This is a genomic window from Facklamia sp. P12937 (assembly GCF_050409505.1).
GTDB lineage: Bacteria > Bacillota > Bacilli > Lactobacillales > Aerococcaceae > Facklamia.
On sequence record NZ_JBNUPI010000004.1, the window covers coordinates 1 to 57,671 of the forward strand.

Genomic DNA, 57,671 nt, shown 5'->3' on the forward strand with positions numbered 1-57,671 from the left:
AACAAAGACAAACCCTGTATGAGTCATCCTCAAAGAAGGGTTTGTCTTCAGTCTGAAGCTGGCTAATGGCCAGCTTTTTTGATTGTATAAATGAATTCGTTTACTTAATTTTTATTAGAAATTCCTCTTGAAATCCTCATGCAATTTTAATAAAATAAACCTACTTTATTTTCTGGAGGGATTAGTATGAAGAAGAAAGATCTATTAGCTATTGGTTTTATGTTATTTGCCATGTTTTTTGGAGCAGGTAACTTAATCTTTCCAGTTGCTCTCGGCCACGAAGCAGGTCAGAGTTTATTACCAGCTATTTTAGGTTTCATCATTACCGGCGTCGGGTTGCCATTATTGTCGATGATTGTTGGCTCAAGTTTAAAAGGCGGTTATTTTAATGCTTTGAGTAAAATTAACTCTGTCTTTGCGATTGTTTTATTAACTTGTAACTATTTAATCATAGGGCCCTTGTTTGCTATTCCGCGGACGGCCACAACTACTTATGAGATGTCCGCTCTTCCATATATATCTAACGCTAATGGGATTACTTTAGCCCTATTTACCTTCGTCTTTTTTGGCCTTGTTTTGTGGATTTCATTAAATAAGAATTCGATAGTTGATGCGATTGGCAAGTGGCTGACGCCAGCTTTGTTAATTTCCTTAGTCATTTTTCTAGTAAGATCCTATTTCCTTTATCGAACAAATGAACCTTCTGCTCCGATGAAAATAGCATATCAAAACAATCCTTTGGCTGAAGGTTTTGTTAAGGGTTATGCTACTATGGACACACTTGCCACATTAGCCTTTGCTATTGTTGTTAAAAGTGCTTTTGAAACAAAAGGTGTCTTTGATCAAAAAACACTATTAAAAGAAGGAAGCAAGGCTTCATTAATTGCAGCAAGCTTATTGGGACTTTTCTACTTTGGTCTAGCATGGGTTGGTAATCATATTAGTCTAACAGAGGCTCTGCCTGAAGGTCAAAATCTTGGAACTTTTCTATTACAGACTATAGCAAATAATGCTATGGGGCAATCCGGTGTTGCTTTGTTAGGAATTATTGTCTTTTTAGCTTGTTTAACCACCGCTTGTGGCCTAGTAGCAGCAATTAGTCAGTTTTTTCATGATCTATACCCTAAGATTTCCTATCAAAATCATGTTATCATAATGACTGCTGTGTCATGGTTAATGGCCAATCAAGGATTGGATCAAATTATAGCGACTAGTGGTCCTGTTTTAGAGATAATTTATCCTGTCACTATGTCTCTTATTTTCCTTGTCATCTTACATAAAGTGCGACCACTTAACAGAATGCAATTTTTATTACCTCTACTGTTCGTCTTATTAGTTAGCTTTTTTTCTGTTCTATTGAACGCTAAAGTCATCGAGTGGAAGTGGCTTGTAGATATGCCCCTAGTAAAAATTGGCTTTGCATGGATTCCAACTCTCGTCCTTGGAACTTTAGTCAGTGTTATTTTTGTCGACCGTTCCCAAAGCTTAGACTTTACTGTCTAAAGAAATTAAAGCATTTGCCTAATAAAATTTTTAATAATTTATTTTCAAATTAACATTTCAATAAAGTGATAAAAAAATGCTGGACTTAGATCCAGTATTTTTTTATTGAATTTTTTGATCTAGAGAATGCACAATCTATAATTACTTAATTCATTGAAATAAAGTCGTTCTTATCCAATAAAGATTGTGAAGAAAATCAAAGAAAAGAAACTATTTAAATGAATAATATGCTCAACAAAAAAATAAAGGTCGTTCATATTTATTTATTCACAATATAAATAAAATATTAACCAAAAATTAACTAAAAAATTTCACTAAATAAATCAATAAATTTTTTGATAGTTACTCATATTATATTTTAGAGCAAAATAAAAATTTTAAAAGATAGCTGTATGTCAATAAAGAAAGCGTTGACAAATAAACAGGTAAAAGGTAGACTGAAAATATGAATCCGCTTGCAACGGAATGAATATTTATGGAAGGAGGATAATGGGTAAGTTATTGTTATCTGGTCTTTGTGAAAAACTTCACTTTTAAGAGAGTTGATTTTTCAAATAAATAAAGGAGCAATTATGATGAAAAGAAAATTAGGATTATTTACGTTATTGTTAATGGGCGTATTTTTATTAGTAGGCTGTTCTGGTGGAGGAAGTGGCGAAACTTTAACAGTTGCTGTATCTGGGGATGCAATTTCACTCGATCCGATTGCCACCAATGATAACCAGTCCAGTCATGTTATGACTCAAATATATGAGGGATTAGTTAAAATCAATGATGAGGGTAAGGCAGAACCTAGCTTGGCTGAAAGTTTTGATCAACCTGATGAAACAACATACGTTTTTAAATTAAAACAAGGGATCAAATTCCATAATGGAGAAGAATTAAAGGCATCTGACGTTGTTTTTTCTCTAAAACGTGCGATTGAAGCACCAAACGTGAAGCACTTATTCGAAACAATCGATATTGACTCTGTAAAAGCTACTGATGACTATACAGTAGAATTTAAACAAACTGAGCCGTTTTCTGGTATTTTAGCTGCTTTATGCCACCCTGGTGCATATATCGTAAATGAAAAAGCAGTAAACGAAGCAGGTAATGATTACGCACGTAATCCTGTAGGAACTAACGCTGTGAAATTTGTTAAGTGGACCAAGGCAGATTCTGTTGAAATGGAACGTTTTGATGATTACCATGGGGAAAAAACTGAATACAAGAATTTAATTTTCCGTGTAATCCCTGAACCAAGTAACCGTGTGATTGAGTTGGAATCTGGTGGGGTAGATATTGCTTATGACATCTCAGCAATTGATCTTGAGAAGGTTGAAAACAATGATAAATTACAATTATTGAAATCTTTTGACTATGGGACAACTTATTTAGGATTTAATATTGCTAAAGAACCATTTAATGATCCAAAAGTTCGTGAAGCGATTTCTTATGCAATTGACATTGATTCGATCGTTAAAGCTGTATTTAAAGGATTAGGTCAAACAGCTACAGGTGTAATGTCACCTACGTTAGCTTATTCTATCTCTGATGAATATGAGCCACGTGCACGCGACGTTGAAAAAGCGAAAGAATTACTAGAAGAAGCTGGTTTCCCAGATGGCTTTGAAACTTCTATTTCAACTAATGAAAACAAAGACCGGATTGATATGGCAACTGCTATGAAGGAACAATTATCAGAAGTAGGTATTGATGTTTCAATAAACGTATTAGAATGGTCAGCATTTAACGAGTTAATTAAGAATGGTAAACACGATATGTTTGAAATTGCATGGACAGCAGATTCTCCAGACCCAGATACTTTCTTATATCCATGCTTCCACTCTTCAGCTAAAGGTGAAGGCGGTAACTACATCTATCTTGAAGATGATGAGTTAGATAAGATGTTAGAAGAAGCCCGTTTCTCTCAAGATGATGAGGAGCGTGCAGACCTTTACCGTCAAGCACAAGAACATTTAATGGATATCACAGCTTGGATTCCAGAGCACAATAAAGAATTGACAGTGGGTGCTCAAAAAGATGTTAAAAATATTAAACTTTCTCCATTTGGATGGTATCAATTAGCGCCGGTAACTAAGGGAGAAAAATAGTTCATTGTATTCTAGAGGAGATGGAAACATCTCCTCTATCTAAAGAAGAGGGTGCGTTAAAACATGCTAAAATATATATTAAAAAGGCTACTGTATTTAATTCCTGTCATTTTAGGCGTCTCTTTTATTGTATTTGCTTTGCTTTATATCACTCCAGGAGATCCTGCACGAAATGCTTTAGGACCTTCTGCTTCTGAGGCAGCAGTTAAGGCTTTAAGACTAGAAATGGGATTAGAAGATCCGTTCTTAGTACAATTTGGTCGTTACATTAAGAATGTATTTACTAAATTAGATTTAGGAACTTCCTATATTACTAAGTCTTCAGTTGCAGCTGAGATTTTTAACCGAGCAGGTGCTACAATAAAATTAGCATTTCTTTCCATTTCTTTTGCTGTTCTATTAGGTATTCCAATTGGAATTATCTGTGCGATTAAACAGTATTCTATTTTTGATAATATCGCTATGGTTTTTGCTTTAATTGGTATTTCAATGCCAGTATTCTGGTTAGGACTTTTACTTATTATGTTATTCTCTGTTAGACTAGGCTGGTTCCCATCATCAGGATTTTCAATGCCATCTCAGATGGTTCTTCCTGCTGTTGCCTTGGGATCCCAGTCCGTTTCGGTTATTACGCGGATGACTCGATCTTCAATGCTGGAAGTTATTCGACAAGACTATATTCAAACAGCAAAAGCCAAGGGTCAGCGGCAAAATGTTGTCGTTTGGAAGCATGCGCTTGGAAACGCCTTGATTCCAATCATTACAATTGTCGGTACTCAGTTTGGTCAGCTTATGGGGGGAGCCTTAATGACAGAGGTAATCTTCTCAATTCCTGGTATTGGTCGTTTGATGGTTGACTCCATCAAGATGCGTGATATGCCGATGGTTCTGGGATGTGTTCTCTTTGTGGCGGTAACCTTTAGTATTGTTAACTTAATTGTGGATATCCTATATACCTATGTTGACCCACGAATTAAGACAAAATATGTGTAAGGGGGTATCAACATGGAAAATTCTAAATTAAACTCTGAAAAAGATGAAGTAGCTGAATTAGACCGTAATCAGATAGTTAGCGGAATGGAAGAAGAGCATTCAGTTGTAAAGGACCATTATCTGAAAGAGCAAGAACATAAGCGTGGTCGCTTCCGTGGTCTGCAAGACATTTGGATTCGTATGAAACGTAATAAATTGGCAATGGTGGGTCTCTTTATTATTGGACTTTTGGTATTAGTGGCTATTTTTGCAGATCAGATTGCTCCTTATGGTTTTGCTGAACAAAACCTACAAAATCAATTTGCACCACCCAGTTCAGAACATCTATTTGGAACAGATGATTTGGGTCGTGATATTTTTTCTAGGGTTATTTATGGATCAAGAATTTCCCTAAAAGTTGGATTTATTTCGGTATCGATTTCACTGATTATTGGTGTAGCGATTGGAGCAGTGACAGGTTATTATGGTGGTCGAGTAGATAATATGCTTATGCGCTTTATTGATATTCTACAATCGATACCAGATATTCTATTAGCGATTGCTATTATGGCAGCTTTAGGGCCCGGATTGGCAAACCTTATGATTGCTGTGGGGATTGCAGCTATTCCCGGTTATGCGCGTTTAGTACGCTCCTCTGTGCTTTCTATTCGTGATATGGAATTTGTGGAAGCAGCTAAAGCAAATGGTTCGAGTGATTTTAGAATTATCTTAAAACATATCATTCCAAACTGTATGGCACCGATTATTGTTCAAGCGACCCTCGGGGTTGCCTATGCAATTATTAATGCTGCTGGTTTAAGTTTTATCGGTTTAGGATTAGAGCCACCAACACCAGAGTGGGGAGCTATGTTATCAGGTGGTCGTTCTTACATTCGAGATGCTGTACATATGACCCTCTTCCCAGGACTGGCTATTGTTACAACGATTTTTGCATTAAATGTCTTAGGGGATGGTCTGCGTGATGCACTCGATCCTAAGCTGAAGCGCTAGGGGGAAAGATTATGGTGGAATTATTAGACTTACGAAATGTTAGTGTACAATATGAGACAGATTCAGGAACTGTATACGCAGTTAATAATTTGAATCTGTCAATCGGTAAGAAAGAGACCTTGGGGTTAGTTGGAGAAACTGGTGCAGGAAAAACAACAACGGCTTTAGCTATTATGCAATTAATTCAAGATCCTCCTGGTAAGATTACCTCAGGTGAAATCTTACTTGAAGATCAAGACTTAATGAATGTTAAAGAAAAGGATATGTTCAATATCCGAGGCAATAAAATTTCGATGATTTTCCAAGATCCAATGACTTCATTAAATCCGATAATGACCGTTGGAGATCAAATTAAGGAAGTTATCGAACTCCATCAAGATCTTACTAAAGAAGAAACCGTTGCAAAAGCAGAAGAAATGTTAGAGTTAGTTGGAATCCGTAAAGAAAGATTGAATGACTATCCACATCAATTCTCTGGTGGTATGAAGCAGCGGGTGGTTATTGCGATGGCTCTTGCATGTAATCCGGAATTAATTATTGCCGATGAACCGACAACGGCTCTCGATGTAACCATTCAAGCACAAGTACTAGAATTAATGAAAGATTTAAAAGATAAATACGATACATCAATGATTTTAATCACTCACGATTTAGGTGTAGTCGCTGAAATTTGCGACTATGTATCGGTTATTTATGCCGGTACGATTGTGGAACATGCTTCTGTTGAGAGTTTATATGAAGAACCACTGCATCCTTATACGCGAGGTTTGTTTGATTCCATTCCAAGTGCCGATGAAGATGTGGATAAATTAAAAGTCATTTCTGGCTCAACACCGGACCCTTCGGATTTACCGTCAGGCTGTCGCTTCCATCCAAGATGTAAACATTGCATGGAAATTTGTAAGTATAAATTTCCAGAATATCGTGAAGTAAAACCTGGTCACTATGTAGCTTGTCATTTATATAACCAGGAAGGGGGAGAAAACCTTGACTAACAATAATCAAGAAGCATTGATTAGTGTGCGTAATCTTAAAAAATATTTCCCCACTAAAGCCGGTGATTTAAAAGCGGTTGATAATATTAGTTTTGATATTAAAAAAGGTGAGACTTTGGGTCTAGTGGGTGAGTCTGGTTGTGGAAAGTCTACGGCAGGACGTGCCATTATTCGTTTACATGAACCAACGGCCGGTGAGATTTACCTTGAAGGTAAGAACATTATGGAATACAAGGGCTTGAAAGAAATGCGCTTGATGCGTCAAGAGATGCAAATAGTTTTTCAAGACCCTTACTCTTCTCTTAATCCAAGGATGTCCACTTTTGACTTAATAGCTGAGCCCTTACGTGTTAATAAATTGACAAGAAACCAGGCTGAATTAGAGCAAAAAGTGTATAAAATGATGGAGACGGTAGGTCTAGCTAGACGGTTAGCAGGTTCATTCCCACATGAATTAGATGGCGGACGGCGTCAAAGAATTGGTATTGCTAGGGCACTTATTCTTCAACCGAAGTTTCTTGTTTTAGATGAACCGGTTTCTGCCTTGGATGTTTCCATTCAGGCTCAAATCTTAAACTTGATGGATCAACTGCAAGAGGAATTTGGTCTGACTTATCTCTTTATTTCACATGACTTATCAGTTGTTCGGCATATTTCTGACCGGATTGCTGTTATGTATCTTGGTCAGATCGTGGAATTAGGTACTTATGATCGGATTTTTGAAAATCCATTACATCCTTATACGAGAGCTTTACTTTCAGCTATTCCGATTCCAAAAGTTGGAGTTAAACGAGAGCGGATTTTCTTAGAAGGAGATGTACCAAGTCCGGTGAACCCTCCAGAGGGTTGTCGTTTTGCTGGTAGATGTAAACACTGTATGGAGATTTGTAAGACAACTCCAGTTGAACTCAGAGAAGTTGAACCGGGTCACTTTGTGGCATGTCACTTATACAATGATATTAAATTTGCAAAGTCGGTAGAATTTCCTGAAGAACAGATGAAATTGATTTAAATTAATATCCCTTCTAAAACACCTCTGTAATAGGTAGTTAGAAGGGATTTTTATAATGATTTTATTTCATTAAGCAATAGTTGATTTGTTTCTTTTGGAAATTACCTTTCATATAAGCGTAGTTAAAAGCTTTATTCTCATAAAAGCTTTCTAAGTCAGAGGATTTATGCGAAGGAGATGTTTGAGCCAATCAATTCATAGTTTTTTCGTAATTATTGAAGATAATAAATTTTTATCTTGACAAGTTAACTTTGCAAATATACAATTTAAGAAAAGTAAACATGGCAAAGGGGAGATAAACTTGGAAAAAGATGATTTTTTAAAGCTGGCTCAAAAGGAAAAAAAAGATGAGGGAGAGATTTTTGTTAATGATAAATCGAGCGTTTGGATTTCGAGGGCATTAATTGGTATCGCTGCATTTATTTCCGCTATTAAAGAATCGCAGAATCTCCCTTTTTTGGATATTCTTGCCATGCTGTGTCTTTCAATTGGGGTAGGAGAATTATATAAATACTTTGCAAGGAAAGAAATAAAATATTTATTTTTGTTTATCCTATTGTTTACAGTGGGATTAGTTGCAATAGTGTTTTTTTTAAAGGATCTTTATTATGGATGAAAAGTTAAAACTAAAGAATAATCTAAAAGGTTTACGAAAAGAATTAAAACTAACCCAAGAAGAATTGGCAAAAATGGTTGGAGTATCTCGAAATACTATTTCCTCAATAGAAACAGGTCAGTATAACCCAACTGCAAAATTGGCCTATTTACTATGTTTAGCACTCGATAAGAAATTTGAAGAAATTTTTTATCTATCTACTGGAGATAATTAATACGATATTTTAATCAAAATTTATTCTTAACTAAGATTTTATAGAATATAGTTTAAAATGTAGGTAAAATCTGTAGAGTTTCCAGCAGATAAATGAAATTGATTTAAATAAGAACCCTCTTAAACACCTTATCATGTTGTTTTAAGAGGGTTTTAGATTTTGAATATTTTACTAATTGAGACAGTAGTTAATTTCTTTGTTTTCGAAATCACCATTGGCATAGCTATATTCAAAGGCCTTAAATGCTTTAAAGGTATTTAAATCTAAAGATTTTGTTTGTAGTAAATAGTTGAGTAGAGCTCCTCTCAATTTTTTACTGGTGGCTGAAGGTGCCTTTTTACCTAATTCTATATCTTTATAGAAGTTAATCTGGATGAGTTGCATTTTTTTAGGGTCTAGTAAAGAAGCAAACTCATTAGAAGCGAGATTAATGACGGTTTGTTCTTCGAACACATTATTGTAAAGAGGTTTCCACAAGCTTTTTAAGCTTTGATTTTTGATTTTTAGCGAGGTATTAAAGTCTAAACGGTAGGGATTGATTGGTTGAATGGGAGAGATTGGCCCATATAAAGCAGACAGAATTTTCAGATGGTCAATGGCATAGTTCAAGTCAATTTTATCCCATTCGATTTGCCGAAAGGCTAGACCTTGATAGACTTGATAAGCCTGACGAGCTGTTTTTTCATTAATGACTTGATAACGATGATAGATATCTTGAGCAAGCTCAGCTGAGCATTTAAAGAGTTTTTCTAACTCAGTCGTATCTTTTAAGGCAAGCTCTTTAATAATGGCTTGGACGGGATCTGATTGAGGAATTAAATCATTACCGGCTACTGTATCCATCTCTTTACTGGGGGAGAAAATAATTAAAGTCATAGGCACACTCCTTTATTGGGCTTTAGCAACGGATGAAGCTTTTGGTAATTCAAAGCTAGGAAAATGTAGTTCGAATTGACCAATAATTGTTGATGAAACTAAAGTGGTAATAAAAGAAAAGATCAGGTGTTGTGGAGCAATATATAGCAGTGAAAGTAATAAAACCACGCCATCTGTTAACAAATAGGCTTTTGTAATTGATACGTAGGCCCTCTCAGAAATAACCATTGCCAAAGCATCATCGCCCCCTGCGGCACAACCTTGACTGATACATAAACCACATCCTACGCCGATTGCAATTCCACCAAGAATTGCTGCTAAGAGAGGTTGGTTATAAAGGCTCGGAAAAACGGGCCCAACCCAAAGACAAAGGCGATAGAAAACAGCAAATAGAAAGGATGCGTGAATGGCACGGCGAATAAAATCTTTACCTAATAAGGATAAGCCAATAAGGTAGCAGCTAATATCTGCTAAAAAACTTAATTTAGATGGCTCCCAGCCAAAGAAATGATAGCAGAAGAGAACTAAACCAATGACACCCCCTTCTGTAATTTTAGCGGGTATATGAATGTTCACCAAGCCAAAAGCCATGATAAAGGCTCCTAATGCAATAACCAATATTTCTTTTTTACTTAATAAAAAGCGACTCAAAAAGCGCTTAAGCATATTTACACTCCTAATTTTTATTACACGAAGTCTCATTAGGACACAAAAAAAGACTGCTTGTGTCGTAGGCTAACCTCGTACGGCAATCTTAAGATGGTATGGATGCTTTTTTTGTTTGCTAATTTTTCTTTTGGTAAAACTCTGAGCTTCTAGTAATCTTTTTAGCCTTTGCAGACTCTACATCAGGTTTCAACTAGGCTCTTTATCGACGATATAAGCATCAGATAAACCCTACTGATCGAAATGAACGAACCAGTATCCATCGTAAAACGATACTATAAAAATTATAGCACGAACTAGGAATTTGGCAAATAAAATTACCCTTTTAAAATTATTGCTTTTCTTAAAAGTTTAGCTTGCCTAACAAAATAGAATAGGGTAAACTAAGATTTAAAGGAAATGAAGTACTTCCTATTTACCTTCAGCAAGGTAGATAAACCGCTAATTAGCTGATGACTTCTGTATGCTTTTTTGGCATACAGAAGTTTTTGTATTTTAAAGGAGGAGAAGCAATGTTGTGGAGTTTAGGGCTTGTCTTGATATTGGGATGGTTGTTTGGAAAACTATTCGAAAAAATTAACTTACCAAAACTGTTAGCCTATTTGGTATTAGGTATTTGTTTAGGTCCAAATGTTTTCAATTTATTATCTGGTGAATTAACACATTTGGCGGGAGAAATTCGTCAAATTGCTTTGATGATTATTTTGATTAGAGCTGGACTAACTTTAAAATTTTCGGATTTAATTAAAGTAGGAAGACCAGCTATTTTAATGTGTTTTTTACCTGCAATTTGTGAAATTTTAGCTATTGGTTTGATTGGACCTTATCTTTTAAACATATCTTATGTTGATTCATTTTTATTAGCTAGTGTACTGGCGGCTGTATCACCTGCGGTATTAGTACCGAGAATGGTGGGGTTAATTGACCGAGGATTAGGAACTAAACAGGCCATTCCTCAAATGATTTTAGCAGGCGGGACAGCAGATGATATTTTAATTTTTGTATTATTTGCAGCCTTTATGCAATTAGCTCAAGGTCAAGGTGTTTCAGCATCAACGGTATTATCTGCACCTATTTCAGTAGTCACAGGAATATTTTTGGGGTTTTTAGTGGGGCATAGCTTAAGTTATTTCTTAAACCGCTATCAGTGGGAAGGGCAACAAGCTTTAATTGTCTCTTTAGCTATTTCTTTTTTAGTTCTTGGTTTAGAGAGCTTATTAACTGACATCCTGCCTTATTCAGGTGTGCTTGCTGTTTTAGTGATTTTCCTAATTGTGCAAAAGAAAGCGCCGCAAAGGGCTGTCACTTTAACAGCCTCGTATCAAAAAATTTGGCAGTTTGCTGAAATTTTCCTCTTTGTCTTCCTAGGAGTGATTGTCAATCCGAGTTTAGCCTTAGAAGCGGGCTGGCCGATAGTAATCATTATTGTAATAGGCCTTATTTTCCGTATGTTGGGGGTTGCTTTATCCATTTTAAAGACACCATTTGCAAAGAAAGAGCGTTATTTTATTATGGGAGCTTATTTACCAAAAGCTACGGTTCAAGCTTCCCTCGGTGGACTCCCATTAATGGCTGGTATTGCTAGTGGTTCTTTAATTTTAATAGCCGCCACTGTATCTATTTTAATAACAGCTCCATTAGGCGCTATCTTTATTGATTATTTTGCGCCGCTTTGGTTAGAACATGAGGATACTTCAGTCAAATAATTAGCACAAAAAGCCATCATGATCTGTTGTGGTACTGCACCCCATAAATGGGACAGAATAAAGAACACCTTTGTTAGGCTGTTTGTTGTCGGTATTGAACCGGTGACACCTAGCCTAATTTTTGTTGAACTCGCTTATGATTAACAGTTTTTTCTGTTTATAAGTTGATTAAATGGGTGATTTTACGGTAACCATAGGTGAAAGGCTGTTTCTTACATAATTGTCCAATTTTAATTTTCCCTTCATTTTCTAGGTTAGCATTTATACGAACTTTCCAACGATAATAAGTAGATCGAGCGGATCCCTAAGCAGGAGAGGATTAAACTCACCGAATCATGCGGTTTTAAACTTTCAACCGTTTCGACGACCACTTTTGGTACCCACTCCTCTTCAACTCTTTGTGTTTTTTTAGGACATCCATCGCTGCTTGATGACGTTTCAATTCAATACATTTCCATTTTGTTTCTGCAGAGTAAGCTAGGTGATTAACCCTAATCAAACACCTCCATTAAATTCATTTCACACGAATTCAACGGAGGTGTTTTTATGTTTGGCTCACTATTTGGGGGCAGTGCCTTATTAGATCTGATGGCTTTTATAATTTAATAATTTCTGCTTAGTCGGTGGTTAGTTCACCAGGCCAAGAAGGTGCTCCAGGTGTAACATTAGTCACTTGATAATCCATTTTAGATAAGAATTGGCTAGCCCTTTTAGAACGTCCACCCGAGTGGCATACTAAATAGTATTCTTTATCTTGATTAAGAGATGTATATTCATTTGGGAGCTGATTCAAGGGGATGTTTTTAGATCCAGGGATATGTCCTTCTTGGAATTCAGCTTCACCTCGAACATCAATAATATTAAGCGATTTTTCCTGAGATTTTTGATAAAGTTCTTCAATGGAAATCGTTGGGAACATGGTATCTTCCTTTCTGTTTGACATATAAAAGTGATTTTTTATAAATAAGTGGTAGTTTAAGCCAATAAATTATATACTTAACATACCCGGTAGGGTATATTAAACATCAATGCAAAAGATTTGTCAAGTTTTAAAATTTAAGAACAAATACATAAGAGGAGTTTATCATGCATAAAGATAATAATAAGAAAAACCTACTTAATCGTTTAAAACGAGCAGAAGGTCAATTAAGAGGGGTCCAAAAGATGTTAGAAGAGGACAGAGACTGTATGGATATAGTAACCCAACTAACTGCTATTCGTTCGAGTGTGGATCGTATTATGGGCATAATCATGGTTGAAAATTTAAAAGAATGTTTAACTACTGGTGATAAAGATTCAGAAAAGCAGAATCAACGACTAGAGCAAGCTATTTCGATGATTATAAAAAAATAGAGTGTGAGCTATCAAGTAATGAAAGCGAAAGATTTAGTTTTTAGTGAGACATAGATAGCATATTCTAAAAAAAGCTTATACAATAGTATCAGAAAGAGTACAGGAGGTTTTTTGCAAATGATGGAAGGAAAAACGCTTTATCAAACTAAAGTAGTTAATCGAGACGGTATTCAAGGCAAAACCTTTGTTGAAGATCCAGCAGGTTTTGAAGTTAAGGTTTCCAGTCCATTAAGTGAAATAGAAGGTAGTAATCCGGAGCAGCTTCTGGGAATGGCCATAGCAACTTGTCTAAATGCTACCATAGAAGCAGAAGAAATTCGTCGAGGGATTAAACACCAGACTCAAGTATCTGTCTTGGTCGAACTACACCAAGATAATCCCGGCTATCAATTTGTGGTTAAAGTTCAAATCTCTATGCCCCATGTTCAAGCAGATTTAGCTGATTCTATCGTAGAAGTTGCTCTTGAACGCTGTCCCATGCATAAGTTAATGAAAGCTAATGCTACTTACCAAGTTGTTATCAACTAAAAGTGTTCAATCGTTATGAATAAAAAATAAGGGAAAGGGTGTTAGCAATGAAGAAAATTTTACGACTTGGCCTGATGATGGTGACTGGCTTCAGTGGTATGGGGATGGTTCATTCTCCTCATCAAAGTTACTTTGCTCAAGGTGAGAATTTAGTCTTTGCCGAAGAAGCAGTAGATATTCAAGAAGTTCGACAAGCAATGGAACTGTGGCAAGAAACGGTACAATCCTATTCATTAGATGCTCCCCAATATACTATTGCTAGTTTACAGCAAATGGGGCCGGCTAATTTTGATACCTCCTATCATTGGATCATTCCAAAGCTTTACAATGATTATTATGAGAATCTTATTGAATATCAAAGTGTTGAAGAAGACGCGAATCATATTGGCAATTTAAGAGAAATATTTTCACATTCTTTTGGTCTAGAAAAGATGTTGTTAGCTGAATTAAGTTCAGCAGATCAAAAAGCTTTGAATCAATTACGTCTTTTCATAGTCAGTGCGATTATGGAATCTTATCAAGCCGGTATCAATCAGAACTTACCGGGCTATTTTCTATTAGAGGGGACTGATTTTGCAAAAAACATTGTGAAATATTTAGCACTTGATGATCAACATCTCGACCAATTAATTCGCATCAGTCTAGCTTCTAGCTATGCACCAGAAGCCTATAGTTTTGGTTTTGGTGACGAGATGTTTACTATTCCTGAAGAGTTAGAGTATCCGAGTGAACAATATGAAATGTATACCATCACCAACGGAGCATTTGTACAAGATATTGGGGGAACGACTCCTTATTATTTCCATATTCCTTCTGGTAAAATCACAGAGGGTCACTTGGCTAGTCCTGAGCTACATCCTTTAGTAGCTTACGATTGGTCACAAGTATATGGTCGAGTGATTAATAATTATTACCCCAATTATCAAGTCCAGTCATTATCGACTGAAGCAAAAGAGCAATCATTAAATGGGTCATCAAAGCAAAAACAAGCATTGATGACAGCAGTCAGAGACTGGCAAGCAAAAATGGGTCAAAAATATGAGTTTGTCACTCCAGAGACGCCTATAGACTTCTTAGGTGGGGACCTTCCTTTAAAGTCAATGGTAATTCACTTAGATGGTCAGGAACGAAAGGCTCATTATCAAGCTGAACAGCTTATTAATGATGAAATCAATGTCTTAATGGCAATGACTGATATTCGTGATCAAGATAATCCTAGAGCGGAACGACATTTTTATTTATTTGTTGAAGATCAAGGAATCCCAAGAGTTTTGATTACCATGGAAGGACCTGACAATTTAGCGGTTCATCATTTTAAAGACACAGCCAATGTAGAACTTTATCAACTTTTTAAATCCATTTATTAAATCATTAGAAAAAGATAGCTTCTCTTTTGAAGCTGTCTTTTTATATAGTCACTGATTGGCTAATAAGATTGGCAAAGATATTAAGAAACAATATAATGAAGCCATTCAATAATCAATTAGGAGTGGGGAAATGGAAGTAGTAACAGTAACGGCTATCGGCGCTTTGTTAGGTCTATTATTGGTTATCTTATTAATCTTTAAAAAGTTTCCAGTTTTTTATGCTTTATTTATCGGCGCTTTATTCGGAGGATTATTAGGAGGAGCGAATCTAAGTGAAACCATCAGTCTCATGACAAATGGTGCGCAAGGCATGATTACCTCTATCTTAAGGATACTAGCAGCTGGAATCCTTGCAGGTGTTTTAATTAAGACAGGTTCGGCAGCTGCCATTGCCCATGCTATTATTAAGGGTTTGGGAAGCGAAAGAGCTTTATTAGCGATCGCACTTGCTACTATGATTTTAACTTTTGTGGGGGTTTTTATTGATATATCTGTCATAACGGTTGCGCCTATCGCTTTAGAGATTGGTAAAGAATTGGGTTATTCACGGACTGCACTTTTGATGGCTATGATTGGTGGCGGCAAATCAGGTAATATTATTTCACCAAATCCTAACTCTATTGCTGTTTCCGATGGTTTTGGTGTTTCCTTAACTCAAGTCATGTTAGCTGGTCTTATTCCAGCCTTGATTGGGGTGATGTTTACAGCTTGGCTAGCCAAACGATTAATTAATAAAGGCAGTCAAATTGAACAAACAGGAACTTCAAGAGACGATCAAACAGCAGAAAATTTACCTTATTTATGGAAAGCCTTGTCAGGACCTGTTTTAGCGATTGTTTTACTATCTTTACGCCCCTTGTTTAATATAATGATTGATCCTATGTTGGCTCTTCCTCTGGGAGGTCTTTTTGGCTTGATAATGGTGGGACATGTTAAGCACTTACAAGAATATACTCAATATGGTTTAAGTAAGATGATTAATGTGGCTATTATCCTTTTAGGAACAGGTTTAATCGCAGGAGTGATTACCAATTCTACTTTAGGAGATGTCCTTACTAATAGTCTAGACTCTTTAGGTTTACCTGCCTATCTTTTAGCACCTTTAGCAGGAATTTTTATGAGTGCGGCGACCGCTTCGACTACTTCAGGATCGGCAGTTGGCTCAGCTGTTTTTTCACCAACTATTCTCTCGTCAGGTGTTTCTCCTATCAGTGGAGCTGCTATGTTACACGCAGGGGCGACAGTATTAGACCATTTACCTCATGGTTCATTCTTCCACGCGACAGGAGGATCCGTATCAGCTGATTTTAAAGAATGTCTAAAACTAATTCCATATGAATCATTAGTAGGTTTCGTTTTAACTATTGTTTCAACCAGTATCTATGGCGTTTTAGGAGGTTAGTAAAATTAATGAAAATTGTGATGGCCTGTGATTCTTTTAAAGAAGCGGTTTCGGCAAAACATGCTTGCCAGGCTATAAAAAAAGGTGTGCAACAAGTCTTTCCTCAAGCAGAAATTCTTCAGCTTCCGATGGCAGATGGAGGTGAAGGTACCACTGAAGCCTTGATTGATGCGAGTTAGGGAGTTTATTATACAGTCGAAGTGCAGGGACCTTTAGGAGAAAAAATTCAAGCCCGGTATGGTATTTTAGGAGATGGCAAAACAGCCGTAATTGAAATGGCCAGTGCATCAGGCATTCATCTTATTGAAAAAGAAGATCGTAATCCTTTATTAACATCAACCTATGGAACAGGTCAAGTCATTAAGGCATGTCTAGATCGAGGAGTTCGCTCATTTATTTTAGGGATTGGAGGGTCTGCTACGAATGACGGGGGAGCCGGTATGGCTCAAGCCTTAGGCTATCGTTTATTAGACATAGAAGGTCAAGAGATTCCTTTCGGCAACCAAGGCTTATCGCATTTGGATAGGATTGATTGTCAGACTATTCATCCTGGTCTAGAGCATGCTATCTTCAAGGTTGCCTGTGATGCCAATAATCCGCTGTGTGGTCCGCAAGGAGCTTCGGCTGTAGTCGGTCCGCAAAAAGGGGCAAGTCCAGAAATGATTGAAAAGCTTGATGCGAATCTTGAACATTTCTCACGCCTTATTTATCGTGACTTGAATCGTGAAGTGGCTCATATTGCTGGTTCTGGGGCTGCTGGTGGGTTAGGGGCAGGATTATTAGCATTTACTTCTGCAAAACATAAAAGAGGCATCGATATTGTTATAGAAACAGTCAATTTGAAGACAGCTTTACAAGATGTCGATATTTGTTTTACAGGAGAGGGTCAGATTGACTTTCAAACGCAATACGGTAAACCCCTTTTGGAGTCATGCAATTAGCTAAACAAGTAGCTTTCCGGTCGAAAGTGATCGCATTATGTGGTTCTGTCAGAAATGATATTGAAATCTTATATCAGTTAGGCTTTGATGCGATTTTGAGTATTACGCCTGGGCCAAGCTCCTTGCAAGACCTACTAACTCATACAGAGGAAAATTTAACAGCAGTAGCCAAGCTGTTTGTCAACTATTAAAGAGTTAAAAGTAAAATCACCATTGAATAAACTTATTCAATGGTGATTTTTGTTTAGTTTATTGAGCAAGCCAGTGATTAGGTTTGACTTCTTTAAGGATCTCTTCAGCCAACTTTTCTGGATCAACCTGATAATGAATACGTTGACGTTGACGTTCGTAATCAGGATCTGGTAAAGGAATTGCTGAGAGTAAGGACTGGGTATAGGCATGTAAAGGGTTTGCATACAACTCCTCAGCTTCGGCTAACTCTAAAATCCGACCACGGTTCATAATGGCAATGCGATCACTGACATATTTAACCATGGATAAATCATGGGCAATAAAGAGATAGGTTAGTCCTCTTGATTCTTTTAGTTCTTGTAATAAATTGACCACTTGAGCTTGAATGGAAACATCTAAAGCTGATATCGGTTCATCGGCAACAATGAATTTTGGTTCAACTGCTAAAGCTCGTGCTATCCCAATACGTTGACGTTGACCGCCAGAAAATTCATGAGGATAGCGACCAGCGTGATCAATATTGAGCCCTACATCTTCTAAGAGTCGATTGACTTTTTCGTCTCTTTCCTCTTTTGATTGTGCGAGTCCATGAATATCAATGCCTTCAGCAATAATATCACGAACCTTCATACGAGGATTTAAAGAAGCATAAGGGTCTTGGAAAATCATCTGAATTTCTTTATGGAATTTCAAACGTTCCTTTTTGTTGTAGCTACTCGATAAAGCTTTGTCTTGAAAGATAATTTCACCACTGGTCGGTTGATAGAGGTTAACAATTGCTTTGCCAATCGTTGATTTACCAGAACCTGATTCTCCAACTAACCCAAAAGTTTCTCCAGGAAAGATTTCAAAGGAAACATCGTCTACCGCTTTGACTTCCTTATCAGTTCCTTGGTGGTAGTATTGTTTCAAGTGCTTAACTTGTAGAATAGGTGCATGCTTATTCATAATGCTCCTCCATTCCACTCTTATCGGTCTGTGACTGCTTTTTTCGACAACGTTGATATCTTTCTAAGATAGCAGTTGGCGGGGTCATTTTTGGAGCCATTGGGTGGAGTAACCAAGTGGCTGCATAATGTCCAGGATTGACTTCAAACATGGGCGGTTCCTCCTCAAAATCGATAGCCAAAGCATATTCTGACCGATAGGCGAAAGCATCTCCTTTAGGAGGATTTAAAAGGTCAGGTGGGCTACCGGGGATAGCATATAATTGATCTTGTTTGGAAATGGTTGGCATAGCTGTCAAAAGTCCCCAGGTATAGGGATGTTGAGGATGGTAGTAAATATCATCCACTGTCCCTATTTCAACGATTTTACCCGCATACATAACGGCAATTCGGTCTGCTACATTGGCAACCACACCCAAATCATGAGTGATAAAGATAATGGTCATATTCTTTTCTTGTTGAATTTTTTTAAGTAATTCAATGATTTGTGCTTGAATGGTTACATCTAAAGCAGTTGTGGGCTCATCGGCAATAAGCACTTCAGGATCTCCCGCTAAAGCAATCGCTATCACAATCCTCTGTCTTTGACCACCTGAAAATTGATGTGGATACTGATTAATTCTTTTCTCTGATTGAACAATTCCACATAAATCCAAAAGGTTAATGGCTTCTTTACGCGCTTGTGAGTGATTAAAACCGCGTTTACGAATTAAAACTTCAGTAATTTGTCTTCCGATGGTTAGGGTAGGATTGAGGGCGGTCATTGGATCTTGAAAAATCATGGCAATTTTGCTACCACGTATAGCTTCCATTTCTTTTTTAGATAATTTTAAAAGGTCTCGTTTTTCAAATATCACTTCGCCTGCTTCAATGGTCGCATTTTTAGCTAGAAGCCCCATCAATGCACGTGTGGTTACTGATTTACCTGAGCCTGATTCGCCAACAATTGCTAATGTTTCACCGGCATACAAGGATAAGTTGATTCCACGAATAGCTTTTAATTGGCCAGCAAAGGTTTTGAAGGAAATATTTAAGTCTTTAATTTGAATGATAGCCTTATTCATGAAGTCACCTACTCTTTCATTTTGGGATCAAAAGCATCACGCAGTCCATCTGCTAATAAGTTAAAGGACAACATGATTAATGAGATAACAGCTGCTGGATACCACATTAAATGGGGTAAAAAGCGAAAAGTCTTGTAACCTTCACTCAATAAAGTTCCTAAGGAAGCGTTGGGTGCAGGGATTCCAATCCCGATGAAACTTAAAAAAGCTTCAAAGAAGATGGCAGATGGTATAGCAAACATCATTTGGACAATAATAATTCCTAACATATTGGGAAGGATATGTTTTAATAGAATCTTGCCAGTCGATTGGCCTAATACCTTAGCAGCTAAGACATATTCTTGTTGTTTTAAACGAAGTGTTTGCGCTCTTACCACCCGGGACATTGATATCCAAGAGGTGAGAGCAATCGTAATAATAATAGATAGTAAACCGGGCTGCAATACTAAAAGCATCAGAACAACGATTACTAAATTGGGAACACCTGAAATAATTTCCAGTATTCTTTGCATCAGTGTATCTACCTTACCGCCTAGCCAACCAGATATCATGCCATAGGTTACACCGATAATGACATTGATTAGAACAGCAATAAATGCGACTAAAAGTGAAATTCGAGTTCCATATAAAATACGTGAGAGGAGGTCACGACCTAAACCATCTGTTCCAAGATAGTAGTAGGTTCCCTCAGCCACATTGGCATTTTGATAGGCATCAGTCAAAGCACCACCTCGGTTGACACTTTTACCACTAAACCATGAAAAATCTTCTAAACCTGGTATTTTAGGAGGGAGGTTTGCTTGAGCTGGATTTTGTTGGAACGGTGAAGCGGGTGCAATCCATGGGGCTAAAATAGCAAGAAGTAGAATTAAAATAACGAAAAAGAGTGAAATCATAGCACCTTTATTCTTTTTTAATCTCCGCCATGAATCTTGTAGAAAGTTCAGTGAAGGGGCTTCAATTTTTTCGTTGTCTTCACTTTGGATAGAAATTTTCGGTTGAAAGAGCTTTGGATCTATATCCGCTGTGTGTTTTGTTGAAGCATTATTCGCCGTATTTAAAGAATTTTCGATTGGCATCTAGCCACCTCCTTCAACTTGTCGCATTCTAGGATCTATAAAGCCGTATAGAATATCGACGATTAAAATAATAACAACTAATAAGACAGAATACATAATTGTAATTCCCATAATGGTTGGGTAGTCATTCACTAAAATTGACTTGGTAAACTGCTCACCAATTCCAGGAATTGAAAAAATTTGTTCAATTACCAGTGAGCCGGTCATGGCAGCTGCTGTCATGGGTCCTACTATTGTTAATAGAGGTATAATCGCATTACGCAGCGCATGCTTAGTAACTATATAAAATTTTGAAAAGCCTTTAGCGGTTGCTAATTCAATATAGTCAGAGTGAAGCACTTCAATCATCTCAGTTCGAACGAAACGCGCAGACTCTGCCATAGGTGAAATGGCTAAAGCAAGACTTGGAAGAATAGTTGAGGCATAGCCGTCACGCCAGAAAGCAATTGGTAGCCAATCTAGCCAAACAGCAAACAGAAATTGAAGGACCACAGCATAAACAAAGTTGGGAACAGATCTTCCGCCAATAGCAAAAACGGAGGTGAAGGTATCGATCCAAGTGTTTTGTTTAACAGCTGCAATCATTCCTAAGATAGTTCCAATTACCACACCAAAACCCATGGCTTGAGCTCCTAAAATCATAGAGGGGCCGGCTCGATCTAAAATAATTTTAGTAACAGGTAAGTTATTATATTGAAAGGACACCCCTAAATCCCCTTTTAATATATTTGCTAAGTAGGAAAAATAGCGAACAAGTAAAGGTTGGTTGAGACCATATTTTTCATTTAAAAGTTGAAGTTGGGTCTCGGTTAAAAGATCTTGATTGGCAAAAGGGGAACCAGGTAAGAACTGTAAGAGGAAAAAGGTAACGGAAATAATAATCCAAAGCGTAATTAACATATAAAAAACACGCCGGATTATAAATTTTGTGTAGGAATTCATGGTTATCCACCTTTCGTATTTTAAAGTTAAACAGTATAAACCCTTTTGTGTCAATCATGCCATTATTGCTTATATTATCTTTTATTTTAATACAATTAAGTAAGAATTATCCACTTCATGAGCTGATAGAGTCAAAAATTTATAATGGAAAGCCATTAAATTTTAAAGCTTTAGTAGAATATTGGCAGACTATTAATAGTTCTAGCTAATAATACTACATGGCTGTTTAATGATCTAGCTTGTATAATACTTGATAAATGGATAAAGTCCAATAATAATTAAAGCTTTTAAACTAAATAAATTTGTTATTCGAACCATAAATAATTAAAGAATGATTAATTTTAAGGGAGTGACACATGGGTGATATTAAGAAAGCGATTTGTCTCAAAGATTTAGATAGAACAGATATCCGATAGCTAGAATTCGTTGAGTAGAAGCTATTAAACAATCGGATAAGTTAGTGACCTTTGACGACTTTGAACGTAATACTTTAGCAAGAAGGAGAATATCCTAAAGCTGAAATTGAAGGGAAGCAGGCATTATTTGTGGTAAAACTTGAGCCAAGAGAGATGCTTGTGATTCAATCACATGGTATGTTAGATAATATTAGCTATTCTTAAAAAAGAGATTCCTAACGGAAGTTGAGCAGGTTGGTATCTATTGAAAGGATGATAAATACCGAAAATTAGGCTACCTGGTAGTGGATCTTCCACTGCTAGGTAGCCTAATTATTTTAATAAAGAAAGTTTAGAGTTTCATTTATTATAGATTTACTCTGCAGTTCGATATGCAGTTCTTAAATTGATTGTTCGACCAAATGGTAAAACTTCGAAGCCTTTTACGCTAGTATCCAATAAGTAGGTAGTAGATGCTTGATAGAATGAAGACTGAGAAGCTTCATCAGCGACGGCAATCTTTTCTGCTTCAATAAGAGCTTGTCGACGTTTTTCTGGGTCATTGGCAAACTCGTTTCTGGCTTGATCAATTAATTGATCCACTTTCTCATTGGAGTATTGACCAAAGTTGATGCCTCCGTCTGATTCCATTTGTTCTACAAAGTTGATCGCATCTTGATAGTCTGGAGCCCAAGTTCCATAGAAGATATCGAAATCAAGTGATCTTTGTAATTCTAAACGATTTTGTAGAGGGACAGAACGAATTGTAATCGTTAATCCGGGAAGATTTTGCATTAATTGAGCTTGAATATACTCAGCTGTACGACTAGCTAAATCTGAGTCAGAAATTAGTAATTGTAACTCAATATTATCTTGTCCTAATTCTTTTTGAGCTGTTTCCCAATCTTTTTGAGCTGCCTCAATATCGAATGTAAGCATTTCACCCGCTTCTTCACGGTAATCCACGCCTTCATCATTTACATCAAATCCTGAAGGAACGAAACCGTTTAAAGAAGTTGACCCATCTTGAATGACTGACTGGGTATAAGTGTCTTTATCAATCGCTTGAATAATGGCCCTACGCAAAGCAATATTATTGGTTGGTTCTTTGGTGGCATTGAACTGTAGGTGTCCGACAGTTGCTTTAGGAATCTGGTTGAAGAAATCAGCGCCATTGTATTGTCCTACAAATTGATCATTCAAGATAGTATAGTCTAGTTCGCCGGCGTCAAATAAGTCAGCTCCGGTTCCTGTTTCCTTAACAACAGACACTAGGACTTCTTCTAAAAAGACCTTTTCAGCATCCCAGTAATTTGGGTTTTTAATCAATTTCCATTCTAAACTGGTTCCTTCCCATCCTTCAATGAGGAAAGGACCATTCATAGCAATACTGTCTGCGCTTGTTCCATAAGCTTGACCTTTTTCTTCAACTACCTTTTGGTTAACTGGCATAAAACGAGAACCTGTGAGTAATTTTGGTAGATATGGAGCTGGATATTCTAACTCAATTACCAAAGTTTTCTCATCAGGAGCAGTCACTCCTAAATCAGAAAGTTCAGCTTCACCATTACGAACTTTGCTAGCGTTTTTAAACACTTCAACAGAAGAAGAGGTATTGGCGTTATTCGGATCGACTAATCTTTGATAAGTAAAGACATAATCGTTAGCTGTAACAGGGTCACCATTAGACCAAGTTAAACCATCTCTTAAGGTGAAAGTATAGGTTAAACCGTCTTCAGAGATATCGACATTTTCAGCTTGCCCCAATTCGACTTCACTACCAGTTGAAACACGGTAAAGTCCTTCAAAAATTTGTCCGATCATATCTGAAGATGGGGTATCATTATAAAGCATAGCGTCTAGAGTTGCTAGTTCTCCAATCGACATAATAGATAATTTTTGTTCGACATTGGGATCTATTTCTTGAGCTGATATCGGCGCAAGATTTCCTATGAGAAGACCAGTAACTGCGATAGAAATCGTTATAAATTTGAATAGTTTATTTTTCATAAGCCGCTCCTTTTTAATTTTTCTTTAATATAACATAGATAAGTGAAAAACTCACAAAATAAGATTGGGGGGTCGATTAAAAGAGAAATTGATAAACCTTATCTCAAGATTAAGATAAGGTTTATCAATTAGAGATTACATTTGTGCAAGCAAATTTAAATACTTAGAGACCACATCGTAACTGAGCATTACAATTTGTACAAGTGTTACAACCCCCAATATCTTCAACGATTCCTTTACGACAAATTGGACAAGTATCTCCTACTTCTGAACCGTAGACCACATCATCAGTATGACCGCTTTGGGTATAATGATCTTTCTCAGCTAAATCAACTAACTGACGCAATTCTTCAACTTCATCGACAACACGTATTTCTTGATCTTCAACCTCAAAAAGAGCAATATTTTGATCTTTTTCATTTTCCTCTGCTTTGAGAGTAAGAACTTGAGAATCTCTTGAACCATCAACATAAACGGTTCCGCCTTTAGCTCCCCCACTGTATAAACGTTCATATATTTCTTCGACTTGTTGAACAGTATAACCTTTGGGGGCATTCACTGTTTTAGAGATGGATGAGTCTACCCATCGCTGGATAGTTGTTTGAACATCGACGTGTTCTTCTGGCTTTAATTCCATGGCTGAAACAAAAGTTTCTGGTAAGTGATCAGCATCTGCTTCTGGATGACGCTCTAAATATTCTTGAACAATTCCAGCGTTTACTTCAATAAACTTACCTAAACGTCCAGAGCGATAATATTTAAAGGCAAAATAAGGCTCAAGACCCGTAGCTACTCCAACCATCGTACCGGTTGATCCAGTAGGAGCGACTGTTAGTAAGTGAGAGTTTCTAATGCCATGTTCTAAAATACCCTGATGAATGTGCTTAGGTAATTTCTGCATATAACCTGTTGAAATAAAGTTTTGACGCAATTGTTTCGTTTCTTCATCGGTTGAACCTATTAGGAAGGGGAAACTTCCCTTTTCTTTGGCTAATTCAATCGAAGTTTCATAAGCAGTGATCGCAATCGTTTGGAAGACTTTATCAATCAATTGATTACCTGAAGCAGAACCATAACGTTGATTAGTATAGATCAATAAGTCAGCTAGACCCATAACACCTAAACCGATTCGGCGCTCTCCTAAAGCTTGATGACGATTGGCTGCTAAGAAATAAGGGGTAGCATCGATAACGTTATCTTGCATACGCACACCAACACGAACCGTTTCTTTCAATTTTTCAAAATTAACCGTGTGTTCATCTTTATTAGCCATATTTGCTAAGTTTATAGCTGCTAAATTACATACAGAATATGGAGCTAAAGGTTGCTCACCACAAGGGTTAGTGGCTACGACTTTTTGGCCATAGGCTTTAGCATTGGTATCCTTATTAGCATTATCAATAAAGAAAATACCAGGCTCTGCTGAATAGGTGGCACAAATATTAATCAATTTCCATAGTTCACGAGCGGGAATACTTCGGTATGTTCTGACTGCATAACCCATCTCTTCCCAATCACGTACATCTCCTACTTGATGCCATTGAGTATTATAAGCATGCATTTCTTCTTTATTATAATGTTCGACATCAGGGAAACGTAAGTCCCAATCTAGGTTTTGCTCTACCGCTTCCATAAATTCCGAAGTGATAGTTACTGAGATATTTGCTCCTGTTAAAAAGTCTTCATTGTGGACTTCATAAGCACCCTTATCACGTAAAACAGCTCTAGAATGCTCAATGATATCTACATTAAAGCCACCAAAATCCTCTTTATTTTGATAGGAAGCAATTGTTTCATGCATTACTTGGTCATTAGGAGTGAGTGGAACAAATTTAAGTTTTTCCTGTGCTAGCTTTTGAATTAATTCATCTTCTGTTTGTTCAATTAAATAACGTAGAACGCGGGGGTTTTGCATTTTAGAAATGATAAATTCAATAATATCTGGATGCCAATCTGCTAACATAATCATTTGTGCACCCCGGCGCGAGCCACCTTGCTCAACAAGGTGAGTTAATTGAGCAATATCGTTTAACCAAGAAACAGAACCCGAGGACTTACCGTTTACTCCTCTTGCCAGAGTATTTCGAGGTCTTAGAGTGGAGCCGTTAGTTCCTACACCGCCACCGCGCGACATGATTTCCATTACTTCTTTGCGGTGTTCAGCGATTCCCTCGCGAGAATCAGGGACAAACGGCATAACGTAGCAATTAAAATAAGTAACATCCGTTTGTGAGCCTGCTCCATATAGGACACGACCAGCCGGGACAAAGTTTAAATTAGAAAGCTGATTATAAAAAGCTTCAAAAGAGCTTTCTTGTTTTTCTTTTGTACTTTCAATTTCAGCTAAACCGACTGCATTACGGTGGGCGATTTGTTCATAATATATTTCTAAAGGCTTATCTAAACTGTCAATGCTTCGCAAGATTAAGCCACTAAGGCGCTCTTTTTCGTTTTCAAGATTACCACGGTATTCTTCTTCTAATAAAACAAGAGCTTGACCTTTTTCCCAATCAAGTTCTTGCACAATACCAATACCTCTTGCAGGATAGGATGGATCAGGCTTTACAGTTAAGACTACTAAATCGCCAGCTTTTAGAGTTTTCTTAGCGGTGTCTTTAAAAGAATACCTGTCTAACATAACCATTCGTGAGACACCAGAGTGAGTGATTTTCATTTCCGATGTAACAGGAGTTACTTGAGGGAAATGTTTGATAGCCTCATTAAGATCTTGACGGTTCCATTCGACAGTCTTTGGAATTAAAGTATTCGTTTCCATAATCAGTTCAGCCTCTCTATTAAGATCTTCGATACATTTTGAATATTCTAACAAACATAGCAAGAAACACAATATATAGGATATAAAGATAAAATAAAGCCCAATATATTGTGTTTATTAAGTTCTGTAGTTTAGTATACTTGCTAAAAAACAAAATTTCAATCTTAAAAACACAAACATTGAATGAAATTATACCTATGACTACTTAATCGTGATTAAGAGACAAGTCCAAACAAATAGCTTTTCAAAAATAAAAAGATTGTGTATAATGGTCAAAGAAAGTCAATGTTAAACAAAATTAGTTTGAAGGAGGGTTGAATTTGTCCAGAAAAAATATGTCCGATATAATTGAAGCTTATCTTAAATCCTTCTTGCAAAACGCAGAACATGTAGAGATAAAGCGCAGCGATATTGCTGATCAATTTGACTGTGTCCCTTCACAGATCAACTATGTTATTAATACACGATTTACTCAAGAGCATGGTTATCTGGTTGAAAGTAAACGAGGGGGCGGCGGTTATATCCGTATTTTAAAAACTCAATTGACCTCGGATGCAGATGAAGTTGCTTCAATGTTAGAATTAATTGGCAATCAAATTTCATATCGAAATGGTGTGAATATTATTGAAACGTTGATTGAAAGAGAAATAATCACACAAAGGGAAGGAAGACTTATTTTATCAGTGATTGAAAAATCTGTCCTTCATGCGATTTCAAATCAAGATCAAGTGGCTCGAGCCATGTTGTTAAAAACTTTTCTCCATCAATTACGCTATGAATTAACTAGTTAGCTCTCAGTCGAGGATTATTAAATAGAGGTGAAATAAATGTTTGAAGAATTATTTACAGAAAGTGCACGCCAGGCTATGATGTTTGCAGCCGAGCATGCCTATGTTTTCCACCATCAAGCAGTTGGTACGGAACATATTTTGTTAGGATTAGCTCGTGAAGAAAATGGAATTGCCGGTAAAGTCTTAAGAGATTATGGGGCAGAATATGCTGTGCTTGTAGATGAATTAGAAATGATTCATGGAAAAAGCTTAAAAGCAGGTAGACGTGGTGAAGTGGTCATTCCTTATTCCCCACGCGCCAAAAAAGTAATAATGAATGCCTCTAGTGATGCTAAACGTCTTGGCGCTCCAAAAGTAGGGACAGAGCATTTACTTTTAGGCTTACTGAAAGAAGAAATACTCGCTACGGTATTATTGAAAAATATAGGAATTAATCTGGCAGAATTACGTAAAGGAATATTCGAGGAAATTGGAATTAATCAGCAGAAGCGTTCAGATAGTCAAAGTAAAAGAGGGCGACGTCAACAAAACACGAATACTCAATCTAATACTGCTACTTTGGATGGAGTTTCAAGAGATCTAACACAATTGGCACGCGAAGGTAAATTAGATCCGGTTATCGGTCGCGAAAAAGAAATTCGTCGTATGATTCAAATTATTTCTCGCAGAACGAAAAACAACCCTGTTCTTGTAGGAGAACCGGGCGTTGGAAAAACAGCGATTGCTGAAGGGCTGGCTCAAGCAATGGTGACAGGGAAAGTACCAAGTGAAATTGCTGAGAAACGTCTAATGATGTTAGATACAGCTGCTTTAGTTGCAGGAACTAAATATCGAGGCGAATTTGAAGAACGAATGAAGAAGATAATCGAAGAAATATCTCAAGATGGTAAAGTAATTCTCTTTATAGATGAACTCCACACACTTATTGGAGCTGGAGGAGCCGAAGGAGCAATTGATGCTGCCAACATTCTTAAACCGGCTTTAGCAAGGGGAGAAATTCAAACAGTGGGAGCTACAACCTTCGATGAATATCAAAAGCATATTGAAAAAGACTCTGCCTTAGAACGTCGTTTTTCTAAAATTGTGATTGAAGAGCCTTCTCAAGCTGAGTCTATTCAAATTATAACTGGACTAAGGTCTAAATATGAACAGCATCATCATGTGGAGATAAGTGACGAAGCGATTGAAGCGGCAGTCAAATTGTCCTCACGCTATATGAATGAGCGTAAGTTGCCTGATAAGGCGGTTGATTTAATCGATGAAGCATCGGCTAAAGTAAGAATCGAAGAAGGCAAGCAAACTGATAATTTAGCAGAGCTAGAATTGCAACAAAAAAACCTAGCGAATCGTAAAGAACAAGCCATTCTCGACCGCAATTTTGAATTAGCTGCCGATATTCGAAAAGAAGAGCAAGATTTAGAAAAAGTTATTGAGAAGGCTAACAAAAAAGCCAAGAAAAAAAATGAACAAAAAGAATTAAGTTATCCAAAAGTAACCGCTGAACATGTAGCTGAAGTAACAGCACTGGCAACAGGTGTGCCAATCTATCAAATGGATGTAGCGGAAGCTAAACGTTTAGTTCATTTAGAAGCTGAGTTGCATGAACGCGTAATAGGACAAGATTCAGCCGTTTCTTCAGTAGCGCGTGCTATTCGGCGTGCTCGTTCAGGCTTGAAGAGTCCACAAAGACCAATTGGCTCCTTCTTATTCTTAGGACCGACGGGTGTTGGAAAAACAGAATTAGCCAAAACCTTAGCTAACTCCATGTTTGGTTCACAAGATAATATGATTCGTGTTGATATGTCTGAGTATATGGAAAAACACGCCGTTTCTCGTTTAGTCGGTTCTCCTCCAGGATATGTCGGTTATGACGAGTCTGGACAATTAACTGAAAAAGTTCGCCAAAAACCATATTCAGTGATTCTACTAGATGAAATTGAGAAGGCGCATCCAGATGTCTTTAATATCTTATTACAGGTTTTTGATGACGGTCATTTAACAGATGGTAAGGGTCGTCGGGTCGACTTTAGAAATACAATTATTATCATGACATCTAATATCGGTGCTACTGCTCTTCGCGACGAGAAGTCAGTTGGCTTCAGCGCGGTTAGCTTTGCTGATGACTTTAAAGCGATGGAAAAGCGTATCTTAGAAGAGTTAAAACGTGCTTTCCGTCCAGAATTTTTAAACCGTATCGACGAAACGATTGTCTTTCACTCATTGGATAAAGAACATATTAAAGAAATTGTTAAACTTCAAACCAATGAGATTGTTAAACGATTAGATGAATTAGAAATTAATGCGCGTATAACTGATACAGCAATCGATATTATAGCGGAAGCAGGATTTGATCCAGAATATGGAGCGCGTCCAATCCGCCGAGCTATTCAAAAACAAATTGAAGATGAATTAAGTGAGATGCTCTTGAATGGAGATATTGCTTTAGGAGATAAAATAACAATTGGTGGTCGCTCAGGATCCATTCGGATTAACAACCGATCAAAATAGCTGGAAAAATCGATGATCTTATCTAGAATAGTAGCCGAGTAAGCCTAGCTTATTCAGCTACTATTTTTTGATTATAATAATTGATAGTCTATCAAAAGCTGAAAGCATTTTACTATCTATTTTGTACGTTTAGTGATAAGGTTTATATGAAGTAAAAAGAAATTAATAAAGAGGTGGAATATATTATGTTGAATAAAAAGAACAGATTGACCAATATCATCGCTGGTACAGCAATTGTTGCAGCCGTTACAGGCGTTATTCTTTATACATATTTAGATGATGATGCTAATGAACGTGTAAGAGGCATGATTAACCGTGAGAAAGTCAAAGCTTATGTTAAGCATCAATTAAAAGGCTCCGATCATTTAGTGAATATCGTAAATGACCTTTCTGATGAAGAAGTAAATACTTTAGTAGGTATTGCTAATAAGACTAAGGCCACTCAGTCTCAAATGAGTGAAGGTTTTATTCAGATTATTAACCGTGCTAAAGAACTAGCTGATGATGCTGGTGAAAAAATGCATAATCTGTTTTAATAATTACAGATATATAGTCAAAAGCAACCTATAGATGGAGGTTGCTTTTTAATTTGAAATACTTTTATTTAAATAGGAGTCAGTGAATGGAGAATTTATTATTTAAAGAGTTGGATTCAAATCAACAGGTCCAGCATAAAAAATGGATGCTTGAAGCAATTAAGGAAGCAAAAAAAGCTGAAGCAATTGGTGAGGTGCCGATTGGAGCTGTCGTTGTATACAATGATGAAATAATTGGAAGAGGCTTTAATGTTAGAGAAAGTCAGCACCAAGCTACAGGTCACGCTGAAATATTAGCGATAAATCAAGCTAATGAAAGGCTACAAGCATGGCGGCTTCAAGGGGCTAAGTTGTATGTAACTTTAGAACCTTGTCCAATGTGTGCTGGAGCATCTGTGTTAGCGAGACTTGAACAAGTAATTTTTGCTACCAGAGATCCTAAAGGGGGTTGCAGTGGCAGCTTAATGAATTTATTACAAGAGGAACGCTTTAATCATCAAGTGGAAGTTATTGAGGGGGTTTTAAAAGAAGAATGTAGCCAGATGATGTCTAATTTCTTTAGACAACTGCGACAGAAGAAAAAAGCAAAGAAGAAAGACAAGGCGAAATAGGAGGATATCCACAGAAAAGTTGTGCAAAAGACGACTTATGCACAACTTTATACACAGGCAAGAGATGAACCTTAGCTCTAAAACATGAATTTTACAAAAGGAGCCATTCATGCTATACTATAAAAAGGCAATGATGGATTCACGAACCGAGTCAGGACCGGAAGGTAGCAGCTATAAGTGATGAAGTCATGTGCCTATTTTATTTTGTTTAATTTCCTTATTAGATAGGCTTTTATAGTATTTTTTAAACTTAAAGGGTAGCAAAAAGATAACTTCTTATATTCTTGAATATTTTTATGAGGTCATCAAAAGCTATCATAACAACACATAATCTAAGCGCTGTCACATTGTTGTAAATGTGTGAAAGTGACTCATGCGACTTTTTGTCTTGATCGTCTATTTTATAAGCTTCTGAGGGGATCTATATCTAAAAGAGAGTACTCCTAGAAGATTATATAATTGAGATTACATACCATGGTGAGTGTTTTTTTACTTTTAAGAGACAAGCTAATAATATAGTTAATGTTGATTAAAAAATAGATTATTATATAGTTTAAACTTGTTGCAAAGGTTGATGATATTAAGTATATATAAATAAAAACTTATTAATTTGCTAATCAATATAAAGATATATCGAATGTTTGTAGGGGTATTTTGCATAAGAAACTAAGCGACATACCTACATGGGTGCATGGGGGGAAATTACCTTTAGTATATTTAGTATTATAGGCGCCTTGAAAATCGTTTTTGATTTAATGTAATTTTCCACCTTATAAAGGTGTTTTTTTATTTTCTGAAAAAAATTGCATGTAAATTTACAAAATATTTACAATGAATTTACTTAAAGTTAATACTAGCATGCTATATTTTTGTCAACGGTCACTTTAAAAGGATCGATAACAAAGGAGGAAGCACCATGAAAAAAGTAATTAAGAAATTGATGGTGGGATTACTATCAGCTTCAATGTCAGTAGCGAGTGTATTACCTTTAAGTCAAACTGTTCAAGCTGCAGAGCCAGTTAAATTATCATTCTGGCATGGAATGGGAGGCTCTGTTGGAGAAGCTTTACAAAAACTAGTAGATCAATATAATGAATCTCAAGATGCGGTGGAAGTTGATGCACAGTATCAAGGGTCTTATGACGAAACATTAACCAAATTACGTTCTTCTGCTTCAGGATCAGAAGTGGGTGCAGATGTGGTTCAAGTATTTGAAGTTGGAACAACCTTTATGATTGATTCAGGTTTAACGGTTCCAATTCAAGATTATGTAGATAAGACAGATTTTGATTTAGATTTATTGGAGCCTAATTTATTGGCTTATTTCACTATTGAGGATCGATTACACTCGATGCCTTTTAATAATTCGACCCCTTTAATGTACTATAATAAAGATATTTTTGATAAAGCTGGCGTAGAAGTTCCAACAACCTTAGAAGACTTAATTGAAATTGGACCCAAATTACAAGAAGCTGGTGCCGCTATGCCAGCATCTATCGGAATCTATGGTTGGTGGATTGATCAATGGTTTAACAAAATGGAAAAAGAAATCTTTGACCATGCTAACGGACGCGATGGAGCACCTGAATCAGTGGCCTTTATTGAAAATGGAGGTATGGAAAAGATTTTAACCATGTGGAAAAAAGGTGTGGATGCGGGTGTTATGCCTAACGTAGGTCGTGAGGGTGGACATCCAGAATTTATTGCAGGGCAATCAGCTATTACTTTTGGTTCCACTGCAAGTTTACGTCAATTGTTAACTGAAGTAGATGGGCGTTTTGAAATTGGTACGGCTTATTATCCTGGTATCGACTCAGAAGATAAGGGTGGCGTATCCATTGGAGGCGCTTCTCTTTGGATGATTGAATCAGATGATGAGGCTAAAAAAGATGCAGCTTGGGACTTTATTCAATTCTTAGTATCTCCTGCCTCACAAGCACAATGGAATGTTGATACAGGATATTTCCCAGTTAACCTAGCGGCCCACGAGGAGCAAAACTTTAAAGACAATTTAGAAGCATTCCCGCAATTCCAAACAGCGATTGATCAGCTGCATGATTCGACCGCAGATGATCAAGGGGCTTTAGCAGGTGTTGCTCAAGAAGCGCGTCAAGTTTTTGAAAATGAACTTGAAAAAGTTATTAATGGTGAAACAGATCCTAAATCAGCTGCACAAGCTATGGCAGATCAAATCAATAAAGCGATTGAAAACTACAATCAAGCCAACCAATAATTTAATGAATTAAATGTATAGATAATCGAGGGAGCTTCATTATTGGTGTTCTCTCGATTTTTTATGTGGAAGGTTTTTGATGGGAAGAGGTGGAAAGATGGAAGAAATTGTAATCATCGAGCCAAAGAGAAGTACTTGGGAAAAAGTAAAAGGATATGGCTATTTACTCCCAGCGATGACAATCTTATCTATATTTATGTTCTGGCCATTTTTTCAGACCATTTATCGGAGTTTATTTTTGACCAATAATTTAGGACAAAATGCAGAATATCTTGGTTTGGGGAATTATACAGAACTTTTTGCAAGTGAAAGCTTTTGGAACAGTGTTTTAGTATCTTTTAAATTTGTTGTTATAGTTGTTTTTGTAGGCGTTGTATTAGGCTTTATTACAGCACTTTTATGTCAAAAAACATTCCCAGGAATTAAAATTTTTTCAACTTCATACGCTATGCCAATGGCAATTGCGTCTGCTGGAATGGCCATGATTTTTCAAGTGATGTTAAATCCAACGGTTGGGATTGTGAACCGGATTTTGGGAACTTATATTAATTATCTCTCTCAACCAAGCAGTGCCTTATTAGTTGTGGGTATTATGACCGGCTGGTTGAATTCAGGGATGAATTTTTTGTATTTCTCATCTGGCTTAGCCAGCATTGACGATTCTCTTTATGAATCAGCTTCGATTGATGGGGCAAACGGGATTAAGAAATTTATTTATATAACCATTCCATCATTGAAGCCAACCCTTTTTTTCGTGGTTGTAACCAACGTTATTAACGCTTTCCAAGGGTTTGGACAGATAAATATTTTAACCAAGGGTGGGCCAGGTCAAGCAACGAATGTGATTGTTTATGATATTTATCGAAATGCCTTTATGAATTATCGCTATGGCTATGCTTCAGCCGAGTCAGTTGTTTTATTTTTAATCGTTATGATCTTGACCATTATCATGTTTAAAATCCGTGGAAAGGAGAGTGCATAATGGCAGAACTTATTAAAGAAAATAAGGACAATAAAATTAAAAAAAGACGCGAATCAATCACTGTATGGAGTATTGTACGATTGCTTTTAAATATAGTTATGTTACTGATTGTTCTTTCGCCTTTATTGTACGGGCTAATGATGTCCGTTAAACCTTCTGGAGAGTTATACGATCCAGAAAGTGTTTGGTTTCCTAAAAATCCTACATTAACTAACTTTCTTGATGTTTTTAAAATAGCACCGATAGGAATTTATATAAGAAATTCAATGATTGTTGCAGTAGCCATCACTCTTAGTCAGTTAATAACTTCTGTCTTAGCTGCTTTCGCCTTTCGCTTTTTGAACTTCAAAGGTAAAGGGCTGTTATATGCATTGATCCTATCGACAATGATGATTCCAGGCGAAGCCGTTATTATTTCGCAATTCTTAATGATTTCATCTTGGGGTTGGAATGATTCCCTCTACGTGTTAATTATACCCTTTATTATTTCAGCCTTTAATATCTTCTTATGCGTTCAAGCCTTGCAGAGCTTTCCTTATGAAGTGTATGAAGCTGCTAAGGTAGATGGTTGTACAGATTTCAGATTTGTTTTAACCATTTTGATGCCTTTGATTAAACCAACCTTAGGAGCTATGTCTGTTCAATCATTCTTATCGGGATGGAATATGTATATGTGGCCTTTACTAGTGACAAATAATGATCAGAATCGTACCGTTCAGATAGGTATTAGCATGCTGAATTCGGTGGATTCACAGTCACTGGTTTTAATGGTAGCAGGGGTTATGATCTGTATGGTTCCAAGTCTGCTTATTTTTATTGTTGGATCAAGGAATATGGTAAAGGGACTTACGGCCGGAGCAGTGAAAGGATAAGGAGAGAATATTTATGGCGAAATTAAGTTTAAGAAAAGTTGCTAAAATCTATGATGATGGCTTTAAAGCAGTCAAAAATATTGATTTGGAAATTGAAGATAAAGAGTTCATCGTATTAGTAGGTCCTTCTGGCTGTGGCAAGTCAACAACTTTACGTATGATTGCTGGTTTAGAGAGTATTTCAGAAGGAGAACTCTGGATTGGTGATTTAAGGGTTAATAACTTACAGCCAAAAGATCGTGACATTGCCATGGTTTTCCAATCTTACGCGCTTTATCCACATATGAATGTTCGTGATAATATGGGATTTTCAATGAAGATGAATGGAATCAGTAAAAAGGATCGTCAATTACGCGTAGAGCAAGTTGCTAAAGCGCTTCAGTTAACGGAACTACTTGACAAGAAACCAGGCGCTTTATCAGGGGGACAACGTCAAAGAGTGGCTTTAGGTCGAGCTATGGTGCGAAATCCTAAGGTTTTTCTATTAGATGAGCCTCTATCCAACTTAGACGCTAAATTACGGGTATCGATGCGGTCTGAAATTACCCAGTTGCATCGTGAATTAGGAACGACCTTTGTTTATGTTACCCATGACCAAACAGAAGCCATGACAATGGGAACGCGAATAGCTGTGATGAATGCTGGAAGTATCGAACAATATGACACACCGGCCAATTTGTATTATAATCCATGTAATAAGTTTGTTGCTGAATTTATTGGGTCACCCATGATTAATATGTTCAATGGTAGATTAGTCATTAAAGATGGGAAAGTAAACCTTAAAATTGCTGATCAATCGTTTGAGCTCGCTGAAGAAGTTAAAGATCAGTTGCTTGTTGAAGTAGAAGACCAGGAAGTTTATATTGGCATTCGCCCGGAGGACATGCACCATAAGGCCGAGGGTTTAAACACCTCAGGTTTGAATGTTATCGCTAAAAATGTTGAGCAAGTAGGCTCTGACACTTTTGTTTATTTTGATCATCCTACTTCTAGTCGGGAGTTGGTGGCTCGTTTTTCACCGGCACGTCCTGTTAAAATTGGTGAAGAAGTTCAAGTTCAGTTGGACTTGAATAAAATCATGTTGTTTGATCAGAAAACAGAAGCGTCGATACTCAATCGAATAGTGGGAGAGGATTTTGATAAATAATGGTAAAAATTATTGCACATCGCGGTTATTCTGGAATATATCCTGAAAACACCATGTTAGCTTTCAAAGAAGCGGCAAAATTTCCGATTGAAGGCATTGAGTTAGATGTCCATTTAACCAAAGACCAAGAGGTAGTCATCATTCATGATGAAGCGATTGATCGCACTTCAACAGGTAGTGGCTATGTAAAAGATATGACCTTAATTGAATTACGTCAGTATAACTATTATGCTAACTTCAAAGAAACACAAGTTAAGTCCGCAAGAGACATTCAAATTCCGACTTTGCGCGAATTTTTTGAATGGATGCAGCCTCTAGATATTAAAGTTAATATCGAGTTGAAAACTAACATTTTTCGCTATGAGGGTCTTAATGCTAAAGTTTTAGAATTAATCAGGGAATTTAAATTAGAAGATCGTGTTTTGATTTCATCTTTTAATCACCACAGTGTGCGTGATTTTATGCGCCTAGCAGGGGATAGTAAAATTGAATACGGCTTTTTAACGGCGTCGGGTCAATTAAACCCTGGTAAATATTGTAAGGAACATGGTGTCGGTCATTATCATCCTGCTTTTGTGACTTTGGACTTAGAAGATATTGAAGAATGTCATCGTCAGGGAGTCGAAATTAACACTTATACAGTCAATGAAGCTGATCATATCCAGATGATGATTGATGCGGGTGTGGATCGCATTATAACCAACTATGTTGAGAGAGCTTTAGAATTAATTTAAGTTCTAGCAAAAAATTCCTTCTGGGTAAACAGAAGGAATCAGACTGTAGACAAAGCCCTCTAAATCACTATTTCTTAGTGGTTTAGAGGGCTTTTTTATGTATAATAATGGTTCTATAATAAATAGGGTTGAAGGAAGAATTTTTCTTCCATCAACCCTATTTGACATAGAGCCAAACAAAGACAAACCCTTATTTGAGATAAACTCAAGCAGGGTTTGTCTTCAATCTGGGGCATCCACTAAGGGATGCCTTTGATAAGGTTAATTATAGTTTAACAATATTAGTAGCTTGGTTGCCACGTGGGCCAGCTTCTACGTCATATGTTACTGTTTGACCTTCGTCTAAGGATTTAAAGCCGTCACCTTGGATGTTAGAGAAATGTGCAAAAACATCATTTCCATCCTGACCTTCGATAAATCCAAAACCTTTGTCTGCATTAAACCATTTTACTGTACCTGTGTTCATAATGTAAATCCTCCTGTGTGCGTCTTAAGCACTTTGTATTGCAATAACTAAATAATTTAAAAGAAGATTTTACATGGTTGAATGAAAATGACTTAATTAACTTATTTCTTTACTACAAGACACAGTATGTTCCTTATTGGATGAATTGTCAACACTTATTTAAAATAAATAACAATTTAAATCATTTAATAGAGATTTAACCCACGCTACCTTCCATCTCATAAGCAATCAGACGGTTCAACTCGACGGCGTATTCCAATGGCAATTCCTTGGCAAAAGGTTCGACAAAGCCCATGATGATCATTTCAGTCGCTTTTTCTTCGCTAATGCCACGACTCATTAAGTAAAAGAGCTGTTCTTCAGAAATACGTGATACCTTGGCTTCGTGCTCAAGTGAAACATTCGAGTTATGTACTTCATTGAAAGGGATGGTATCTGATTTTGATTTTTCATCCATGATAATGGTGTCACACTCTACGTGGGATTTAGCCCCATCTGCTTCAGGGCCAAAGTACAACTGCCCCATATAATCGACATTTCCCCCATCTTTAGCAATCGATTTGGAAACAATGGTTGAGGAAGTGTTTGGAGCATTGTGATAGATTTTAGCTCCAGAATGTTGATGTTGTCCCTCGCCGGCAAAGGCAATGGATAAGACAGTTCCTCTAGCTCCCTCGCCATTTAAGCGACAGGAAGGGTACTTCATCGTTTTATAAGAGCCTAAGTTACCATCTACCCATTCCAAGGTACCACCTTCAGCAACTGTTCCACGCTGTGTTACTAGGTTGTAGACATTATTGGACCAGTTTTGAATGGTTGTGTAGCGACATGTTGCATTTTTCTTAACAACGATTTCCACCACCCCAGTATGCATGGAAGTGGCGGAATAAGTTGGAGCAGTACAGCCTTCCACATAATGCACGCTCGCCCCTTCATCCACAATAATTAAGGTGCGTTCAAATTGTGCCACACTCGAATTGTTTAAACGGAAATAGGCTTGAAGTGGCATATCAACTTTAACCCCTTTAGGAATATAGATAAAAGATCCACCACTCCAACAAGCTGAGTTTAAGGCTGTTTGAAAGTTTTCATTGGGATGAATGACTGAGGCAAAATGTTCTCTAAAAAGTTCGGGATGGTCTTTTAAAGCAGAGTCGGTATCGGTAAAGATTATGCCTAATTTATCCACTTCGTCTTTCATTCGCGAATATACGGTTTCTGATTCATACTGAACACTGGTTCCAGCTAAGAAAGCCCGTTCGGCTTCTGGCACACCTAGACGTTCAAAAGTTTCTTTAATTTTGTCTGGCACCTCATCCCACGTACGAACAGGTTGGTCGGTTGCTTTTAGATAGTAGATATAATCGTCGAAATTTAAATCAGATAAATCAACGCCCCAGGTAGAGACTTTTTTATTGCGGAAAGTTTCATAAGCTTTTAACCGGAAGTCAAGCATCCACTCGGGTTCATCTTTTTCTTTTGAAATCGTACGGATGACTTGCTCATTAAGTCCTTTTCCAGTCGAAAAGAGGATTTTAGCATCGTCTTTAAAACCGTATTCGTATTCACCTAATACAGGAACTTCTGACATTATTCATCTTCCTTTCTTTCAATGCCATCTTGATGGAGCAATTGTTCATTGCGGTTTTGATCGAGTCCGTACTCGACGGCTCGCCAAGAAAGAATGGCACATTTATAACGGGCTGGAAAATTTTTGACGCCAGCCAAAATAGCTGCATCTTTTAATTGTTTGCGTAATTCAGCTTCATCTTTTTTTTCTTCATCGTTACCGATTGTTCCACCTACTAATTGATTGAAGTCATGCACTAATTGGATGGCTTCATCAACCGTTTTACCAATCATTAAATCCGTCATCATACTGGCTGAGGAAATAGAAATGGTGCAACCTTCACCATTAAAAGCAATTTGTTCAATCTGATTATCTTTAACAATCATATCCACAGTAATGGCATCACCACAAGTTGGGTTGAGTAATTGCATTTGATGGGTAGGTTTTTCTAAATGCCCTCGATGATGAGGGTTTGAAGAATGGTCAAGTACAATCGTACGATAGAGTTGGTCTAATCGACTAAGTGCCATAAGTGAAAAACTCCTTTATTTCTTTGGTAGCTTCTATAAAACGGTCGACTTCTTCAAGAGTATTATAAACCATCAGGCTGGCTCTTAAAGTCGCTGGAGTTTCAAGCAGACGCATCAAGGGTTGAGCACAGTGGTGTCCTGCTCGGACTGCGATCCCTAATTGATCATAACCTGTTGCAGCATCATGCGGATGGACTCCCTTAATATTAAAAGAAAGAATACCATGACTTTTAGCCGATTCAGGAGTATAAAGAACGACGTCCTCTAACTCTTTCATTCCTTGATACAGTCTATCGCCTAATAATTTCTCTTGGGCTTGAATTTGATCAAAGCCAATAGCTTCAATCCACTGAATTGCTTGAGTCAACCCAACCACTTGAGCGATTGCCTGGGTGCCGGCCTCAAATTTCCAAGGAGCCTGCTTATAGTTGGATTGAGTGTCTTCTACTAGGTGAATCATCTCACCACCGAAGCTAACCGGTAAGCAGCTTTCATGATGTTCTTTAGCTAAATAGGTGATCCCCAATCCCATCGGACCATACATTTTATGGCTTGAGAATGCATAGGCATCAACTTCCCATTCCTTCAAATGTAAACGAATATGTGGACTGGCTTGAGCACCATCAACAATCAAAAGGGCACCTTGTTGGTGGGCCCATTGACTGAGAGCTTGAATGGGTTGCTGTACACCTAACACATTTGAAAAGTGTTGAATAACAATTGCTTTGACTGGCTGATCTTTATACTTACGTGATAAAGCTTCTACATCCACTTGATAATCAGCAGTTAGGTCCATAAATTTGAGCTTAGCTTCGGTGCGTTTACATACTTCTTGCCAAGGCACTAGGTTGGAATGGTGCTCTAAGCGCGTTGTGAGTATGATATCTCTATCTTGAAGGCGTGGTTCGATGAGTCCACGAGCAATTTTGTTGATGCTATCGGTTGTCCCTGAGCTAAATGAGATGCAGGCACTGGCTTCTGCCCCGACAAAAGCCGCAATTTTTTCACGACCTTTTTCAAAGGCTTGGGTAGCGCGCTCACTTAGGGTATGTACGCCACGGTGAACATTGGCATTATCCTGTTGATAATAGGCAACAATTGCCTCGACCACTGATTGAGGGGTCTGGGAAGTCGCCGCATTATCAAAGTAAATAAGTGGCTCATCATTAACGATTTGATCGAGTATAGGAAATTCTTGACGAACTTTTAAAAGATTTTGTCTAGTCAAGGCTATCACCTGAATTTATGCTTTCTAATTTTTGGTCTAAAGCATCAATCATCATTTGTCTTCTCTCAGGATCTTTAATTTGATTTAAAGTTTGCATTAAGAAGCCACGGATGACTAGATATTCTGCTTTAGTGCGATTTACTCCACGAGTCATTAAATACCATAATTGACTGTCATCCACCTTGGATACGGAGGCAGCGTGTCCTGCAGTCACTTCAAATTCATCAATTAAAAGAATGGGGTTAGCATCACCACGGGCTTGATCAGAGAGCATGAGTAAACGGTTTTCTTGTTGAGCATCCGCGTTTTTAGCATTTTTGAAAATTTTGCCAATACCATTCATTGTCAGGACTGCTTGGTCTAAGGCAACACCTCTTTGGTTAATGTGTCCAATGGAATGGTTGCCATAATTACTGATTTTGGTGTCTAAAATTTGTTTAAAGTTTTGATTAGAAATAGCCACTTCGGATAAATGAGCGTGTGAACCTTTACCTTTTAAATTAGAAGCTAAATCGACAATTGTTGCTCCATCATTAAATGAACCAATTGACCATTGAATATGAGCGTCGTTCTTAGCCAAAGCATGGCGACGAATATAGCTAGCTTGGTCGGTTTTCGTTTGATCAATAGCCATATAATGCAAGTTTGCTCCATCTTCGAGGATGATTTCTACTGTGTAGCTTTGACTATGGTTAGCCACTTGATTTTGTTTTAGTTTTTCAAAAAAAGTAAACTGACTGTTTTTGCCAACGGCAAGTAGTAGATATTGATGGGCTCCATCATCGAAATTTTGCTCCCATTCAAAGGTTTCATTGCCTTGATAGTTATCAGGAACATAAATCAAGGTGCCGTGATTTAAATGAGCTAATTGGAAAGCAGAAACTTTATCTTGATTAGCAGGAACTGCTTGGAATAAATACTTTTTTAAAAGTTCTTCGTGATCAGTTTGAGCGCTTTGCCAATCAGCAATGATAAGGTCCGGATGAGTAGCTAATTTTCTTTCGGCTGCTGAAGGCCTACTTTGAGCTTCGACAAATAAAGGCCAGGTTTCGATCTTTGCTCGTTCGATGGTGGGAAGTCTTGTATTCTCGAATGCTTGTTGACTTTGGTCAAAGATATCCTTAAGCCAGTTGACAGTTGGTGCGAATAATTGTTGAGTCATCTTTTCACCTACTCTTCATTTAATTCAATGCCGTTTTCGAGAGCTATCTCTTTATACCCTTTGGCTTCTAATTCTAGGGCTAACTCAGATCCACCTGATTTCACGATGCGTCCATCCATCATAATATGAACAAAATCTGGCTCAACATAGTTCAAAAGGCGTTGATAGTGGGTAATAATTAAAGCGCCAAAATCTTCACCACGTAAAGAGTTGATGCCTTTGGATACAACTTGTAAAGCGTCAATATCTAAGCCAGAATCAATCTCGTCTAAGAGAGCAAAACGAGGTTCGATCATTAACATTTGAAGGATTTCATTGCGTTTTTTTTCGCCCCCTGAGAATCCTTCATTCACATAACGTTCAACCATTTCATCAGACATATCTAAAAGCGCCATTTTTGCATCTAATTTGTCTAAGAATTCAAAAATAGGCATCTGATCATCTTCTTTACGGCGTGAGTTGATGGCTTCACGCATAAGAGTGGCATTAGTAACACCTGAAATCTCACTTGGGTATTGAACGGCCATAAACAGACCGGCTCTAGCACGCTCATCGACTTCCATTTCTAAGAGGTCAACACCATCAAGTAGAACCTGACCTTGTGTAACTGTATAGTCAGGGTGCCCCATGATAGCTTGTGAAAGAGTAGACTTACCTGTTCCGTTTGGTCCCATAATAGCATGCACTTCATTAGTGTTAATTGTTAAATTAACACCTTTTAATATTTTTTTATCTTCAATTTCTACGTGTAGATTTTTGATTTCTAGTGTGGACATAAACTCGCTCCTTCTAATCATTTTCACAAGCTATATTCTACCATAAATTGTGAAGATTAAAATCTTGAATTTTAGAGTATCTATTTAGGCAGATTTTAAAAGCATTCGCCAAGCGGTGACAAATTCGATATAATAAGTTTACTAAATGGAGGAGGCTATAAATAATGAGTTATCAGGCATTATACCGTGTTTGGCGACCGCAATCTTTTGATGAATTAGTCGGGCAAGAAATGATCGCCCAAACTTTGAGGAATGCGATTGCTAAACAACAATTAAGCCACGCCTATCTCTTTTCAGGTCCAAGAGGAACGGGTAAAACTTCTGTTGCTAAGATACTTGCAAAAGCGGTCAATTGTCCTAATTCAACGGATGGAAATCCTTGTAATGAATGTTCTATTTGTCAAGGGATTACTTCAGGAGAGATTAGTGATGTGATTGAGATTGATGCGGCATCGAATAACGGAGTTGATGAAATTCGTGACCTGAGAGACCGTGTTCGCTATGCTCCTACACGTGCCAAGAATAAAGTATATATTATTGATGAGGTTCATATGTTAACAACTGGTGCCTTTAATGCACTCTTAAAAACATTAGAAGAGCCTCCTGCCAATGTAATTTTTATACTTGCGACGACGGAGCCTCATAAAATACCGGCCACTATTTTATCAAGAACTCAGCGCTTTGACTTTCAACGGATTAAAGACCTTGATTTGATTAGAAGGATGCAATATATTTTGGACCATGACCAACAAGACTATGATCTTGAAGCGTTGAAAGTTATTGCTCGAGCAGCTAACGGTGGAATGCGGGATGCTCTAAGTCTACTAGACCAAGCGCTTTCTTATGGGCAAGATCACCTAGAACTTGAAACGGCTTTGTTAGTATCCGGTTCTTTTGCTCAAACCGTTTATGTTCAATATATTCAAGCGCTTGCTCAATCACGAGTAGAAGAAGCCTTACAGATCTTGGAAGAACAATTACAAGAGGGAAAACAGGCTGGGCGATTTATTGAAGAACTGATTTTATTTGCTAGAGATGTCCTTTTAAGTTTATTTTCAATTAAGAACCATACACTGCTAACTGACCAAGAATTACAGCCATTGAAAGAAAATGTTGAGCCAGCATTCTTTTATCAGTTAATTGACTTTTTGAATCAAGCGCAAAATAAGATGCGTTTTTCTACACAACCAGAAGTTTATTTAGAAGTTATGACGGTTCAATTAGCACAATTAGGGCAGGACCTACTTCTAAGAGAAGAAGTAGAGCAAGTAGAGCCTCAAATGTCTGGACAGATAGAAAGTCAGATTAGACTGTTACAAGAGGAACTAGAAAAACAAAAAAAATTACTTGCTGAACTTATAAATAATCAAAAAAGTACTACTCAAGGAGTTAATAATCAAACGGAATTAACTCCGCGTAAAAAGCCTGATTTTGCTCAAAAAGATTATGTGGTCGACTTACATGCGATTTATAATGTTTTGAATCAAGCAACTAAAGAAGATATTAACCATTTAAAAAAAGAGTGGTCAGCTATTTTAGCTGAACTAGCTCCTAACCAAAGAGTTCGCTTGAATAATACTAGACCGTTAGCGGCAGGGCCAGACTGCGCTTTGATTTCCTTCGAAGACCAAAATTTATGCGCGATTGTTCAACATGATAGTCATTTAATGGATCAGGTGAACAATATAGCGAGTCAGCGTTTAGGTAAGGCGATTCACTTCACTTATTTGTGGCAGGCTGATTGGTCTGGTATTCGAAGGGATTACAAAATCTTGTTTGAACAAAATGGTAGAAAGCCGATAGAACTAGCTAAAAAGTTATCAAAAGTTCAAGAAAGTATAACTCCGTCAGAAGGAACTATTGATTCGCTACAAAATGATCAGACAGATTCGCAGGACAATCCCCCAGGTCACATTAATCAGGATAATTTATCAGAAATTGATCAAACTGAAAAAAATAGGCCTCAAAATGAAGAGTTAGAATCAATTGAAGCTCAATTACCTGAGCCGGCAGAAGATGTAGCAGCTTTATTCCAACGGAGTCAAATTCACCATATTGAAGAGGGAGAAAGTTCAAGTATTCAACCGGCGGATGGGCAAACGGGATTTTTTGATATAGAGGATAATCTAGAGGAAGAAAACCCAGCAGTCCAAAAAGCCATTGAACTCTTTGGAGAAGAAAATATTATCATTTACAATGATCGTTAAAACGATACTTATAAAAATAAGCGTCATTTTAAAAGGAAACTAGGAGACGATTATTTAGTAATTTTAGTCTATTTGTTTTAAGCGAGTATTTTTATTAATTAAAGAGGCTGAGACAAAAGCCCTCCTTACCCGCCTCAAAATATACAGCGAGCCTAGATTGGAAAGTTACTTTCCGTTCTAGGCTCGCTGCTTTGCGTATTTACGTAGATTATTGGCCATAAATATCAGCCCTACATCGGTCTTCACCGCGAAGGTGGAGCCGAGTGAAACCTAAATTTGTCTTTACCTGACCGAATACAGACTCTACATCCATCTTTCGTTGACTGTAGAGTGCCTTTTTTTCGTCAGATAAAAGCTTCGCTCGTTCATTTTGCTTGAGTGATTCCTAATGCGAGTTGTAGTAGATTGCTTTTTGAGGTGCCTTGTCTGGCTCTTTCGGTCGGTAAACATCAATCTTACTTTCATAGCCACTACGTGTTTTTGCATGTCGCGTATGATGATAGTAATAATAATTCCTTCAGACCATGTGATTGTCTGTTTTTAGCGGTCGATGCGCCAGTTCCCCTTAAATTTAAGGGTCCGTTGGTATTTCTTCGTTTGCTCTTTTTCAAATAAATTCTATTTAATAAGGTACTTGTATCCATGGTTGGTTAAGTAAGTTAAATTTTCCTCACTGCCATACCCGGCGTCAGCGTATCTGTCGGATTGGGGAAGACATCATAGGTTAAGACCTATTGATTTTCCGTGGCAATCTGAACATTATAACCCGGCTTGAGATGACCGTTGCGCATAGGATCTTCCTTCATACGCATAAATGTTGCGTCATGATCTGTCTTAGAAAAGCTGTTGCGACCGTTGAATGGCGCTTGATAAGCGGTGTATTTTTCTTTACGAGGAATAAAATCCTGGGCGATTTTTCGGTGATACTTTTTGAGACGACGGCGCTTCTTTTTGCGTTCATCTGCTCCGACAACAGGTTGCGAATCAATCGTCCGGTTAAGCGTTTCAATTTCTTCGCTTAAGAGTTGCTCAATCGTAACGAGGTCTGCCTGTAAGGTGTCGGCTTGATCGAAAGCCATCGCCTGCTGAATCTTTGGTTAAATCTGTTCGTTAAAGTACGTCGTCACCGAATGGGTGAGCGCTGCTTCATAACGGTCAATGGCTTTCTTCCATGCGAACGAATAGTTATTAGCGTCAGCTTCAAACTTCGTCCCATCTATAAACACCTGATCGAAAGTAATCAGCTGGTCAAGTTTTAATTGTACAGTAAAATGAACATATAAATCCTGTAGAAGATAAGCGGCTGTCTCGGATGATCGGAAGCGATTGATTGTGCGATAGGAAACAATCTGTTGCCCAGTTAACCAATGCATCGCAAGATTTTCTTCCATCCTCTTTTGAATCCGACGACCTGAATAAACACCTTCAGAATAAGCAAATAACAATGCTTTAAGTAGGACACGAGGATGATAAGCGGGTCGCCCATCGGCGGGTTCAAATGGGCGAATATTTGCTTCTGGAATCTGTTCGACTACCTCATGAATTCGCTAAGCAATATGATTTTCAGGGAATAAACACTCAATTTCCAGTGGCAAGCAAGTTTGATTCATAGGATACTGTTGGTACATAGAAAGCCCCTCCTAAATGGTTTTGTGGTTACTACTATTATATCAGGAAACGCTTTCTATGTTTATCTTTTTAAAGAAAAGTCCGATCAACGAGTTCATCGTTAACCGGACTTTCTTTAATTATTCAGGGCTTTTGTCCCAACCCCTAATCTACTTTTTATTTAATAGGCCACACATGTGAGTCATTAAATAATGGATTGTTAAAGTGAATTTAAAAGTACGTCAAATGCTTAAAAAATGGCTACAAAATTTAGCTTAAATTTAATGGCATCTTTTAAAGAATTATAAACAACACAATATTTTAGAGCAGAGTGGCAAAAAGCGATTAAATCTTCTTGTTCCATCTCAGACCCAATGTAAATAATGATTTGACATTCTTTTATAAATGGAGCTTTGTTATAACCATGAACGCCTAATAAAGTGAGTGGGTTATTTAACTGAGCGTTGATTTTACCTTCTACATCAAATAATTCTATTTTTGAAATTTTAGCCCTTTGTATTAAAGTAATCAGGACGTTAGAGAGAATCGAAGTTAGAAGATAATTAACAGCAGTCTTGTGATTATCTTCCAAGTCAAAACTAAGGTCATAATCTACTTTTATAAAGTCTTTATCCGTAAAAAACTTCACTTTACTTTCCGTATCAACAATGGCCCTGTAGGAAAAATCATAAAATTGAGATTCATAGAGATTATTCATATTTATCCTTTAAAATGTTTTTGGCTAGTTTAAGTTGTTCAAGCTTTTTCTCAATGATAGTAAAAGTACTTACCGGTCTATTTGCGAAAGTTGCAAAACCGCAGTCTGGATTCAACCAAATTTTCCCCTTTGCTATATATTTCAAGGCTTTTTCTACCTGATTTACTATATCTTCCGCTTGTTCTATTTCATCTATTCGGGGATTAATGACTCCAAATCCTAAAATACAGTGATCTTTAATCTTTTTGCTTGATAATAAAGATTCGACCTCACCTGCTCTATGGGTAGAGAATTCTAGGGTTAATACATCGGGCAAAACATTTTCAAAGAGCCCTACCAGAGGTGTATAAGGTCCACTTAATAGAATTTGTTCATCTTTACTCCAATTACCACGACAGACATGTAGACTAGAGTAAACAGGTTTGTCTCTTAGGTAATCAAAAACTGATTTGATTAAGTGAGTGGCGAATTCTAATTCTTCTGCTGGATCTTTTTTTTCAGCTAGTGCCGCACACATGAAGGATCTTGTTTTTCCTTCAGAAAAAACAACTTCGGTTAATACAGGCTCATCGAATTGGATAACATCTACACCTGTTTCTAGCAAATGATCTATTTCCTTTTTTAAAATAGAGATGACAGCCTTTCCTAATTGTTCTTTATTGGCATAGTGCTTTTGAGATAATGCAGGTAGCCACATTGAGCGTGTCATTAAGTAGGGGCCGGGTAAAGTGGCTTTAATGGGATAATTCGTATAGTTTTTAAGCTTTCTCATATTATCTGCTACTAAGGGCTTAACATATTCCATTTTCCCATTGCAAATGGCATTTTTAATACTTACAGCAGGGACATCTAAAATCTCAAGAATTTGTTCGAATGCTTTTTTATCATCAATAAATTCAAGCATATCTCCCATATTCATCGTGACAATTCCTTTTATTTTTTTGGAAATAAAAGAAACATAATTATCTCGATCAAGCTCTCCATCTGTAATAATATTAATGCCATTTTTTTCTTGTAAAGAAACCACTTTTTGGGTTTCTTTTTCAAGTAAGTCTTCTAGATCAGCTTGATCAGCTAGGCCTCGACTTACTTTTCTTTTTAAAGTCATTAAATTTTTACTCCTAGGCATACTACCGACGAGAGTGATAGTGAAGGCATCAAAAACTTTTTTCATAAGACACCGCCTATTTATGGAAAGTTTTAAAGAAATCTAAGTATTCATTAGCTTTAGTAATTTGCTCATAACCAGTTAGTCGGCCAGGAACCCATTCTTTTAACCCTTCAAGGTCCATCATTTCTTTATGCTCTGGATTATTATAATCCATCTTATGTAAAATGCGGGTAAATTCATCAAATTGATTTCTATCAATATTTTCTCTAGCTGAGAAGATGCAATGATCAAAATGAGATGTTTTATCTAGAATAATAATTTGATTTTCATCTAATGTTCCATCTGAAATCCATTTTTCATAATTCATATCTAACATCCAGCTTGCATCTACTTCATCAGCTAATAGAGCCTTAGCCGCATCTAGTTCTCCACCAACATGGTCACCATGAAGACCAACACCAATGTTAAAGATTTTTTCACTATAGTCTTTATCATATTCCAAACCAGCTTTGTGCAAGTGGTAGATAGGTATTAAACGAGCTTGTGGAGAATCGATCGCACCAAAGCCAATTTTCTTTCTTTTGAGATCTGTTATGGAATTATAAAGATCCTTTTTAACTACTAAATAACTAGAGCGATCTCTATCTGTGTCTCTCATAGATCCACAGGGAGCCTTTCCATCTGTTCTTAAATGAGTATCTAACCAAGCAAGGGGGGAATTCCAAGCTACATCAATTTCTTCTTTCATCAAAGCATCCACTTGCATTCTATAATCTTTAAAATAAACGGGTTCAATTTCGAAACCTACATTTTTAAAAAAGTCAGCGATAATTCCCCAAATAACGGTTACTTGAGGAGCGTAAATCACCGCACCTACTTTTAATTTTTCTGTCATTTAAAATCCTCCTCTATAATTTTGATTAACGGCTAATTAAATTAATGGTAATCCAGCCAAGGCTCTTCCTAACCAAAGGGTTAAAACATCGACACCAGGTGCCATAATTTGTCCGGCATAAGAATCTCTAAGAAGACGTTCCATAATACCCTGTTTATTGTAGGCTTTTCCCCCACCAATGCGCATTCCTAAGCGAGAGACTTCGATGGCAGCCTCGGATGCAAAGATTCTGGCAGAGATAACTTTAACAATAGCATCTTCTTCACCCGCATCTACAGCTCGAGCAGCTTCTTGAGTGCCTAAGACAGCCGCATTAGTTTGAGAATAAATTTTAGCTAAGTGAGTTTGAACGGTTTCATACTCAGCTAGAGACTGACCAGTGTTATGTTTTCTACTTGTTGCATGAGAAAGGGCTTCAGTCAAGACAGCTTGACATACACCTGAATATACAGAAGCTAAACCGGTAATAAAGTAAGGGGCGACTACCTCAAAAATATGTGTCATGGCAGCTCCTATTTCACCAATACGGTAAGATTTTTCTAGCTTCACATCCTTAAATTCCATTGGACAGGAAACATTGCCTCGCATACCAAGGCCATTCCATTCACTTGATTTAAAGGTAACTCCTTCTTTTTCAATTGGAACAATCCAATTATCTACACCTTCGCCAGCTTCTGAAGGAGATAATAATAAGTAATAGGAAGCGTAAGTGGCAGATGTGACCATGCTCTTGCTACCATTTAGAATTACTTCATTTTCTGTAAATTTGGCATCAATACTTGGTATATAGAAATTAGTACCAGATCCAAATTCTGAGTAAGCAAAGCCTAAAAATTTGTTGTTTTCAATCACATCTTTAAGAATTTTGTTTTTTAATTGCTCACTACCGTATTTTAAGATGATGCTTAAACATACATTATGCATCATATAACAAAGACCGGTAGTAGCACTTGCTTGTGCAAAAGCCATACAGGCAGCTGAGTGTTCTGCCATACCCTTTCCAAGACCACCATATTCTTTAGGAATCATCAATTTAAAGTAACCAGCTTTAGCGATCTCTTCAAAAGATTTTTCAGGAAACTCCATTTTCTCATCCACTTCGACTGAATAAGGTAATATATGCTTGGTTGCAAACGCCTTAGCTTCCTCATAAAAAGTAGTCATTTTGACCTCCTATAATAGATAAAATTTTTGTACACTCATTTTATCAAACTAAAAAACCTTAACCAGTCCCTCTGGTATCATACTTTCTGATAAATAAGCCTAAAATTTAATAGTTTTTGTTAAACGTTAGGAAAAAATCTATTGAAACGCCTGAATTTTCATTTATTAATATTATTTATAAAAGTTCTAAATAGCCTTAAAATTTTTATGCTTTTTTAGTACTGGGTGAGATTTTTAAATCGAAAGGTCATTTAAAAAAACAGAAGGATTAAAAGGGCATTTTTGTAGTCGAAAGAAGCCGATGGAGTATGCTATAATTGAGTCATAAGAATGATAAATACCAAAGGGTATTTAAAATCATTTACAAAAGTGTGAGAGGAAGCAAACTTATGATGCCAAATATGGGAAATATGATGAAACAAGTTCAGAAAATGCAGAAAGAAATGGAAAAGACACAAAAAGAATTAGAAGCTAAAGAATTTGTGGTCGAAGATGCACAACAACTTGTTAAAGTGGTAATGAACGGTAAAAAAGAAATCAAAGAACTAACTTTAAAGCCCGAGCTAGTAGACCCTGAAGATATTGAAATGTTACAAGATTTAGTCTTAGCGACCGTTAATGAAGCCATTCAAGAAGTGGAACAGACTACACAAGACCAAATGGGACAATTCACAAAAGGGCTAAACTTGCCTTTCTAGTATATAGGAAAGAAAGGAGGAGGTCGGAATGGATTATCCTTCACCCATCGCAAAATTAATTAATAGTTTTTCAAAACTACCTGGCATTGGGTCTAAAACCGCCGCTCGTTTGGCTTTTTATGTTTTAGAAATGCCGGAAGCAGATGTCTCTTACTTTGCTCAAGCTTTAATTAATGCTAAACGGGATTTAAAGTATTGTTCAGTATGTGGAAACATAACTGACACGGATCCATGTATGATTTGTAGTGACAAGGGCAGAGATCAGTCCACTATCTTAGTGGTCGAAGACAGCAGAGATGTGATGTCTATGGAGAAAATGCAAGAGTATCATGGTTGCTACCATGTTCTGCAAGGCGTTTTGTCACCAATGGAAGGGACTGGCCCTGAAGATTTGAATATCGCTTCGCTAATTAAAAGATTACAAAATGAAGAAGTGAAAGAAGTGATTGTAGCTACTAATGCAACTGCTGAAGGTGAAGCGACAGCCATTTATTTATCAAGGTTGATTAAGCCGGCCGGCATAAAAGTAACGCGTCTCGCTCATGGATTATCAGTGGGATCCGATATCGAATACGCAGATGAAATGACCCTCTTTCGTGCCATTGAAGGCCGAAGAGAGTTATAATAAAGGAGTATCAAATGCCAAAAGGGAAGTTTATTGCGTTTGAAGGACCAGATGGATCAGGGAAAACCTCGATTATCAAAGTTTTAGGTCCAATGCTTGAAAAAGAAGGTGTAGAAGCAGTATTTACTAGAGAGCCAGGGGGCAGCCCGATAGCTGAGCAAATTCGCGAACTCATTTTAGATATTAATAATACAGCTATGGACTATCGAACAGAGGCCTTACTATATGCAGCAAGTCGTCGGCAACACTTGAGTGAAACAATTTTACCCAATGTTCAAGCGGGGAAAATGGTGATTAGTGACCGTTTTGTGCTGTCTTCATTAGTCTATCAGGGCGTTGCAAGAGCAATCGGTTTAGAGGCCGTTTGGCAGATTAACCAGTTCGCCATTGAAGACCACTTACCAGACCTTACCATTTTAATAGATGTTCCTGCTGACATAGGTTTGGAGAGGATCGAGAAAGCTCGTGGTAGTAGACAGTATGATCGCCTCGATCGGGAGGCACTTGCCTTTCATCAACGAGTCAGACAAACCTATCTCGACTTGATACCTCAATGGGAAAATATTGTGGTAATTGATGGTAATCAAAGTGTAGAACAAGTTAGCTTGGAGTGCTTCGAAACTCTAAAAAAACGTGGTATGATTAAGTAATAATACATCAGGAGGGATAATATGAAATTACTAGTAGCGATCGTGCAAGATCAAGACCAACAAGTTTTGGGGAAGGCTTTATTAGAAAATGATATCCGTGCGACAAAATTATCTTCAACTGGAGGTTTTCTTCGTTCAGGTAATACAACATTCTTATTAGGAGTAGAAGATGAGCGAATTGAGGAAGTGCTTGAAGTTATTAAAGCTTCATGTCAGTCTCGTGAGCAATATATTTCAACACCTATCCATCTAGATATGAATTTGGAAGTTTCAAATACTTACCCATTAAAAGTTGAAGTTGGTGGAGCGACTGTTTTTGTTCTACCTATTGAAAGTTTCTTCCATTTCTAAGAGACAAGCATTTGAAAGAGGGAGTCTATGCGGTTAGAAGCTGCCAAAAAGCATTTTAATCTATTGATACAACATAAGCGACTCGCTCACGCTTATTTATTTACTGGCGAATTAAACCCAGCAAAAAAAGAATTAGTGGATACAATTACTCAAGCCCTTGTTTGTAAGCATTTTGATGCAGAAGGAAGGGCTTGTTTAAATTGCATGGACTGTCAGAGAATTACTAGGGGTCAGTTTGCAGATTATATGACTATTGAACCCGATGGGCGTAGCATCAAAGTGGATCAGATCCGAGGGCTAAAAGAATGGTTAGGAACGAGTCCGATTGAGGCTGATTTTAAAATTGCTACGATTGAGCAGGCAGATTTAATGGGCCCAGCAGCAGCCAATGCTCTTTTACTTTTTTTGGAAGAACCAAGTCCTAATGTTTATATCTTTTTATTTAGTCGTCAGGCTGAACAATTACTACCGACTATTCAATCGAGAGTTCAGGAAGTGATCTTGGAAGATGATAAAGAACACTCTCAAATTGATCAGATGGTGCAAGCAGGTATTCGTGATCAGCATGCAAGAGTAATGTTAAAGCTATCAGCCAATCGCTTGGAGAATTTAATGGATGACTATGAGGCGGAGTCTTTCGAAGCTTGGCTAAAAGCCATAGAATATTTTTATCAGTTATTGATACAAGAAAACCCTTATGCTTTTGTCGCTATTCAGCAACATTTAAAACCCTATCTTAATTATAATCAAGGCCAAGATGGTCTCGATTATTTAAATTGGTTGAATGCCCAATTGTTATTGAGTCACTATCCATCTAAAGAAAACCACTTAGGAAGTTTACAAAAGAGGGTAAATAGAATTAAAGAGAGAATCGATCATCAAATGAGTCAAACAAGCTATCATAGAATGAATGAGCTCTTAATGGATAGTAAAAAACTCCTTTTGTTTAATGTCACACCACAGTTGGCCTATGAGCGCTTAGCGATTAAAATGTGTGAATGGAAGTAATATGAAGAGAGGTGTTAGCATGTCTGAAATAAAAATTGAAGAACTTCTTATGCAAGTTAACCAAGAGCTGAATCAATTGTTCGAAACGGTTAACACCTTGTCGGAAGAAGTGACACGGTTAACTAATGAAAACAATCGGTTAAGGATGCAGCAGTACCAAGCAGTTGAGCAAATAGAAATTAAGCCATTAAAAGATGAGGAAAATCAAAAAAATCAAGTTATTGATAAATCAGAGCAAACGCTTGAGCATCGTCAAAGTGGGCAAGCTCGTCTTCAAGCCTTCTATAATGATGGTATTCATATTTGTCATCATTATTTTGGTAGTAAGCGTGAAACCAATGAAGAATGTATCTTTTGTCAAGACATTATTGACTCTTTAGGAGAGCAATAGATGACAAAAGAACTGTTTATGCCAAAACTGACTGATGAACAAATACGATTGGTGAAAGATGAAGAACGACTTGATTTTCTGATTCGAGAAAACCGTTATGTAATACAAAATCCAAATTACTTTCCTTTTTCTGTGGATGCCGTTTTGCTGGCGAATTTTATCACATTCAATCAGCGGTCCTCTTCCTCAAGGATAATGGATTTTTGTACAGGCGGTGGCATCATTCCTCTACTCTTATCGCATCGGACAGATGCTAAAATTCAAGCTATTGAGTTGCAAGCAGATATTGCAGATATGGCAAAACGATCGGTTCGATTAAACGGTTTAGAAGAACAAATTGAAATCATCCAGGGGGATTTAAGGCAATTAAAAGCAAATAATCAGCGATTAGATGTTATCAGCTGTAATCCTCCTTATTTTTCGCTCAATGAGGCAGCTAAATTACATTCTAATCCTTATCATGCTATTGCTCGTCATGAAATTCACTTAACTTTAGATGAATGGGTGAGCAAAGCGAGCCAATTACTTAAGCAAAAAGGCAGGCTATTTATTGTTTATCGCCCAAATAGATTAGACGATCTAATGATGAGTTTATTAAATCATCACTTTGCTATCAAACGCCTTTGCTTTGTCCATCCAAAACAAGCTGAGAATGCCAATAGTGTCTTGGTAGAGGCCATTGCCAGGGGAGGAAGACAAGGCGTTCGAGTTGAACCTGCAATTATCGTACATCAAGAAGATGGATCCTATACCCCTATGATGCAGGAGATCTACTATGGAAATCATTAATGATGAAGGGTTCTACTTTTATGTTTTATACTGTCATGACAAAACACTTTATGGAGGATTTACAACCAATCTTAGGCAAAGGTTAGAAGCTCATAATAAGGGCAAAGGAGCGAAGTATACTCGCGTTAAAAAGCGGCAGCCTTTAAAACTAATCTATGTTGAAAAGTGGCCGAATAAGTCTTTAGCGATGTCTGCGGAGTACCATTTCAAACAGTTAAATCGTCCCAAAAAAGAATATTACTTGGCTAAAAACGGTATGGCTAATTTTGATAAGGGTGTTTATATTATTAAAGATTACAGTCAGCATTTGATTTGTCATTTACAAAGAGATTTAAGCTTAAAGGAAGTGAGTGCATTTTGAATATTCAAAAGAGTTATCAAACAGAAAGCTCTTGTCTCTACTTGGTTCCTACTCCAATAGGTAATTTAGAAGATATGACTTTTCGAGCGGTTAGAATTCTTCAAGAAGTCGATCTAATCTTGGCTGAAGATACGCGAAAAACAGGAATTTTGTTGAAGCATTATGATATTAAAACAAGAATGTTTTCTTTCCACGACCACTCGAATCAATCGGAAGTAGATAAGTGGACGGCCTATATTGGAGAGGGACATACGGTTGCCCTAGTCTCAGATGCTGGTATGCCACTAATCAACGATCCTGGCCATCCTCTAGTACAATCCCTACTGGCTAATTCATTAGCCGTAATAAGCCTTCCAGGAGCGAGTGCCGCCATTACTTCTTTGGTTGCTTCAGGATTACCTGCAAACACCTTTACTTATTATGGCTTTTTTCCAAGAAGTAAAAATGAGCAAGTTGAGTTACTAACAGATATCGGAAGGCGAAAAGAAACGGCTATTTTTTACGAGTCGCCCTATCGATTAAAGCAATCTATTCAGCAAATTAATCAGCTGTTAGGAACGGATACAAAAGTGGTTGTAGCTCGTGAAATCAGTAAAAAGTTTGAGGAATATCTTAGAGGCACAAGCCAAGAACTAATCAATCATTTTGAGGAGCATTCTTTAAAAGGTGAATGTGTCCTTTTGTTGCATTCTATGGGTCAATTAGATCAAAGGCAAACGCTACTCAATCCAGACTTAAGCTATAAAGACCAGGTTCAATCTTTAATGGATAAAGAGAAACTTTCAGCCAAAGCAGCCATTAAACAGGTTGCCCAAGCACAAAATGTCAAAAAACAAGAAATTTATGCGGCTTATCATGAATTGGATCTCGACAGAAAGGACTGAGCGGTTTGTTGTATTTTCTGTCTTTCATTTTATTTGTCTCATCCGTTTTGGTCTACGTTTTTAAATGGCGCAAAGTCTCATTAATTGCTTTGCTTTATTTTTCACTCCTGATAGTTTTTTTTGCGATACTTAATGAATCAAGATGGTATCTATTATCACTTATGCGCTATTTATTGTATTTTTCAAGTTCAGGAATTGCTATCATTATTCCCTTTTTTCTTTTGTTGTTAGCCTATTTAATGTTAAGTCGAATAGAAGATGACCGTTCGCTATCAGGCATGCGTATTTTTTTTAATTTGACGATCTCTTTTACTTTTGTTGGGATTGTTATTTTTACAGCATGGGTTGTTATACAAAGAAACTATTATATGACTCGGTTCTTAGCTATTTATACCTTAGTGGCTATGTACTTAATTATTAATTTTTTTCTTTTTATTGTTCTCAACCTTCTCTTGTTACTATTTAAGTTTAAAATGCGATCTAATGATATTTTATTAGTTCTTGGCGCCCAATTAACAGCGAACGGTGAGATGGACAAGACTTTAATTTATCGATTAAAAAAGGCATTAAAAATTTTTAAACAAAGTAGAGCAAAAGGTCAAAAGCTGCATTTAATTGTCAGTGGGGGAAATAGTCACGAAAATATTGCTTCAGAAGCTGAAAAAATGGCGAAATTTTTAATTGCTAATGGTATTGACCATCACTTCATTACTATTGAAGATCAGGCTCGAACGACTAGAGAAAATCTCATTAATATTCAAGAGCTTTTAAATGATTGTTTTCCTGAACGTGGGAAGACGCTCATTGTAACAAGTTACTTTCACCTTTTAAGGACTTATCTTTATGCTTGGCGCTTCGGTTTTGATTTAAGAGTCGTCGGGGTAAGAACCCAATTTGGTCATGGTTTTTTTGCTATTTTAAGAGAATACCTTGCTTTTTTTGTATTAACTAAAGAATTAAATTATTTTTTTATGATTGGATTATTAATTTATGGTATTCGTCAAGTGCTTATGATTTTCCAGTAGGAGGTAAAAATGCAAAGATGCCAATGGGTAGCGAATAAGCCTGATTATTATATTCAGTATCATGATAAAATATGGGGAAAACCAGAACATGATGATTTACTTTTGTTTAAATGGTTGGTGTTAGAAACGTTTCATATCGGCTTGTCGTGGCAACTAATTTTATCTAAAGAACAAGCTTTTGAACAAGCTTTTGATCAGTTTGACTACCGAAAGATAGCCAATTATCAAGAAGATAAAGTTGAGGCTTTATTAAAAAACGAAAAGATTATTCGTCATCGCGGTAAGATAGAAGCTACAATAACCAACGCTCAAGCTTTTATCAAAATTCAGCAAGATTTTGGTAGTTTTGATAATTATATCTGGCATTTCACCAACAG

Annotated in this window: 54 protein-coding genes, 1 other RNA gene, 3 pseudogenes and 1 riboswitch (1 of these 59 running past the window's edge); of the genes and pseudogenes, 36 read left to right on the top strand and 22 right to left on the bottom strand. The window is 37.1% G+C overall.

What is annotated here, in order from left to right; translation table 11 throughout:
- The first annotated feature begins 186 nt into the window (after window positions 1–186).
- The 8 genes from brnQ (at window position 187) to ACQV2R_RS02225 (ending at window position 8,419) form a co-directional block, all read left to right on the top strand.
- Entirely contained in the window at window positions 187–1,503 is a 1,317-nt protein-coding gene (gene brnQ, locus ACQV2R_RS02190) for a branched-chain amino acid transport system II carrier protein (protein WP_428875067.1), read from the top strand.
- A gap of 575 nt (window positions 1,504–2,078) precedes the next feature.
- Window positions 2,079–3,599, top strand: a complete 1,521-nt coding sequence (locus ACQV2R_RS02195; protein ID WP_428873075.1) for an ABC transporter substrate-binding protein — start codon at window positions 2,079–2,081, stop codon at window positions 3,597–3,599.
- 63 nt (window positions 3,600–3,662) lie between these two features.
- Complete coding sequence (locus ACQV2R_RS02200; protein ID WP_428873076.1) at window positions 3,663–4,592, top strand: ABC transporter permease; 930 nt, start codon at window positions 3,663–3,665, stop codon at window positions 4,590–4,592.
- Window positions 4,593–4,604: 12 nt separating this feature from the next.
- Window positions 4,605–5,582 (top strand): nickel transporter permease, encoded by a 978-nt coding sequence (gene nikC / locus ACQV2R_RS02205; RefSeq protein ID WP_428891771.1) that lies wholly within the window; start codon window positions 4,605–4,607, stop codon window positions 5,580–5,582.
- 11 nt (window positions 5,583–5,593) lie between these two features.
- A complete protein-coding gene (locus tag ACQV2R_RS02210) occupies window positions 5,594–6,577 on the top strand; it encodes an ABC transporter ATP-binding protein (RefSeq protein WP_428873078.1) in 984 nt (327 codons plus the stop codon).
- Complete coding sequence (locus tag ACQV2R_RS02215) at window positions 6,570–7,589, top strand: ABC transporter ATP-binding protein (RefSeq protein ID WP_428873079.1); 1,020 nt, start codon at window positions 6,570–6,572, stop codon at window positions 7,587–7,589. The genes ACQV2R_RS02210 and ACQV2R_RS02215 overlap by 8 nt, the downstream gene beginning before the upstream one ends.
- A 301-nt stretch (window positions 7,590–7,890) precedes the next feature.
- The gene (locus ACQV2R_RS02220; RefSeq protein ID WP_428873080.1) at window positions 7,891–8,205 is read left to right on the top strand and encodes a DUF6442 family protein; all 315 of its coding nucleotides are present in this window, start codon (window positions 7,891–7,893) and stop codon (window positions 8,203–8,205) included.
- Complete coding sequence (locus ACQV2R_RS02225; protein WP_090289833.1) at window positions 8,198–8,419, top strand: helix-turn-helix transcriptional regulator; 222 nt, start codon at window positions 8,198–8,200, stop codon at window positions 8,417–8,419. The genes ACQV2R_RS02220 and ACQV2R_RS02225 overlap by 8 nt, the downstream gene beginning before the upstream one ends.
- A gap of 171 nt (window positions 8,420–8,590) precedes the next feature.
- On the opposite strand, the gene ACQV2R_RS02230 is transcribed toward ACQV2R_RS02225, so the two are convergent.
- Both ACQV2R_RS02230 and ACQV2R_RS02235 read right to left on the bottom strand, forming a co-directional pair.
- Complete coding sequence (locus ACQV2R_RS02230; RefSeq protein ID WP_428876232.1) at window positions 8,591–9,295, bottom strand: YaaA family protein; 705 nt, start codon at window positions 9,293–9,295, stop codon at window positions 8,591–8,593.
- Window positions 9,296–9,307: 12 nt separating this feature from the next.
- Complete coding sequence (locus ACQV2R_RS02235) at window positions 9,308–9,961, bottom strand: YitT family protein (RefSeq protein ID WP_428876233.1); 654 nt, start codon at window positions 9,959–9,961, stop codon at window positions 9,308–9,310.
- Between the two features lie 386 nt (window positions 9,962–10,347).
- A riboswitch (Fluoride riboswitch) is annotated at window positions 10,348–10,430 on the top strand.
- Window positions 10,431–10,473: 43 nt separating this feature from the next.
- Here ACQV2R_RS02235 and ACQV2R_RS02240 point away from each other — a divergent pair.
- Entirely contained in the window at window positions 10,474–11,667 is a 1,194-nt protein-coding gene (locus ACQV2R_RS02240) for a cation:proton antiporter (protein WP_428876234.1), read from the top strand.
- 616 nt (window positions 11,668–12,283) lie between these two features.
- Here ACQV2R_RS02240 and ACQV2R_RS02245 read toward each other — a convergent pair.
- Window positions 12,284–12,586 (bottom strand): rhodanese-like domain-containing protein, encoded by a 303-nt coding sequence (locus ACQV2R_RS02245; RefSeq protein ID WP_428875062.1) that lies wholly within the window; start codon window positions 12,584–12,586, stop codon window positions 12,284–12,286.
- Window positions 12,587–12,753: 167 nt separating this feature from the next.
- On the opposite strand from ACQV2R_RS02245, the gene ACQV2R_RS02250 reads away from it, so the two are divergent.
- The 5 genes and pseudogenes from ACQV2R_RS02250 (at window position 12,754) to ACQV2R_RS02270 (ending at window position 17,449) form a co-directional block, all read left to right on the top strand.
- A complete protein-coding gene (locus tag ACQV2R_RS02250; protein WP_428873085.1) occupies window positions 12,754–13,020 on the top strand; it encodes a metal-sensitive transcriptional regulator in 267 nt (88 codons plus the stop codon).
- Window positions 13,021–13,137: 117 nt separating this feature from the next.
- Window positions 13,138–13,548 (top strand): OsmC family protein, encoded by a 411-nt coding sequence (locus ACQV2R_RS02255; RefSeq protein WP_428873086.1) that lies wholly within the window; start codon window positions 13,138–13,140, stop codon window positions 13,546–13,548.
- Between the two features lie 47 nt (window positions 13,549–13,595).
- On the top strand, window positions 13,596–14,915 hold the full coding sequence (locus ACQV2R_RS02260; protein WP_428873087.1) for a DUF4767 domain-containing protein: 1,320 nt from the start codon (window positions 13,596–13,598) through the stop codon (window positions 14,913–14,915).
- A gap of 130 nt (window positions 14,916–15,045) precedes the next feature.
- Window positions 15,046–16,317 (top strand): GntP family permease, encoded by a 1,272-nt coding sequence (locus ACQV2R_RS02265; protein WP_428891772.1) that lies wholly within the window; start codon window positions 15,046–15,048, stop codon window positions 16,315–16,317.
- A gap of 8 nt (window positions 16,318–16,325) precedes the next feature.
- A pseudogene (locus tag ACQV2R_RS02270) lies at window positions 16,326–17,449 on the top strand (glycerate kinase).
- A 58-nt stretch (window positions 17,450–17,507) separates the two neighbouring features.
- Here the strand turns inward: ACQV2R_RS02270 and ACQV2R_RS02275 are convergent.
- The 6 genes from ACQV2R_RS02275 to ACQV2R_RS02300 form a co-directional block, all read right to left on the bottom strand.
- Window positions 17,508–18,398, bottom strand: coding sequence for an ABC transporter ATP-binding protein (locus tag ACQV2R_RS02275; RefSeq protein ID WP_428875060.1), 891 nt, complete (start codon window positions 18,396–18,398; stop codon window positions 17,508–17,510).
- A complete protein-coding gene (locus tag ACQV2R_RS02280) occupies window positions 18,391–19,461 on the bottom strand; it encodes an ABC transporter ATP-binding protein (protein ID WP_428875059.1) in 1,071 nt (356 codons plus the stop codon). Before ACQV2R_RS02280 ends, ACQV2R_RS02275 begins: the two co-directional genes overlap by 8 nt.
- 8 nt (window positions 19,462–19,469) lie before the next feature.
- Window positions 19,470–20,540 (bottom strand): oligopeptide ABC transporter permease, encoded by a 1,071-nt coding sequence (gene opp3C, locus ACQV2R_RS02285; protein WP_428873092.1) that lies wholly within the window; start codon window positions 20,538–20,540, stop codon window positions 19,470–19,472.
- Window positions 20,541–21,482, bottom strand: coding sequence for an ABC transporter permease (locus tag ACQV2R_RS02290; RefSeq protein WP_428873093.1), 942 nt, complete (start codon window positions 21,480–21,482; stop codon window positions 20,541–20,543).
- Between the two features lie 770 nt (window positions 21,483–22,252).
- Window positions 22,253–23,887 (bottom strand): peptide ABC transporter substrate-binding protein, encoded by a 1,635-nt coding sequence (locus ACQV2R_RS02295; protein WP_428873094.1) that lies wholly within the window; start codon window positions 23,885–23,887, stop codon window positions 22,253–22,255.
- A gap of 163 nt (window positions 23,888–24,050) precedes the next feature.
- The gene (locus tag ACQV2R_RS02300) at window positions 24,051–26,663 is read right to left on the bottom strand and encodes a vitamin B12-dependent ribonucleotide reductase (RefSeq protein ID WP_428873095.1); all 2,613 of its coding nucleotides are present in this window, start codon (window positions 26,661–26,663) and stop codon (window positions 24,051–24,053) included.
- 320 nt (window positions 26,664–26,983) lie between these two features.
- Between ACQV2R_RS02300 and ACQV2R_RS02305 the strand changes: the two genes are divergently transcribed.
- From ACQV2R_RS02305 to ACQV2R_RS02350, 10 genes are all read left to right on the top strand, one after another.
- On the top strand, window positions 26,984–27,454 hold the full coding sequence (locus ACQV2R_RS02305) for a CtsR family transcriptional regulator (protein WP_428873096.1): 471 nt from the start codon (window positions 26,984–26,986) through the stop codon (window positions 27,452–27,454).
- A gap of 36 nt (window positions 27,455–27,490) precedes the next feature.
- Complete coding sequence (locus ACQV2R_RS02310; RefSeq protein ID WP_428873097.1) at window positions 27,491–29,962, top strand: ATP-dependent Clp protease ATP-binding subunit; 2,472 nt, start codon at window positions 27,491–27,493, stop codon at window positions 29,960–29,962.
- Between the two features lie 185 nt (window positions 29,963–30,147).
- Complete coding sequence (locus tag ACQV2R_RS02315) at window positions 30,148–30,498, top strand: hypothetical protein (protein ID WP_428875057.1); 351 nt, start codon at window positions 30,148–30,150, stop codon at window positions 30,496–30,498.
- 86 nt (window positions 30,499–30,584) lie between these two features.
- Window positions 30,585–31,109 (top strand): tRNA adenosine(34) deaminase TadA, encoded by a 525-nt coding sequence (gene tadA, locus ACQV2R_RS02320; RefSeq protein WP_428873098.1) that lies wholly within the window; start codon window positions 30,585–30,587, stop codon window positions 31,107–31,109.
- A 117-nt stretch (window positions 31,110–31,226) separates the two neighbouring features.
- Window positions 31,227–31,317: signal recognition particle sRNA small type (ffs, locus tag ACQV2R_RS02325), an RNA gene on the top strand.
- 708 nt (window positions 31,318–32,025) lie between these two features.
- A complete protein-coding gene (locus ACQV2R_RS02330; protein ID WP_428885080.1) occupies window positions 32,026–33,342 on the top strand; it encodes an ABC transporter substrate-binding protein in 1,317 nt (438 codons plus the stop codon).
- 97 nt (window positions 33,343–33,439) lie between these two features.
- A complete protein-coding gene (locus ACQV2R_RS02335) occupies window positions 33,440–34,324 on the top strand; it encodes a carbohydrate ABC transporter permease (RefSeq protein WP_428891773.1) in 885 nt (294 codons plus the stop codon).
- The gene (locus tag ACQV2R_RS02340; protein ID WP_428873101.1) at window positions 34,324–35,196 is read left to right on the top strand and encodes a carbohydrate ABC transporter permease; all 873 of its coding nucleotides are present in this window, start codon (window positions 34,324–34,326) and stop codon (window positions 35,194–35,196) included. The genes ACQV2R_RS02335 and ACQV2R_RS02340 overlap by 1 nt, the downstream gene beginning before the upstream one ends.
- A gap of 13 nt (window positions 35,197–35,209) precedes the next feature.
- On the top strand, window positions 35,210–36,343 hold the full coding sequence (locus ACQV2R_RS02345) for an ABC transporter ATP-binding protein (RefSeq protein WP_428873102.1): 1,134 nt from the start codon (window positions 35,210–35,212) through the stop codon (window positions 36,341–36,343).
- A complete protein-coding gene (locus ACQV2R_RS02350) occupies window positions 36,343–37,077 on the top strand; it encodes a glycerophosphodiester phosphodiesterase (protein ID WP_428873103.1) in 735 nt (244 codons plus the stop codon). The genes ACQV2R_RS02345 and ACQV2R_RS02350 overlap by 1 nt, the downstream gene beginning before the upstream one ends.
- 265 nt (window positions 37,078–37,342) lie before the next feature.
- Here the strand turns inward: ACQV2R_RS02350 and ACQV2R_RS02355 are convergent, their stop codons facing one another.
- From ACQV2R_RS02355 to sufC, 6 genes are all read right to left on the bottom strand, one after another.
- The gene (locus tag ACQV2R_RS02355) at window positions 37,343–37,543 is read right to left on the bottom strand and encodes a cold-shock protein (RefSeq protein WP_428873104.1); all 201 of its coding nucleotides are present in this window, start codon (window positions 37,541–37,543) and stop codon (window positions 37,343–37,345) included.
- Between the two features lie 196 nt (window positions 37,544–37,739).
- A complete protein-coding gene (sufB, locus tag ACQV2R_RS02360) occupies window positions 37,740–39,134 on the bottom strand; it encodes a Fe-S cluster assembly protein SufB (RefSeq protein WP_428876587.1) in 1,395 nt (464 codons plus the stop codon).
- The gene (gene sufU, locus ACQV2R_RS02365) at window positions 39,134–39,643 is read right to left on the bottom strand and encodes a Fe-S cluster assembly sulfur transfer protein SufU (RefSeq protein ID WP_428891774.1); all 510 of its coding nucleotides are present in this window, start codon (window positions 39,641–39,643) and stop codon (window positions 39,134–39,136) included. Before sufU ends, sufB begins: the two co-directional genes overlap by 1 nt.
- Window positions 39,633–40,871, bottom strand: coding sequence for an aminotransferase class V-fold PLP-dependent enzyme (locus tag ACQV2R_RS02370; protein WP_428873107.1), 1,239 nt, complete (start codon window positions 40,869–40,871; stop codon window positions 39,633–39,635). Before ACQV2R_RS02370 ends, sufU begins: the two co-directional genes overlap by 11 nt.
- Window positions 40,864–42,033 (bottom strand): SufB/SufD family protein, encoded by a 1,170-nt coding sequence (locus ACQV2R_RS02375; protein WP_428881962.1) that lies wholly within the window; start codon window positions 42,031–42,033, stop codon window positions 40,864–40,866. The genes ACQV2R_RS02370 and ACQV2R_RS02375 overlap by 8 nt, the downstream gene beginning before the upstream one ends.
- Before the next feature lie 8 nt (window positions 42,034–42,041).
- Window positions 42,042–42,809, bottom strand: coding sequence for a Fe-S cluster assembly ATPase SufC (gene sufC, locus ACQV2R_RS02380; protein WP_428873109.1), 768 nt, complete (start codon window positions 42,807–42,809; stop codon window positions 42,042–42,044).
- Between the two features lie 164 nt (window positions 42,810–42,973).
- Between sufC and dnaX the strand changes: the two genes are divergently transcribed.
- On the top strand, window positions 42,974–45,016 hold the full coding sequence (gene dnaX, locus ACQV2R_RS02385; RefSeq protein WP_428891775.1) for a DNA polymerase III subunit gamma/tau: 2,043 nt from the start codon (window positions 42,974–42,976) through the stop codon (window positions 45,014–45,016).
- A gap of 208 nt (window positions 45,017–45,224) precedes the next feature.
- On the opposite strand, the pseudogene ACQV2R_RS02390 reads toward dnaX, so the two are convergent.
- The 7 genes and pseudogenes from ACQV2R_RS02390 to ACQV2R_RS02420 all read right to left on the bottom strand — a co-directional run.
- Window positions 45,225–45,338, bottom strand: a pseudogene (locus ACQV2R_RS02390) (hypothetical protein); the annotation flags it as partial.
- Window positions 45,339–45,637: 299 nt separating this feature from the next.
- A pseudogene (locus ACQV2R_RS02395) lies at window positions 45,638–45,867 on the bottom strand (IS1182 family transposase); the annotation flags it as partial.
- A 246-nt stretch (window positions 45,868–46,113) separates the two neighbouring features.
- The gene (locus ACQV2R_RS02400) at window positions 46,114–46,461 is read right to left on the bottom strand and encodes a transposase (RefSeq protein ID WP_428891776.1); all 348 of its coding nucleotides are present in this window, start codon (window positions 46,459–46,461) and stop codon (window positions 46,114–46,116) included.
- 413 nt (window positions 46,462–46,874) lie between these two features.
- The gene (locus tag ACQV2R_RS02405; RefSeq protein WP_428891777.1) at window positions 46,875–47,342 is read right to left on the bottom strand and encodes an OsmC family protein; all 468 of its coding nucleotides are present in this window, start codon (window positions 47,340–47,342) and stop codon (window positions 46,875–46,877) included.
- Window positions 47,335–48,516 (bottom strand): cobalamin-independent methionine synthase II family protein, encoded by a 1,182-nt coding sequence (locus tag ACQV2R_RS02410; RefSeq protein WP_428891778.1) that lies wholly within the window; start codon window positions 48,514–48,516, stop codon window positions 47,335–47,337. Before ACQV2R_RS02410 ends, ACQV2R_RS02405 begins: the two co-directional genes overlap by 8 nt.
- Before the next feature lie 10 nt (window positions 48,517–48,526).
- Complete coding sequence (locus ACQV2R_RS02415) at window positions 48,527–49,348, bottom strand: phosphate/phosphite/phosphonate ABC transporter substrate-binding protein (RefSeq protein WP_428891779.1); 822 nt, start codon at window positions 49,346–49,348, stop codon at window positions 48,527–48,529.
- Between the two features lie 36 nt (window positions 49,349–49,384).
- Complete coding sequence (locus ACQV2R_RS02420) at window positions 49,385–50,512, bottom strand: acyl-CoA dehydrogenase family protein (protein WP_428891780.1); 1,128 nt, start codon at window positions 50,510–50,512, stop codon at window positions 49,385–49,387.
- A gap of 392 nt (window positions 50,513–50,904) precedes the next feature.
- On the opposite strand from ACQV2R_RS02420, the gene ACQV2R_RS02425 reads away from it, so the two are divergent.
- From ACQV2R_RS02425 to ACQV2R_RS02475, 11 genes are all read left to right on the top strand, one after another.
- Entirely contained in the window at window positions 50,905–51,210 is a 306-nt protein-coding gene (locus ACQV2R_RS02425; RefSeq protein ID WP_090289914.1) for a YbaB/EbfC family nucleoid-associated protein, read from the top strand.
- A gap of 28 nt (window positions 51,211–51,238) precedes the next feature.
- The gene (recR, locus tag ACQV2R_RS02430; RefSeq protein ID WP_090289773.1) at window positions 51,239–51,835 is read left to right on the top strand and encodes a recombination mediator RecR; all 597 of its coding nucleotides are present in this window, start codon (window positions 51,239–51,241) and stop codon (window positions 51,833–51,835) included.
- 14 nt (window positions 51,836–51,849) lie between these two features.
- Window positions 51,850–52,485 carry a dTMP kinase gene (gene tmk / locus ACQV2R_RS02435; protein ID WP_428873112.1) on the top strand — a complete coding sequence of 212 codons (636 nt, stop codon included), beginning with the start codon at window positions 51,850–51,852 and terminating at the stop codon, window positions 52,483–52,485.
- Between the two features lie 21 nt (window positions 52,486–52,506).
- Window positions 52,507–52,836: a cyclic-di-AMP receptor gene (locus tag ACQV2R_RS02440; RefSeq protein WP_428873113.1), complete on the top strand. Its 330-nt coding sequence runs from the start codon at window positions 52,507–52,509 to the stop codon at window positions 52,834–52,836.
- A 27-nt stretch (window positions 52,837–52,863) separates the two neighbouring features.
- Window positions 52,864–53,844: a DNA polymerase III subunit delta' gene (locus tag ACQV2R_RS02445; RefSeq protein ID WP_428873114.1), complete on the top strand. Its 981-nt coding sequence runs from the start codon at window positions 52,864–52,866 to the stop codon at window positions 53,842–53,844.
- Between the two features lie 19 nt (window positions 53,845–53,863).
- On the top strand, window positions 53,864–54,235 hold the full coding sequence (locus ACQV2R_RS02450; protein ID WP_428873115.1) for an initiation control protein YabA: 372 nt from the start codon (window positions 53,864–53,866) through the stop codon (window positions 54,233–54,235).
- Complete coding sequence (locus ACQV2R_RS02455) at window positions 54,236–55,024, top strand: tRNA1(Val) (adenine(37)-N6)-methyltransferase (RefSeq protein WP_428873116.1); 789 nt, start codon at window positions 54,236–54,238, stop codon at window positions 55,022–55,024.
- Entirely contained in the window at window positions 55,011–55,385 is a 375-nt protein-coding gene (locus tag ACQV2R_RS02460) for a GIY-YIG nuclease family protein (RefSeq protein WP_428873117.1), read from the top strand. Before ACQV2R_RS02455 ends, ACQV2R_RS02460 begins: the two co-directional genes overlap by 14 nt.
- A complete protein-coding gene (rsmI, locus tag ACQV2R_RS02465; protein WP_428873118.1) occupies window positions 55,382–56,269 on the top strand; it encodes a 16S rRNA (cytidine(1402)-2'-O)-methyltransferase in 888 nt (295 codons plus the stop codon). The genes ACQV2R_RS02460 and rsmI overlap by 4 nt, the downstream gene beginning before the upstream one ends.
- 173 nt (window positions 56,270–56,442) lie before the next feature.
- Complete coding sequence (locus ACQV2R_RS02470) at window positions 56,443–57,294, top strand: YdcF family protein (protein WP_428876595.1); 852 nt, start codon at window positions 56,443–56,445, stop codon at window positions 57,292–57,294.
- A gap of 9 nt (window positions 57,295–57,303) precedes the next feature.
- Window positions 57,304–57,671 carry the 5' portion of a DNA-3-methyladenine glycosylase I gene (locus tag ACQV2R_RS02475; protein ID WP_428873120.1) on the top strand. The gene runs 187 nt beyond the window's last position, so the window shows 368 of its 555 coding nt (coding positions 1–368); the start codon lies at window positions 57,304–57,306; the stop codon falls past the right edge of the window.

Excerpts from the sequence above, each read along its gene's own strand:
- brnQ (WP_428875067.1), top strand. The coding sequence starts at position 187 with ATGAAGAAGAAAGATCTATTAGCTATTGGTTTTATGTTATTTGCCATG.
- ACQV2R_RS02195 (WP_428873075.1), top strand. The coding sequence starts at position 2,079 with ATGAAAAGAAAATTAGGATTATTTACGTTATTGTTAATGGGCGTATTT.
- ACQV2R_RS02200 (WP_428873076.1), top strand. The coding sequence starts at position 3,663 with ATGCTAAAATATATATTAAAAAGGCTACTGTATTTAATTCCTGTCATT.
- nikC (WP_428891771.1), top strand. The coding sequence starts at position 4,605 with ATGGAAAATTCTAAATTAAACTCTGAAAAAGATGAAGTAGCTGAATTA.
- ACQV2R_RS02210 (WP_428873078.1), top strand. The coding sequence starts at position 5,594 with ATGGTGGAATTATTAGACTTACGAAATGTTAGTGTACAATATGAGACA.
- ACQV2R_RS02225 (WP_090289833.1), top strand. The coding sequence starts at position 8,198 with ATGGATGAAAAGTTAAAACTAAAGAATAATCTAAAAGGTTTACGAAAA.
- ACQV2R_RS02230 (WP_428876232.1), bottom strand. The coding sequence starts at position 9,295 with ATGACTTTAATTATTTTCTCCCCCAGTAAAGAGATGGATACAGTAGCC.
- ACQV2R_RS02235 (WP_428876233.1), bottom strand. The coding sequence starts at position 9,961 with ATGCTTAAGCGCTTTTTGAGTCGCTTTTTATTAAGTAAAAAAGAAATA.
- ACQV2R_RS02240 (WP_428876234.1), top strand. The coding sequence starts at position 10,474 with ATGTTGTGGAGTTTAGGGCTTGTCTTGATATTGGGATGGTTGTTTGGA.
- ACQV2R_RS02245 (WP_428875062.1), bottom strand. The coding sequence starts at position 12,586 with ATGTTCCCAACGATTTCCATTGAAGAACTTTATCAAAAATCTCAGGAA.
- ACQV2R_RS02250 (WP_428873085.1), top strand. The coding sequence starts at position 12,754 with ATGCATAAAGATAATAATAAGAAAAACCTACTTAATCGTTTAAAACGA.
- ACQV2R_RS02255 (WP_428873086.1), top strand. The coding sequence starts at position 13,138 with ATGATGGAAGGAAAAACGCTTTATCAAACTAAAGTAGTTAATCGAGAC.
- ACQV2R_RS02260 (WP_428873087.1), top strand. The coding sequence starts at position 13,596 with ATGAAGAAAATTTTACGACTTGGCCTGATGATGGTGACTGGCTTCAGT.
- ACQV2R_RS02265 (WP_428891772.1), top strand. The coding sequence starts at position 15,046 with ATGGAAGTAGTAACAGTAACGGCTATCGGCGCTTTGTTAGGTCTATTA.
- ACQV2R_RS02275 (WP_428875060.1), bottom strand. The coding sequence starts at position 18,398 with ATGAATAAGCATGCACCTATTCTACAAGTTAAGCACTTGAAACAATAC.
- ACQV2R_RS02280 (WP_428875059.1), bottom strand. The coding sequence starts at position 19,461 with ATGAATAAGGCTATCATTCAAATTAAAGACTTAAATATTTCCTTCAAA.
- opp3C (WP_428873092.1), bottom strand. The coding sequence starts at position 20,540 with ATGCCAATCGAAAATTCTTTAAATACGGCGAATAATGCTTCAACAAAA.
- ACQV2R_RS02290 (WP_428873093.1), bottom strand. The coding sequence starts at position 21,482 with ATGAATTCCTACACAAAATTTATAATCCGGCGTGTTTTTTATATGTTA.
- ACQV2R_RS02295 (WP_428873094.1), bottom strand. The coding sequence starts at position 23,887 with ATGAAAAATAAACTATTCAAATTTATAACGATTTCTATCGCAGTTACT.
- ACQV2R_RS02300 (WP_428873095.1), bottom strand. The coding sequence starts at position 26,663 with ATGGAAACGAATACTTTAATTCCAAAGACTGTCGAATGGAACCGTCAA.
- ACQV2R_RS02310 (WP_428873097.1), top strand. The coding sequence starts at position 27,491 with ATGTTTGAAGAATTATTTACAGAAAGTGCACGCCAGGCTATGATGTTT.
- ACQV2R_RS02315 (WP_428875057.1), top strand. The coding sequence starts at position 30,148 with ATGTTGAATAAAAAGAACAGATTGACCAATATCATCGCTGGTACAGCA.
- tadA (WP_428873098.1), top strand. The coding sequence starts at position 30,585 with ATGGAGAATTTATTATTTAAAGAGTTGGATTCAAATCAACAGGTCCAG.
- ACQV2R_RS02330 (WP_428885080.1), top strand. The coding sequence starts at position 32,026 with ATGAAAAAAGTAATTAAGAAATTGATGGTGGGATTACTATCAGCTTCA.
- ACQV2R_RS02335 (WP_428891773.1), top strand. The coding sequence starts at position 33,440 with ATGGAAGAAATTGTAATCATCGAGCCAAAGAGAAGTACTTGGGAAAAA.
- ACQV2R_RS02340 (WP_428873101.1), top strand. The coding sequence starts at position 34,324 with ATGGCAGAACTTATTAAAGAAAATAAGGACAATAAAATTAAAAAAAGA.
- ACQV2R_RS02345 (WP_428873102.1), top strand. The coding sequence starts at position 35,210 with ATGGCGAAATTAAGTTTAAGAAAAGTTGCTAAAATCTATGATGATGGC.
- ACQV2R_RS02350 (WP_428873103.1), top strand. The coding sequence starts at position 36,343 with ATGGTAAAAATTATTGCACATCGCGGTTATTCTGGAATATATCCTGAA.
- ACQV2R_RS02355 (WP_428873104.1), bottom strand. The coding sequence starts at position 37,543 with ATGAACACAGGTACAGTAAAATGGTTTAATGCAGACAAAGGTTTTGGA.
- sufB (WP_428876587.1), bottom strand. The coding sequence starts at position 39,134 with ATGTCAGAAGTTCCTGTATTAGGTGAATACGAATACGGTTTTAAAGAC.
- sufU (WP_428891774.1), bottom strand. The coding sequence starts at position 39,643 with ATGGCACTTAGTCGATTAGACCAACTCTATCGTACGATTGTACTTGAC.
- ACQV2R_RS02375 (WP_428881962.1), bottom strand. The coding sequence starts at position 42,033 with ATGACTCAACAATTATTCGCACCAACTGTCAACTGGCTTAAGGATATC.
- sufC (WP_428873109.1), bottom strand. The coding sequence starts at position 42,809 with ATGTCCACACTAGAAATCAAAAATCTACACGTAGAAATTGAAGATAAA.
- dnaX (WP_428891775.1), top strand. The coding sequence starts at position 42,974 with ATGAGTTATCAGGCATTATACCGTGTTTGGCGACCGCAATCTTTTGAT.
- ACQV2R_RS02405 (WP_428891777.1), bottom strand. The coding sequence starts at position 47,342 with ATGAATAATCTCTATGAATCTCAATTTTATGATTTTTCCTACAGGGCC.
- ACQV2R_RS02410 (WP_428891778.1), bottom strand. The coding sequence starts at position 48,516 with ATGAAAAAAGTTTTTGATGCCTTCACTATCACTCTCGTCGGTAGTATG.
- ACQV2R_RS02415 (WP_428891779.1), bottom strand. The coding sequence starts at position 49,348 with ATGACAGAAAAATTAAAAGTAGGTGCGGTGATTTACGCTCCTCAAGTA.
- ACQV2R_RS02420 (WP_428891780.1), bottom strand. The coding sequence starts at position 50,512 with ATGACTACTTTTTATGAGGAAGCTAAGGCGTTTGCAACCAAGCATATA.
- ACQV2R_RS02425 (WP_090289914.1), top strand. The coding sequence starts at position 50,905 with ATGCCAAATATGGGAAATATGATGAAACAAGTTCAGAAAATGCAGAAA.
- recR (WP_090289773.1), top strand. The coding sequence starts at position 51,239 with ATGGATTATCCTTCACCCATCGCAAAATTAATTAATAGTTTTTCAAAA.
- tmk (WP_428873112.1), top strand. The coding sequence starts at position 51,850 with ATGCCAAAAGGGAAGTTTATTGCGTTTGAAGGACCAGATGGATCAGGG.
- ACQV2R_RS02440 (WP_428873113.1), top strand. The coding sequence starts at position 52,507 with ATGAAATTACTAGTAGCGATCGTGCAAGATCAAGACCAACAAGTTTTG.
- ACQV2R_RS02445 (WP_428873114.1), top strand. The coding sequence starts at position 52,864 with ATGCGGTTAGAAGCTGCCAAAAAGCATTTTAATCTATTGATACAACAT.
- ACQV2R_RS02450 (WP_428873115.1), top strand. The coding sequence starts at position 53,864 with ATGTCTGAAATAAAAATTGAAGAACTTCTTATGCAAGTTAACCAAGAG.
- ACQV2R_RS02455 (WP_428873116.1), top strand. The coding sequence starts at position 54,236 with ATGACAAAAGAACTGTTTATGCCAAAACTGACTGATGAACAAATACGA.
- ACQV2R_RS02460 (WP_428873117.1), top strand. The coding sequence starts at position 55,011 with ATGGAAATCATTAATGATGAAGGGTTCTACTTTTATGTTTTATACTGT.